Source organism: Aerococcaceae bacterium DSM 111021, from assembly GCA_020112395.1.
GTDB lineage: Bacteria > Bacillota > Bacilli > Lactobacillales > Aerococcaceae > Ruoffia.
In genome coordinates, this window is record JACCEK010000001.1 from 403,701 (window position 1) to 461,371 (window position 57,671).

Sequence of the window (57,671 nt, forward strand, 5' to 3'; positions counted from 1 at the left end):
TATATTCATATTTAATCAATATTTTTTATTATCTATAGCGTTTTATTGACCTGTTTATTAAAATATCTTTCTCATAATTTACATTACTTTTGTAATGTTATACACATCCTCTCTAAGAAAATTTTAAATAAAAAAACCGAGCAAAAATTTTCGCTCGGTTTAAAAATATCTATTAAATTCTTATCCTATACGTTGTCTAGAATCAGCAACACGTTGGAAAGCTTGTCCCATGTAGTTAATACTTAACATTAAAGCTAAGATAACACAGACTGCCGGTAACCATACCCAGACTTTATTTTGAATAACATCTGGATTATTAGCAGCAGCAATTAAAGTCCCTAAACTTGGCGTCTCAGATGGTAAGCCGAAACCTAAGAAAGTCAGACCTGTTTCAATACCAATATTACCTGAAAGGCTTAAAGTTAAGTTTGTGATAATTAATGAACTTAAGTTAGGCATTAATTCTAAGTACATGATTTTCCAGTCTGGTGTTCCCATCGTTTTGGATGCACTTATATAATCCTTAGATGCTTCACTCAAGGCAGATGTACGGAACAGTCGAACTCCTCCGGCCCATCCTAGTGCAGATAATATTGCTATTAGTGACCACATATCGAATCGTCGAACAATCGTTACAATGACGATAATTAGTACTAATGGCGGTAAAATAATGATGAAATCAACAATACGCATCATTATATCCTCTACAAATCCACCATAATAACCAGCTATAATACCTAAAGCTATACTAATAATAGATGTAATAATCGTTACCGTAAATCCAATGAACACACTGTTACGTGTTCCAATGATTAAAAGTGATAATACATCACGTCCACCTTCTTCAGCTCCAAGGAAAAAGCCTTTTTCACCTGGTTTAGCATAACGACTAAATAAATCTACACGAGTTGCTGCGTCATGATCTACAATCATTGCACCAATAAAAGCAACAAGAATGATTGCAATAAAGATAAATAATGCTACCATAGCCGCTTTATCTTTTGCAAACTCACGTCTAATTACCTCGAATCCCATAGGAGGTAATGCTTCACCTTCGGCTTGAGCTAACTCTCCCGATTGGTCTATGGCTTCTTCATTTATAAATTGATCATCTTTATTAAATTGTTTTTCTTCTTTATCCATGTAAACATTCCTCCCTTCTAATTAATTCGAATACGTGGGTCAACAAAAATCATAATAATATCAGATAGCAATGTCCCTAATAAGGTCATAGCTCCAAATAATAACACTAGTGTTGTCATAACTGTAAAGTCACGACCAGTAATTGATGAAATGAACAATTGTCCCATACCTTGGTATGTAAAGATTTGCTCTGTAATTACTGCACCTGATATTAAACCTGTTAACGTATAACCCATACTTTGCGCAATAGGTAACATTGAGTTTCTAAAAATATGACGCGTATAAATTTTGCTCATTGGTACACCTTTTGATCGAGCTGTACGAACATAATCTTGTGTTTTAGCATCTACAACTCCGGTTCTTAAGTACTGGATTATACCTGTCGTACTTAAGACACCCATCGTGAATGCCGGAAGAATCATATGATAAAGTCTTGATCCAATATATTCTAACGTACCCGGTTGAATTCCAGATCCTACAGTACCACGAGTTGGGAACCAACCCAATGTATAACCAAACAACCAAATAAATAATAGTCCTAAAACAAATGTTGGTACAGAATACGTAACAAAGTTATATACGTTTACTGAACGGTCAAAAAATGAATTTTGGAATCGCCCTGATAATAGACCTAATGGCAAAGCAATCCCATAAGTAATAATAACTGTCAATAATGATAACCATAAAGTTGGCCCAATACGTTGACTAATAATTTGAGTTACAGGCATTCGATGTGCCCAGCTTCGTCCGAAGTCACCTTGAAGTGCTCCGCCCATCCAATCAATATATCTTTCTGGCCATGATTTATTTAAACCTAATTGTACACGCATTGCTTCAATTTGATCTGCAGAGATTGTTGGATCAATTAATCCAGTCAGTGCATCCCCTGGCATCATCGCACCTAGAATAAATACAATAATACTTAAGATTAGCACTTGCGGTATCATTAGAACAACACGTCTTAATATTGTTTTCCACATAGTATTAAGCGCCTCCTTCTAAAGTCGAACTAACATTATTTAAAGCAACAGAATGAGTATCAGAGACTTGTTTTAAGTCATAAACACGACCTTTTTCACTAAAGTAACGTGATTGATTCTCTTGATATTCTTTTTCTACACGTAAGCGATTCTTCTTGTGCTCGTCACGATGGTTTGGATCGATTTGAGGAATAGCTGATAATAAACGACGTGTATAAATATGTTGTGGATTTTCATAAATATCTTCCTTGTTTCCATATTCAGTGAATCTACCACGATACATAATTGCTATCTCATCACACATATGTTTAACAACCCCAAGGTCATGTGAGATAAATAAATAACTAACGTTAAATTCGTCTTGAATTCGTTTCATAAAGTTTAATACTTGTGCTTGAACTGATAAGTCTAGTGCGGATACGGGCTCATCAGCAATGATTAACTTAGGATTAATCGCAACAGCTCTAGCCACTCCAATACGTTGACGTTGCCCACCAGAGAATTGGTGTGGATACTTAGTTAAAGCATCTTCAGTTAATCCAACAATATCTAATAGTTCAATCATACGACGACGTTCTTCATCTGGTGTCATATTCGTAAAATTACGAATTGGCTCAGCAAGAACATCAGCAATACGTTTCTTTGGGTTAAAACTTGACATCGCATCTTGGAATATCATCTGAACATTTTGACGATACTCTGAACGGCGTTTGCGTGCTTCTTGAGAAACCGCTTTTCCATCATAGTAGATTTCACCAGATGTAATCTTTTCCAAGCCAACAATTGCTTTACCAATTGTTGATTTACCAGAACCAGATTCACCAACTAATCCGTATGTTTTACCTTCTTCGAAAGATAAGTCTACACCATCCACAGCATATACATGATCTGTTACTCGATTAAGAAAACCACTACGGATTGGATAATGTACTTTTAAGTCTTTTATCTCTATTAATCCAGACATTATTCAACCTCCTCAGGAAAGTAGAAGTTTTCATGGCAAGTACAACGTACCCAATGATTTTCTGCTACTTCATGTAATTTAGGATCATGCTCATGTTCGTCCTCTTTAATCCAAGGAACACGGTGAGCGAATCGGCATCCTACTCTAGGTAGATTCGTAATCGAAGGAACGACACCTTGAATAACATGTAATTCTCCTGTTTCGTCATCTACTAAATCATTTGCTTGTGGAATTGATCGTAATAACGATCTTGTGTATGGATGTTTAGGGTTATTAAATAACTCTTCAACCGTAGCAATTTCCACAAATTCTCCCGCATACATAACTGCTACACGGTCTGCTGTTTCAGCTACTACCCCTAAATCATGTGTAATTAAAATAATTCCAGATTCAGTCTCTTCTTGAATTTCATTTAATAAATCCAATATTTGAGCTTGAATTGTTACATCTAACGCTGTAGTAGGCTCGTCAGCAATGATAATACCTGGTTTACAAGCTAATGCAATCGCAATAATAACACGCTGTCTCATCCCACCTGACAGTTCATGCGGGTATTGTTTCGCCATACGTTTTGGATTGGCAATTCCCACTTGATCTAACAATTCAATGATACGATTTTGGCGTTCCTGTTTATTTAACTTTGTATGATAGAATAATGGCTCTTCGATTTGCGCCTCAATCGTCATTAGTGGATTTAATGATGCTAACGGATCTTGGAAAATCATTCCAATCTCATCTCCACGAATCTTTAGATATTCACTTTCGGACATATTTAATATGTTTTTGCCTTTGTAATTGATTTCCCCAGTTTGTTTTGTATTCTTTGGATCATGAAGACCAACAATTGCAGTTGCAAGTGTACTTTTTCCAGAACCAGATTCTCCAACGATTGCTAATTTTTCATTCTTTGATAATGTAAATGACACACCATCAACTGCATTATAGTAATCATCTTTAACACGGAATCCGATTTCTACATCTTTCATTTCCAATATAGTCTTATTACTTTCCATAATTTCCCTCCGGTGTCGTTTACAAAAAATAAAAACACCACTCATTTAAAACAAGCAGCGTTGTTTTTCATAAATATATTGGTACAGATTAAACTATTTTAATTCATCGATGTATCTAACTGCGTCTCCAATGGTAGATAACTCTTCAATCTTTTCATCATCAAATTGAATATTAAAGTGATCTTCTAATTCCATAACAAGTTCAACCACATCTAATGAGTCAGCTCCTAGATCCTCAAATGTCATTTCTGCATTCACCTTATCTTCTTGTACACCAAATCTGTCTACGATCATTTCTCTTACAATATTTAAAGTAGCTTGATTTTCGCTCACTTGATACACCTCCGATCTTTATAACTATTTTACATTATATAACATGATACAAATAATCGTCTCATTTGTCTATCATTTTTTCTAAATAATTATAATTTTCTTTCACATTTAAATATGTACTAAAGTTCATTTACAATGCAATACATCTGACGTCTGGCTTTATTAATTTTTTCTAATTTTCAAAATATTGTACAACATCTTGTACAACATTTGCACTAACAACTGTTCGTGCTTGTCGAATAGCATTAAATATAGCTTCATCATTTGAAGAGCCATGTGCTTTAATGACTGGTGATTTCACACCAAGCAAAACAGCTCCACCCTGTTTAGTATCATCTAACTCACTAAAAGTAGTTTTCAACGAATCCTTTATTAGACCTGCACCAATTTTAGTTTTTAAGCCAGAGTTTTTTAACGTATCAAGTAATAAACCGACGATACCTTTTACTGTACCTTCTAATGTTTTTAATACTGCATTTCCAGTGAATCCATCAGTAATTACAATATCTACTTCTCCAGTTAAGATTGATTTTGCTTCAACATTGCCGATAAAGTTTATATTATCTAGCTGTTTAATTAAATCAAACGCTTCTTTAGTAATCGTATTTCCTTTGCCTTCTTCTGTACCATTATTTAACAATCCAATTCGAGGATTTGTCACATTAAGTACATTTTTTGAATAGAAATTCGCTAAAACGGTGAATTGTTCTAAATTTTCAGGCTTTACTTCTGCATTCGCACCGGCATCCATCAAAATAACTTGAGGTGATTCTTTCGAAACAGTTGGAATAATTGGCATTAAGCCTGGACGATCAATGTTTTTAATCCGACCTACTACTAACAAACCAGCAGTTAATAAAGCTCCTGTGTTTCCTGCCGATAGCAATGCATCAGCCTTACCTTCTTTAACGTCACGAGCCGCAACGACCATAGACGCATCTTTTTTTCGTCGAATTGCTTTAACAGGTTCGTCATCACCCGTTACAATTTCAGTAGTGTGAATCACATTAATTCGTTCATCCTCAATAAGGTATTTATTTATACTCTCTCTGTCACCGTATAAATTAATTTGAATATCGTTAAACGTTTTAATAGCTAAATTTGCTCCATCAACAATGGCTTTCGGAGCATTGTCGCCACCCATGGCATCAATTGCGATTGTTATCATTTTCTTCCTCCATTATCTTTTTTATGTTCTTACATACTAAATTTTAATTTGTTGATTTGTCAACCAATTAATAATTGTTTCAACTTCTTGGTTTTCTATCTTTAACGGGTTTTTCAAATACCAAACCACTTCTTCTTTTGCTACGTTATGAATATGTTGGTCTTCGATGAGGTTAGCATACTTAAATTGAGGTATACCACTTTGTGCTAGTCCTAAAATATCTCCCATACCGCGAATTTTCATATCTTCCTGACTTATAACAAAACCATCGGACTCTTGCTCCATAATTTCCAATCGTTTTTTCCCTTGTTCTGTGGTAGGTTTCCCAATCAAGTAACAATAGCTTGGTAAGTTACTTCGTCCTACCCGTCCCCTTAGTTGGTGTAACTGTGCTAATCCAAATCGTTCAGCAGAATGAATAACAATAATTGTTGCATTAGGAACATCTACGCCAACTTCAACCATCGTTGTCGCAACTAATATTTGAATTGAATTTTGTTCATATTCATTCATAACGTGTTGTTGTTCATCTTTACTAAGCTGTCCATGTAAAGCACCTACGTTCCACTCAGGAAATCGATTAGAAAGCTTCTCTTTTATAGCATTTACATTCTCAATTTGCTCAAGGTGTTCAGATTGATCAATAATTGGAAGAACATAATATATCTGATGTCCTTGTCCCAATTCCACAGCCATCTTATTATAAAGGATATCAATATTATCTTCATCGACAATTTTAGTTTCAATAGGAATTCTTCCTTTAGGTAATTGATCGATAGTTGAAACAGTCATATCTCCGTATAAAGTTTGCGCTAATGAACGAGGAATTGGCGTTGCAGTCATTTGTAATATATTCAGTGTTTCTTTCGCTTGGACTTTCTCCATCAAAGCATGCCTTTGATCTACTCCAAAACGATGCTGCTCATCGATGATAGCTATCCCAAGTTGTTTATATGTAACAGCTGGTTGTATCAAGGCGTGCGTACCGATTATAATTCGAATTCTCCCACTTGATATTCCATCTAACACTAACTTCTTTTCCTTGGCTTTCATAGCACTTACTAAAATTTCTGCATGATAACCCATCGGTTCAAATATGCGATTAAAATTTGCGACATGTTGTTTAGCAAGTATTTCAGTAGGAACCATTAAGACTGCTTGATATCCAGCCAAAATAGCCGCCATCATGCCCATGAATGCAACTAATGTCTTACCACTCCCAACATCACCTTGAAGCATCCTACGCATAGGATATGGAGCCAATAGGTCATAACAAATCTCATTAACAGCTTTTTTCTGTGCATCAGTTAATTGATAGGGTAGCTCTGTAATAATTTCTTTTAAATCATGATTATCATAGAGTACTCGAACGCCGTTATCTTTTTGCGATTGTTGCATTGTCGTTTGCAAACGCCATTGATACAAAAAGAACTCCTGAAAAATTATTTTCCGCTCTGCTTCTTTAAACTCTTGTGCATTTTTCGGAAAATGCATTTGATATAAGGCTTTATTTAAAGGCAATAATCGATATTTATGATTGATATCTTCTGGAATCACTTCGTCAATAGAGTCAAAGCTTGATTCAAATGCTGTTTTAATCGCTTTAATAATTTGTGGTTGTTTTAAGCCTTTTGTTGAGGAATAAACTGGATTAAAATCCCCATTTGAATCATTTAACTTAATAATTCTCATACCTAATAAGTTTTGGCGATCACTTTGCCATTTTCCAAATATTGCTTTTTCTTCACCAACCTCGATTGTTTTGGCTAAATAAGGTTGGTTAAAAAATGAAGCACTAATAATATTGTGCTCATCTAAACTAATACGAAAAGTTAATCGACTCTTTCGTCCTCCAAAGTAGTTAACAACTGGTGGGCTAACTACCGTGCCTTTTAAAGTTACGTTCTCACCATCTAATATCGAATCAAGTGGACGTGCCTGCAAGTCTTCATACCGAAAAGGAAAATGAAACATTAAATCTTTAATTGTGCTGACTCCTAATGAAGCAAACTTATCCGTTGCAACTGGACCAACGCCATTAAGTTTATTAATCGTATCATTCCAATTTAATTGATCCATAATTAACTCCTCTTAAATAATGACTTATATACAAAAAGGGAAAAGAGACAACATGCCCCTCTCCCCCTTTAAAAAATTATTCTACAGACATGATATATTCATAAACTGGCTGGTCACCTTGAATCACTTCAAAGTCGACATCAGCATATGTTTCTTCTAATTCATTAATGATTTGGTCAACTAATTCTTCTTTACCACCATCACCAATAAAGATTGTAACTATTTCGCTCTCATCATTAATCATATTATCTAATGTATTAAATAAAGCACGATCTACAGCTGGTTCAGATAAAATAATTTTCCCGTCTACAATACCCATGAATTCATCTTTAAGTATTTCAACACCATCAAGATTAGTATCACGAATAGCATACGTAATTTGACCAGTAGAAACCATTTTGATGTTTTCATTCATTGCTGATTGGTTATCCTCTATAGTAGCTTCAGCGTCAAATGCAAATATTGCACTGATTCCTTCAGGTACGGTTCTTGTCGGAACAACTACAGCTGGTTTTTCAATAACTTCTACCGCTTGTTGAGCAGCCATTATAATGTTTTTGTTATTAGGTAATAAAATATAACGTTCTGCAGGTGTAGCTTCCATCGCTTGAACAAAATCTTGCGTTGATGGATTCATTGTCTGACCACCCGATAGAACAACATCAATACCAATTGATTTCAGCATTTCAGTCATTCCTTCACCGGCAGCAACTGCAATAACTGCATAATCTTTATTCGTTACAGCTGCAGTTTGTTGGTGAGACAATGCTTCATTAGCATTTTCTAATTCACGGACCTGTTCACGCATATTATCAACCTTGATCTTAATTAACTCACCAAATTCTTGACCTAACTGCATAATTTCACCTGGATTTTCCGTGTGAATATGCACTTTAGCTATTTCTTCATCAGAAACAACTAATAATGAGTCACCTTTTTCATTTAAGATATTACGGAACTCATCATAGTCAAACTCTCTTTCAACAGTTGGACCGTGTCCAATGTGAACCATGATTTCAGTACAGTAACCGTAAGTAATATCATCCATCGACATTGGGTGTTCGTTTGTCTCTTCAAACACTGCGTGAGAGTGCGCATCTGACTTCTTAGAATGGTCTTCAGAAATGATTACTTCACCTGTTAAGCTTGAAAGGAAACCTTCATATATACAGAGTAAACCTTTCCCTCCACTATCAACTACACCAACCTGTTTAAGTACAGGTAACATCTCTGTTGTTTTATCAAGAGCAATACTTGCTCCTTTTACGATTGCACGCATAATTTCAATTATGTCAGTCGTATTTTTTGCTGCTCTTTCACCAGCTAAAGCTGATTCACGAGCAACTGTTAAAATAGTACCTTCAACAGGTTTCATTACTGCTTTATAAGCTGATTCTACTCCACCAGCAAATGCTTTTACAAAGTATTTTGAATCAACATTCTCTTGATCTTCAATCGCTTTAGAAAAGCCGCGGAATATCTGTGACAAGATAACCCCTGAGTTTCCTCGAGCACCCATCAATAATCCTTTGGCTAATGCTGTACTTGATTCTCCAACATGTTTAGAAGAATTCTCTTTTAATTTTTCGACACCCGAAATAAATGACATATTCATATTCGTTCCTGTATCTCCATCTGGTACAGGGAATACATTAAGTGAATTGATTAAGTCAACATTCTTTGTTAAACGATCTGCTCCAGCGATAATCATTGATTGAAATTCTGGTGCCGTTAACTTAGTAAGTTCCAACTTTCGTCCTCCTTATAGCTAGTCAACTGTATTATTAGTCAACTTTTACTCCTTGAACGTGAACATTCACAAAATCTAGTGTGAAGCCTAGTAAACGTTCGACATTATATTTTACTGTTTCTTGAATATTTTGGCAGATAACGGATATTTTTGTTCCATAAGATACAAGTATATATACATCAACTGCAACTTGATTACCATTTTGGGAAAGAACTACACCTTTGGCAAAATTCTCTCTACGTAAAATCTCTATTATATTATCACGAAAGAAACTTTTACTTACCATCCCTACGACACCGTAATTATCGGTAACTGCTGCACCTACAACTGTTGCGATAACTTCGTTGCTTAATGTGATTTGTCCATTTGGGGTTGGAATATTTATTGCCATATAATCTCCTCCTATTGTTTATATCTTAGTTATTTTATCATAAACATTGCTATTATTCACTTAAATTGATATTACCAATCTGATACTGTTTGACAAGAGATTTGAATTATATATTAAATATCGTTCCATTTAACTTCCGATTACAAATAAAAAAGCTAACTTGCTCATAGCAAATTAGCTTATTTAAATAATATAACGAGATTAAACACGTTCAACTTTACCTGATTTTAATGCACGTGCAGAAACCCAAACTTTCTTAGGCTCGCCGTCTACCATGATGCGTACTTTTTGTAAGTTAGCACCAAAACTACGTTTGCTTGCGTTCATTGCGTGCGAACGATTGTTACCAGATCTTGTTTTACGTCCTGTAAAGTAACATTCTTTAGCCATTAGTATTTCCTCCATTTCTTGCAGGAGCTGTGTCTCTGCTTTTTCATACCGTATTAATTTATCATATTATTCATTCTTATGCAAGAATTTTTCAATATTATTCATAGTTAAAGCGGTTTTGTTTCCAAGAAAATATATTAGTATATCCATAGTTATAAGTCAAGGTACTTTTATACCAATTACTTATATCTAATCGCTTTTTAATTAATAACCTTTTTTCTTATTATACTCATTTCTAACAAGTGTCCCGTTTTCTAAATAACTATCCAGATTCTCTTTAAAAATAGGATAAATCATATCTCTAAAATGTTCCACATTTCCTGATACATGAGGTGTAATGACTAAGTTTTTGGTTTGCCATAACTTGGATGATTCTGGAAGTGGTTCAGGAGAAGTTACATCTAGATATGCTCCTGCTATTTTATCATCTTCAAGTACTTCCATTAAATCATTATCATTTACCGACTCTCCACGACCAATGTTAATGAAATAAGCTGATTTTTTCATGACAGTGAAAATATTGTTATCAAAGTAAGATTTGCTCGCTTTTGTTAACGGTAATGCATTAATAACAAAATCAACTTCTTCGAGTACTTCGATACTACTTTCCATTGTATAAGTATTATCAAAATACTGAATGCTACGACCGTTTGAATTAACACCATAAGTCTTCATTCCGAAAAAATTAGAAGTTCGTGCGATTTCTTTGCCAATAGCCCCTGTTCCATAAACAAGTATTTTTTTATCTTTCAAGGAAAACATATTTGTCATAATATGTTTATCCCATTGGTTATTTGATTGACTTTTTATCCCAGGAATAATACCTCTAGCAACACCTAATAAATATCCGAAAATATTTTCAGTAATTGGAACAGCGTGAACACCACTCATATTCGAAATTAAAATATTCTCATTATTTCGTACATCTTCTGGTATCGCATCAAGGCCAGCTGTATCTTTTTGTACCCATTTTAATTGTGATAATTTCGATTCATTTTCATTAAGTTGTGAACTCCAACCGTATACAATTTCGATATTTTTAATGTCTTCTGAATGTATTTCTTCCTTCGTTTTAACTACATAGCCTTTCGCTGTATCTTTAATTTCTTCCAATTGCCATTCTTTTGTAATAGCATAGATTGCAATAATTGGTTTTGACATATTTATAGCTCCTTACTATCTCTCATTTACTCTTAAAACTAAGACAAGCCCTTCTTTAAATGAGATTATAACTGGATGATTTTCGTCAATAAACTCATTACTAATTAGTGCCCGCGGATATGGTATGTCTGTCGGCTCTAAATTATAAATAGCATTCTCAATACTCAATTCTTTGACCGCTGTTAAAGTTATAATTGATAAGTAGTCTGGCATCAACGTATCAGCACTAATTGTATGTAGTCCAGCAAAATAAAACTGAAAAACATGATCTTTCTCGATGAATTTTATTTGACTGACACTTTGTTTGAATCTTGGCTGATAAACCATCCAAATATTCGCTAGCATATGATCTAATCGCCCTTTGGTTTCTCCGATTCCTCCAAAGATGAAACAGTCTATACCAGGATACTTAGATTGAACGATTTCTAAAGCTAATTCCATATCAGTATCATCTTTTTGTGCTGGATGTTTAATAATTTGACTGGTATTTTCTTTAATTAGTTGAAACTCCTCTTCAGTTACGGAATCAAAGTCACCCACGGCATAATCTAATTGATAGCCTGCTTTAATTAATTGCAAACTACCAGCATCTACACCAATATAATACGTTTTATTCTGTTGAACATATTTTGGTATCTCTTTTAACGCTGGGTTAGCAGCGCCTCCACATACAACAACCTTTTGATTTTCTACATTCTGCATTTTAACACCTTAATTTCTTAACGAATCTATAGCTTCCTTACGATTATTATGATTGAAGATATAAGAACCTGCGACCAGTACATCAGCTCCTGCTTCTATGCATTTTTGACCTGTATCGTCATTAATGCCACCATCTACTTCAATCTCATAATGATAATTAAACTCACTACGTAATTCCTTTAATTGCTTAATCTTGTTTAAACTAGACGGTATAAACGTTTGCCCACCAAATCCTGGGTTTACCGTCATGACTAATACTAAGTCAACGTCAGATAAAACTGACTTTATCGCTTCTACAGGTGTTCCAGGATTAATAACAACTCCTGCTTTAGTACCAGTTTGTTTGATTTGTTGAATCACTCGATGAATATGATTGGTTGCTTCTACATGAACCGAAATAATATCAGCTCCAGATTCTGCAACAAAATCAATGTAACGTTCTGGCTCATCGATCATCAAATGACAATCAAATGTCTTATCTGTTAAATGGCGAATTGATTTCATAACCATAGGTCCAAACGAAATATTCGGCACGAAATTACCATCCATCATATCAATATGAATATAATCTGCGCCATGTTCCACAATATCCAACAAATCATCGCCTAATTTGCTAAAATCTGCACTTAAAATTGATGGTGCTACTCTCATATATAATCCCCCTATTATTTTTTCTTTTTATAAATGGGTTTTCTTTGCTCAATTCGCTCTACTATTTGTACATAATTATTATAACGACTTTCTGCAATCACACCATTTTCAACTTCATTCTTAACATTACAACCCGGTTCATTTAAATGCAAGCAAGAGCGAAATTTACAGGCCTCCCCTGCTTGTGTTATCTCTGGAAAATAGAATCTTAAATCTGATTTTTCAATATCCGGGAAATCAATTGCACTGAATCCTGGTGTATCGGCTAAAAATCCATTGTTGAATGGGTATAATGTAACTTCTCTTGTCGTATGTTTCCCTCGATTTAGTGCTTCACTTATAATGCCTGTCTCAATATTAGCTTCAGGTAATAATAAGTTTAGCAAAGTTGATTTCCCAACTCCGGATTGACCCATTATTACGTACAAGCCATTTTCTATAAGATTTTTGATTTTCTCTATGTCTGAATCATCGTTATTTAAAGTAACAACTGTATACCCAGCTGGTGAGTAAACTTTTTTTATATTGTTAACTTTTTCATCTGCTTTTTCTTGCCCCAAAGCTTCAACTAATAAATCATATTTCGATAATAGAATTATCGGCTCGATATGATTAGACTCAATCGATACAAGGAAATAATCTAATAAATTATACGAAAAATCTGGTTCCACTAAGGACGTTACAATCATAGAATAATCTACATTTGAAATGCTCGGTCTAACTAACTCATTTTCTCTTGGTAATATTTCAATGAGACGACTTTCAGATTGACTATCATTTACGTCAATTTCAATGATTACTTCGTCACCCACTAATGGTTTTTCATTTTTGTGTCTGAACAAGCCTTTTGGTTTTGTTGCAAAGCTTTTATTCTCTGACCAGACATAATAAAACCCACTAATTGATTGATATATAACACCTTTTTTCTTTTGCATAAAACCCTCCTTTTAAAAAAAGGTTAAATCCTCCAGTAAGAAAGATTTAACCTTGAAACAACTACTGTGGTATAACATTATTGCTTTCTTCATATACCTCACCATTCCTTAGTATACGATATTGACCCGTACCATTAGAGGAAATATATAAAGTTAATTCGATTAACTGTGACTTAGTAATCTCAAATTCTTCAGCCACATCAGTAATATTATTGTTCTCATCACCAATAAATACTTGGATAGTATTAGGTAAAGGTGTTTCCTGCTCTTCATCATTGTCTTCATAAGTTGGTAAGTATTCAATGTAAACTGGAGTCAAAGATGAATATATCTCTTCTTCCTCTTGCCCCATCGAAACAACAACTGAAATGACATCTCCAGGATACAATGACGTACCGCTTTCCGGAGATTGACTAATGACTTGCCCTTCGGGAATAAACTCACTGTATTCATATCCAATGTCTACAGTTAAACCATACCCATCGGCAAAAGACTGAACCATATCTAAAGATAAGTTATAGAAGTCTTGCATCGTACTTGATTCTGAATAACTTCCTACAGTCATAGTAATTGGCGTTTCTCCTGGAACAACTCGTGTACCTGGCTCAAGACTTTGTGCCATTATTGTACCGGTTTGTGACGCATCATTTGTAAACAAATCTTGCCGTTCAACAATAAACCCGGCTTCTATGAGCATTTGGCGTATCGGTTCATAGTTTTGACCAACATAATCACTAATTTGAACTTGTTCTACGCCACTACTAACTACTAAATTCACTGATGAATTTCTTTCAATTCTTTCACCAGTTTCAGGATCTGTTCCAATGACATTACCTTGTATCACAGTGTCATGCCAATTATTAATAACATTTTCAACCGCTATATTTTCTTCTTGAAGAAGCTCAATTGCTTCAGCTTGAGATAAATCCTCAACATCTGGAACTGTTACATAACGAATTGTTTGATTATATAGTGCATATGCACCAAATGCTAATAAAAGCACTATTAAGACAATAGATACTTGCGTAATCAGTTTTCGAAGACGCTTAGGTCTAGATATCGGTGGCAATTCATCGTATTGAAGAATTTCATCATCTTGAAAATCTTCCTTAACCTCAACACTCGATAACGTCTGACTCGCAGTGCTAATAGGCTTAATAGGAGTCATTATTAATGTATCTTCAATATCAGTTTCTGGATCGAATCGTTGTTCGTTCATTCGATTAACACTTAGACTTGTGCTCAAATCATTTAACATTTCTTGGACTGAACTATAACGGTGTTCTAATGATTTCGCTGTAGCTCTCATTACAACATTTTCTAAACTTTGTGGAACGTAATCCAAGTGTTCTTTAACACGCGGAAATTCTTCCTGAAAATGTTTTAATGCGACGGAAACTGCTGACTCACCGTCATATGGTACTTCTCCTGTTATTAGCTCGTACAAAACAACACCTAGGGCATAGATATCAGATTTAACTGTTGCACTACCGCCTCTTGCTTGTTCTGGTGACAGATAATGAACTGAGCCTAGCAATGTATTCGTTTGGGTTAATGATGTATCTGATAACACAACCGCTATACCAAAGTCAGTAATTTTCACTTCATTATTTTCAGTTATTAATATATTTTGTGGTTTGATATCACGGTGAATGATGTTATGTCTATGAGCTATATCAATCGCTGATAGAATTTGTGACATAATGTTTACTGCCAATTCCAATGATACAGGTGATTTCTCACGGATAAATGTTTTTAAATCATTTCCTTTAACATATTCCATAACAATGTATTGTTGCCCTTCTTCTTCGTCTACATCGTAAACTTCAACAACATTGTGATGTAATAATTGACTTGCTGCCATTGCTTCACGTTGAAATCGTCGAATTGCATCTTGATTATCTTGGAAGTCAAACCGTAAAACTTTTACAGCGACATCTCTATCCAATATTAAGTCTCTGGCTAAATAGACATTCGCCATTCCACCAGAACCAACGAGTTGATTGATGATATAGCGACCGGATAGTTTAGAGTTAATATCTATCATGCCATCTCACCATCCTCAATACTTAACGAAGCTACATCGCCGACAATAATAATCGTTATATTATCTCGACCACCTGCTTCATTTGCAGCATTGATTAATGATACAGCTAGTTGCTCAACATCTTCGGATTGTTGGAAAAAACCTACAATTTCTTGGTGACTAACCATATTAGTCAATCCATCTGAACAAAGCATAAGATTTTCCACTTCTTCAAGTGGTAATTCTAACAACTCATAACCTACATCTGGTGTCACTCCGATTGATTGAGTAACAACATTACGTTGAGGATGAAGATTCCCTTCTTCTTCCGTTATCTCACCAGATCGGATTAATTCATTCACTAAAGAGTGATCTTCTGTTTTTTGAATTAATTCCCCGTCATTGAAGACATAAGCACGACTATCCCCAACGTGCGCAATTAAGACAAATTCATTTGTAATTAATGAAACAACTAACGTTGTTCCCATACCTTCAAGCTGTCTATTTTTTAATGATTCTTCATATAGATAAGTATTAACATCTTCAATAGCCTGTCCAATCCATTGAGATGCATCTTCTTTTGTTAACTCTTTAGTGAGTAGTTTAAATTGCTCACCTAAATATTTTGTCGTAAGTTCACTAGCGACTTCACCTGCTTGATGACCGCCAACTCCATCACATAAGACAAATAAATATTGATTATAATCTGATTTATAATAGTCAGCATAATCTTGATTTGACTTACGTTGTTTACCTACGCTCGAATGGAGCGATATTTGCATCGTTTCACCTCTTTTTTTCTTGCACTAATCAACATCTTCTGTGTCTTTTTTAACTAAACGAGAGATAAAAAATCCATCAGTTTGAAATTGTTGTGGCCATACTCGAATATTACCTTCATCAGTTATCAAATCAGCATTTACATTATCATGTTCAGTTGTAATAGGGCTCTGCATGAAATTGTTATGTGTTTCTAAAAAAGAGTTTACAATTTCTTCATTTTCCTCATAAGACATTGTACAAGTACTGTAAATGATTTTTCCACCTGGTTTTAATAATGTAGATACATGATTAATTAAATCTGTTTGTATTTGTGATAAATCTTTTACGTCTTGGTAGGTCTTATCATATTTAATTTCTGGTTTACGTCTCATTAGACCTAACCCAGAGCACGGTGCATCTAAGTAAATCGTGTCATATAATTGACCATCAGATGCTTCATGTTTTTTTGCATCTTCTACTTTCAATGTGACTCTTTCAGATAGGCCTAAACGTTCCATATGTTCGTTGACTCGCTTTATTTTGGGTTCTGAAAGATCTAATGCAGTCAGATGACCCGTCTCTAATAACGTAGCAATATGCGTGGCTTTTCCTCCAGGTGCAGAACATGCATCTAGAATTTTTTCATCCCCACTTATATGCCCTAGTGGCGCTACTAACATAGATGATTCATCTTGTATTGTAAGCCAACCTTCTTTAAAAGCAGTGGAATGAATTAAATTACCATTAACAGATCTAATTCCAACTGTTGAAATTTCACTTTCTAGAGTGTCGAATCCTTCACTATAAAGTGATTCCATAACTTCTTTTCTAGACTTTTTGTTTGTATTTACTCTTGCAGACACAAATGGAACTTGTTGTAAACTCTCTAATAGTTCATTCACTTCTTGAGCTGTTTGATGCTTTAAGAAGTAATCTACAATCCATGGACTTATACTGTATTTTACACTTAATCGTTCTGTTTTATTCTCAATATCATCAATATCTAAACGTTCTGTTCTAGTAAATCGGCGTAATATCGCATTAACAAAGTTCCCAACTCCACCATGGCCGTTAGTTTTAGCAATTTGAACTGCCTCATTAACTACAGCATGACTCGGGATCCGGTCTAAGTATACCAATTGATATACAGATGCTCTTAATAGAGTCAATACCCAGTCATCAAGTTTTTTACCTGATACATAAGGAGCTAAATAATAATCAATCGTTAATTTATTTTGAATAACCCCGTATACAATTTGTACGACTAATCGATTGTCACGTTCATCCAAAGGAGTATTTTTTAAAAAATCGTCTATCGCTACATTTGAAAATTCATTTTGATTTTCAATTTTATCGAGTAGAACGAGTGAGTGCCAACGTAAATTTTTTATTAATTGTTTTTTACTTCGTTGTTTAATTTTCAAAGACTCGTTCCTCCTATCATTTTTTATTTTCGAATACGCTATCTATTATATCCTCTGGCTTATTTCCATTCAACCATTGTTCAATTGAAAGTCGTTTTTTTCCACTTTCTTGCCATTCATTTATTCCATAATATGTTTCATTGCCACATTGAACAATAATCATATTATTCTCGACTGCTACTACTTTACCAATCTCAACCGTATTACCTAGGTAGTTTACAGGCTTCCCACCCCAAATCTTAACGCGATTTCCGTCTAAGATTGTATAAGTTGAGGGGAATGGTCTAAACGCCCGGACGTGATTATCAACTTCTTGAGCAGTAAGACTCCAATCAATTTGTTCTTGTTCTTTACTAATTGTTGGTGAGAATACAACTTCTTCCTCGACCTGAGGTGTTGCTTGAATGGTACCGTCAAATAATGCTGGTAGTGTCTCTAATAGTAATTCTTTCCCTATAACTGCTAGGGACTCAAACAACCCACCTACATCATCTGTGGCTTTAATTTCAATTGCATGTTGAGATAGAATATCTCCAGCATCCATCTTCTTAGTCATATAAATAATTGAAATTCCTGTCTCTTTATCTCCATTCCAAATAGCGTAATGGATTGGTGCACCACCACGGTATTTGGGTAATAAAGACGCATGGACATTAATCGCACCATATTTAGGTGCTTCAATTAAATCAACAGGTACAAATTGACCATATGCCGCTGTAATAATCAAATCAGCATTTAATGCTTTCAACTCTTCAACTTCTACTGACCCTCTTATTTTTTCAGGTTGGAAGACTTTTATGTCATGTTCAAGCGCTAATTCTTTCACAGGCGTTGGCTTTAAAACTTTTTTACGCCCGACAGGCCTGTCTGGTTGCGTAACAACTGCAACAACCTCAAGGTCTGGATTTTTAACTAATCCGTCTAGTACTTCGACGGCAAAGTTGGGTGTTCCCATAAATATAATTTTATGCATTTAAATATCCTTTCTAACTAAAGTACTGTGGTTCGTGATCAATATTCACATATACACCTTGTGTCGCTTTGTGCTGTGTGTCATTTAATATATCGTCTAATTGCTTTTGAATCGTTGTTTTATCTTTATATTTTATAAGTAAATTAAAATAGTAATAATTATTAATTTTAGCGATATTATTGCGGTTTGGCCCAATAATATACAATTGTTCCTTCTTTTCAAGGACAGGGTTATATAATTTTGCTTTTAAATCATATGCCATCTGGCTTGCTTTCCCTTGATGCTTACTCGACACTGTCACCAAAGTAGTAAAATAATATGGTGGGTAATTTGTCAAATGTCGTCTTTTCATCTCAAAACGGAAAAAATTCTCATAATCATGGGTTTGAGCAAATTGAATGACATAATGTTCCGGATTGTATGTTTGTATCACAACTTCCCCAGCCAATCGCCCTCGTCCTGTCCGCCCGCTTACTTGAGTTAATAATTGGAATGTTCTTTCACTCGCTCTAAAATCAGGTAGATTCAGCGCTGTATCAGCATTAATAACTCCAACTAGGGTTACATTTTCAAAATCTAGCCCTTTTGCAATCATTTGAGTTCCAAGAAGAATATTCGATCGTCCTGAAGAAAACTCGGCTAACAACTTTTGATGCTGACCTTTTCTTCGTGTTGTGTCATTATCCATTCGAGTAACTCTTGCTTCGGGGAAAATCTCTTCCAAGGTTTCAGCAACTTTTTGAGTACCGATACCGTGTGTTCGAATATGAGCAGATTGACAACTTGGACAATTAGATGGTAAGGGTTCATAATAATCACAATAGTGGCATTTCATTTGATTATCGAATTTATGATACGTTAATGAAATGTCACATCGAGGACATTGCATAATAAATCCACATTCACGGCAAAGTAAGTATGATGCATAACCCCGTCGGTTTTGTAACAGAACAATTTGTTCATTTTTGTCCAAACGATCTTGTATTTTCTCAATAAGCTCGGGAGATAATTCATTTGCCGTTGCTCTCAATGTGACCTGAGTCATATCAATAATTTCCACTGGTGGCATTGGCTTCTGATTGACTCTTGTCTCTAAGTGTATCAAATGATAATTTCCAACTTGAGCTCGTGCTCGACTCTCTAACGAAGGTGTGGCACTACCAAGAATTAGTGGGGCGTTGTGATACTTGCTACGCCAAATAGCTACGTCTCTAGCATGGTAACGGGGATTATCGGATTGTTTATATGTTGTTTCATGTTCTTCATCTATGATGATGATTCCAATATTTTCTATGGGCGCAAAAATAGACGATCTAGCACCTACAACAATTTTTGCCTCACCTTTAATAATACGTTGCCATTCATCATATTTTTCGGTTATCGATAAACCAGAATGTAAAACTGCAACTCCTGTTTGAAACCGACTTACAACTCGCTCCACCATTTGTGGTGTTAATGAAATTTCTGGAACAAGCAATAAAGCAGACTTCCCATGTTTTAAAGCTCTATCCATTAACTGTAAGTATATCTCCGTTTTCCCACTTCCTGTAACACCTTCGATTAGATATGTATCAGGTTTTCTAGCATCCACACTTTTACTAATCACATCATAAGCATTTTGTTGCTCAGGTAATAGTATTTTTGACTTACTTGCTTGAAAGTCTAAATCTTTTAGTGGATCACGGTATACAACTTCTTCTTGTGTTGTTATCCATTCTTTTTCAATTGCTGATCTTATTGTTGCATTTGAAAGTTGTAATTCATTCATTAACACACTTTTTTCAATACTTTCTATAGCATCATGATTTATAAAGTATTCTAAAATAGCTTTTTGTTTAAAACTTCTTTTATTGATAGTTTCTAATGTTTTAATAAATTCATCTTTATTCAAATTTGGTTTAATCATTGTTTTTGTCTTTTGAGTTGTTTGATCTATCACTCTATAATCAATTGATATAATATTATCTTTTTTCAATTGACTGATAACATTCGGTGAAACTCTATCTTCTAAATCTTTTCGATCGATTGTGGCTTGATTCTGATACCAATCTCCCACTCTCTCTTTAAACTGGGCTGGATCGTGTATTATTGTAACTGCGTTATATTTCGCCTTTAGCAAACTCGGTAACATAGCTTGCAGCACTGATATTCTGAAACATTGAAGATAGTTGGCTAAGTAATCACTTAGTTCTATCAATTCATCATTTAAGAATACATCATAATCCATGATGGCGTGAATGGGTTTGAGTTTGCCGTTGAACTCTGTGTCTTGAACGATATCTACTACAAACCCAGTTCGCTTCATATTACCGAAAGGTACTTGAACTCGGCTACCTAGTTTGATTGCTGATTCCCAGTCTAACGGAACCGCATAATCAAATGAGCGATTCACCTGTTTAGCAGGTATATCAACAACTACTTTCACTATCATTCTTTCCCCTCCTTGAAATAATTTGTTTCTTATGACAAAAAACTACCATGAAAGTATTATAAATTCTTTCATAGTAGCTTCGATTTTATTGTTCTTTGATTTGTAAGTCGCCAGAAACAACTTCTTCTAACGCTCTTCCTACTGGTTTGATAGCTTCATATGAATCTAACATCTCATGTTTATGTAATTGCATTTCATGTGCTCGTTTACTAGCTAAGATGATTAAGCTATATTTTGATGGTACTTGTTCGACTAATTTATCAACTGACGGATATAACATCATAATTGATTACTCCCCTTTTTGAAAATAATTATGTATTTGTAATTTAATTTGATCTACTACTCTAGAAACTTTTAAATGCTCACTTTGTATTATACCATTTACTTTGTTGACTGCACAATCGACTTCGTCATTAACAACTACATAGTCGTAATGTTTCATCATATCAATCTCTTCACGAGCTTTTTGCATACGTTCATAAATAATTTCTTGATTATCAGTACCGCGACCTGTGATTCTAGATTCTAATTCATTCAGATTTGGTGGAGCTAGAAAAATAAATATACCATCGGGCATTCTTTCTCTAACTTTCATCGCTCCTTGAACTTCAATCTCTAAAAAAACATCGTAGCCTTTAGACAAGTTATCCTCGATAGCTCGGATAGGCGTTCCATAATAATTCCCAACATATTCTGCATGTTCAAGCAATGCATCTTCTTCTATTAATTCCTCAAACTCCTCACGTGAGGTAAAGTAATAATCGACACCATCTACTTCACCTGGTCTCATTTGGCGAGTCGTAGCTGATACTGAATATACATAATTATATATATTGTTCTTAAAAATTGCAGCCCTTACTGTTCCTTTTCCTACTCCGGACGGGCCAGATAATACAATTAATAAACCTCTTGTGTCACTCATATTTACCTCCAAAATAAAACTCTATATGTCTATAAGTACCATCATAACATATCTTGATAATTCTTGAAATAAAATCAAGATATTTCATCAGTTTCTTTTATTGTTCTAATTCTGCTTGTAATTGATCTTGTAACGTTGATAGAGTATCACTATCTAGAACTTCGTAATTTACACCATCAATTTCCTCAGCGTTACCTTTTAATTGAATCGCCTCAACATCTGTAATGATGTGACGATAATCCATAGCAATGGTTTGAATATCTTTAAACGAAAGATTCGTTAATACATTACCGTTTAAACTTCCTAGTAATTTAGGAATACTTGTTATTGAATTAATCTGACTTAATTGAGGCACAATTGAACTTACTACTTGTCTAGCTCTATCTTGTCTTTGAGTTGATTGAATCGCTTCATCTATATCGCCGATATAAGCTAATGCCATTTCTCCATCCATTGTATATGTTTGACCTTCAACGAAACTATAGCCATTTTGATCGAATGTGGCAGTTGAAGTAACCGTTACCTCACCCAATGCATTAATAATATCAGAGATACCATTTAAGTTAACCGTCAACGTGTAATCAATAGGTACTTGAAGTAACTCTTGAGTAGTATTAACCGCTGTAGATATTCCTCCTAGTTCATACGCTTTACTAATTTTGTTTTCCGAATCTTGTCCCGAAATCTCTGTTAATAAATTACCTGGAATATTCGTCATGACCATACTTTCTTTTTCTGGATTAACAGTAGCAACTATCATGATATCTGATTGCCCTTCTTCTATACTACCTTCTGTTTCTGGTTCGACACCAAGAATCAAAATCGAAAACGGTTCATTATTTTGAATTCTACTTACATCAGATTCTAGCTCATCACGTAAATTCACTTGTTCTTCTGGTCTACTTTGTTGAATAACATCTACGGTGCTCGTAACATTATTATAGAAATATGCTGCAATTCCACCTATAACTAGCAATAAGACAATTATTATGATAAAGAATATTAAACAACCTCTTTTTCTTTTCTTAGGTTTTCTTCTTTTTTGATGGATGTTCCGACGAGACTTGTTGTTTTTGCTCATAAATTAACCTCTCACTCTTCATTCTTGTTTATCTATTGTATTACTTTAGTCTTTTTATTTCAAACTCTATTAAAATTAAACTATTTTTTGCATCTTATAAAATAACATTGACAAAAAGAACATTTGTTCGTATACTATTAACACAAACACTTGTTCGTCAAAAGGAGTGACATTAATGGAATTACCTATTAAACCAAATTCTAACCTTTCATATACAGTTCAACGCTTCTTCAAACCTTTTACACACAATCAACTTAATAAAGATAAACGCATTATTATGCCTTTATATGAAGTAGAGAAGCTATTACATCAACATTATGTAACGTTAGAACCAATTGAAATTACGTTTGAATACTACACTAATAATCATAATATCGAACAAAAAACGATTTTAGCTATAGTTGTATCAACTGTACAGCATAACCGTCGCATTGCAATTAGCGAATTGAACTCAAAGCGATCTTACTTATTATCCTTAGAACAAATTCTAACAGCGTCTGCCAACGCTATTTAGAAACAATAGACCACCAAATGATTGCACAATCCCCGCAACCATTTGGTGGTCTTGTTCTTTTTAATTCATTGTAATAAAAATGTGCTGGTGATATAAAATCACCAACACAAAAAATATTAATTAATCATTCAATAAAGATGATGTTTCCTTACGTGACAAATACTTAGTTCGTTTAGGAATAATTAACTTTGGATTTGCTCGTGCCATAATAACAATAACCACAGCAATAACTAACCAAATTACCGCTAAACTTAACCAGAATTCCCATCCACTAATCTGTAGTAAGGGAATCTCGTTTAAAGCTAAAGGTGATAACCAAAATCTTATAACCATAAAGCCAACTGTCGATAACAATGAGCCCGTAAAGATATTTAAGTACATTGATGAATATCTTCGGTTGTTAAGTGTTTTTTGAGTGTATTTGGCGAATAACCCAGCAAAGGCAACTGAAAGTAGCGGCAACACTTCTTCAAGTATGATTGCTAACCAATTCGTCATTCCCTGCCTTGTAAAACCAATTATTAACCCAGCAAGTAAAGCAGATAAAATTGCTGTTGGTGAGCCAAAACGGTAAGCTAGCCAAACTAATGGCAACATGGCTATCCCTATATAATCGCCTGGTACGAATGAGCTAACATATTGTGATGCAACTGCTAAGATTAAGCTAAGAACAATTGCAAATAAACTATCCATAAGAATACTTCTTGTACGCTGATTCATTCTATACCTCCCTATTTTTCTTCTTTATTAGGTTGATAATTAGAAGCTTCCATAATTATCGGTAATACAACTGGACGACGTTGAGTTTCTTTGTACAAGTATTTACCAATTTTTTCTCGAAGATCACCCTTCAGTTCACTCCAATCAAAATTTTCACCTTTTAGATGATCATCTAAAATATCAAGTGTCATATCAGAACACGCTTCGATCAAATCGATACTAGTCTTCATATAAACAAACCCACGTGATGTTATTTGTGGACCAACTAGTACACGACCTAACCGTCGTGATATCGTAGCTACGACTACAAAAATACCATCTTCACTTAAAATACGACGATCTCGTAAGACTACATTACCGATATCTCCAACACCAATACCATCGACTAGAACATTTCCAGCAGGTACTTGTGCAGTCATTGTCATCTTGCCATTGTTATATTCAATAACATCCCCAATATAAGGAAGGAAAATTTGATTTTGCTCATAACCAACTTCATTAGCTAAACTCGCATGAGCCGCTAACATTCTTGATTCCCCATTAACTGGAATAATATATTTAGGTTTAATGAAGTTCATCATCATCTTTAAGTCTGTTTGACTCGCATGACCAGATGTTTTAAAGTTGTCCGTTACTGTTTTTACAGTTCCACCAGCTTTATAAATCATATCTTTTGTTTTAGCAATAACTGTCTCCATTGCTGTCGATGGAGTAGTCGCTAAGTAAACTAAATCATCTTCTTTAATATTAATTAATGAATGACGATTAGTTGCCATTAACTGAACGTTTTTAATCGGTTCTCCAACATCCCCTGTTTCTAATACAATGATTTCATTGTCAGGTGTATTACTTAAGTCTTTGACTTGACCAATAACATCTTTACTTGGAATTTCAATTTTGTTTAATTGAATCGCGATGTCTACAATCTTATACAATTGGTCGTCAGCTAAGAAAATAGTTCTTCCAGAATCTTTGGCTGCATAAAGCAGCTGTTGGATTCGAGCAATATTACTTCCAATTGAAGCAACAATCACTCGACCATTCTCATTGCGGAAAACTTCGGTCATATCTGCTGTAATCTTTTTATCACTCACTGATTGGATAGGGTTTTCTGCATCAGCAGAGTCGCTTAGTAAAGCTAAAACGCCTGCTTCTCCAATATCAGTTAGTCGTCCATAATTAGTACTATATTGCTCTGATGAACTTGGATCAAACTTGAAATCACCTGTATAAACAATTGATCCTTCATCTGTTGAAACTACAATACCAAGTGAACCAGGAATAGTATGTGTTGTTCTGAAAAAGCTTACTGTTGCATCTTCAAATTCTATCTCTACATCTTCATCAATTTTGAAAAAATTCTCAATGTGTTGATGTAATCCTTGAGCTTTGGCTGATATAGTAGCTAACTCAATTGTTAATTCCGTTCCGAATACTGGCGCATTTATCTTGTCTAATAAATATGGCAATGCACCCATTGCATCATCATGACCATGCGTTAGGAAAATCCCTACGATTTGATCTTTCTTTTCTATTAAATATGTAAAGTCTGGAATTACTGCGTCGATACCAAGTAATTCTTCTTCTGGAAAGACTAGTCCGCAATCCAGCACAAAGATTGACTCGTTTACTTCTACGACGTAAAGATTTTTACCTTCTTCACGCACCCCACCTAGCGGGATTATTTTTATTGTACTCATTTGACACCTCTTTATTAAATTAATTTCATTTTGTTAATATACTTAACATATTATATCACAGATACGAATAAAATAAAAAATTGCTTTCATTATATTGTAAAAAGAAATATGGTTGTGTATCTTTACACTTCCTTGCTCAATATTTAGATGGGATTAAATAAAAAAAGACAAGCTCACATTCTATGAGACTTGTCTTTATAAAATAAACTATTCTTTTTCAATTAAAGCTTTACGAGATAAGTTAATTCGTCCTTTGTCATCAATTTCTTGAACACGAACTTTTACTTTATCGTTAAGTGTTAATACGTCTTCTACTTGATTAACACGGCGGTGTTCTAATTCAGATATATGAACTAAACCATCTTTACCAGGTAAAATCTCTACAAACGCACCGAATTTTTCAATACGTTTAACAGTACCTTCATAGATTTCTCCTGCTTTAACTTCGTGTGTTAATTGTTCGATTATTTCTTTAGCACGGTTAATCATTGATTGATCCGTAGAAGCAATACTTACATTACCTTCGTCATCAATATCAATTTTAACGCCTGTTTCATCAATAATCTTATTGATTGTATCTCCACCACGACCAATAACTACTTTGATCTTGTCTGGTTTAATTTGAATCATTTCAATCTTAGGAGCATATGGGCTTAACTCCGTTCTTGGTTCAGAAATCGTTGAAGTAATTTCTTCAAGAATAGCAAGTCGAGCTTGACGAGCTTGAACTAATGCTTCATCCAATATTTGTTCCGTGATTCCTTCAATTTTAATATCCATTTGTAGCGCAGTAATACCTTTTTCAGTACCCGCTACTTTAAAGTCCATATCGCCTAAAGCGTCTTCAAGTCCTTGGATATCCGTTAAAATCGTATAATTATCGCCAGCCATAACTAATCCCATCGCAATACCAGCTACAGGCGCTTTAATTGGCACTCCAGCATCTAATAATGCTAATGTTCCAGCACAAATACTTGCTTGAGAAGATGAACCGTTCGATTCTAACACTTCAGACACAAGACGAATCGTGTATGGGAAAACATCTTCATCAGGAATAATTTGAGCTAATGCACGCTCACCCAAAGCTCCATGCCCCACTTCACGACGGCCAGCGCTACCCATACGTCCAGTTTCACCAACTGAATATGGAGGAAAATTGTAATGGTGAATAAAGCGTTTTGACTCTTCTACACCAAGTCCATCAATAATTTGATGCTCTCCTAATGGAGCTAATGTAGCTACTGTTAAAGCTTGAGTTTGCCCACGAGTGAATAGGCCTGATCCGTGAGTACGTGGTAAAATACCAACACGTGATGCTAACGGACGAATTTGATCCACTTTACGACCATCAGGACGAATACGATCAGCTGTAATTAAATGACGAACTACATCTTTTTCAAGTGCTTGTAAAGCAGAATTAACAGATGAAAGTACTTCATCTACATCTGGATTTTCTACGTGTAACTCTTCGTAGTATGCAACTGCACCTTGCATAACTTCAGCAATTGCTTCTTCTCGTGCTAATTTTTCTTCAGTTTTAATAGCATTGATCATTGCTTCACGATAACGAGTCGTAATTTCTTCCATAATTTCTTCATCATTCTGTACAATTGTTAATTCAAATTTATCTTTACCAATTTGTTCGATGATTTTATCTTGGAATTCGTTGATATCTTTAATTGCACGATGTCCGAATAATAATGCTTCTAGCATCTCATCTTCCGGAACTTCTTCTGCACTCGACTCAACCATATTAATCGCTTGGCTAGTACCCGCAACAGTTAAATGAATATCTGATTGCGTTGCTTGTTCTGTAGTTGGGTTAATAACAAGTTCACCTGCGACACGACCAACGTTAACGCCAGCAATTGGACCGTTGAACGGAATATCTGATACGCCTAAAGCAAGTGAAGAACCTAACATTGCTGACATTTCTGGTGAGCAATCTTGATCAACAGATAAAACTGTGTTAACAATTTGGATTTCAGTACGGACTCCATCTGGGAACATAGGACGAATTGGGCGGTCAATTAGACGTGCTGTTAAAGTGGCGTTCTCTGACGGACGACCTTCACGTTTAATAAATCCTCCTGGGATTTTTCCTACTGCGTATTTTTTCTCTTCATAGTTTACTGTTAATGGAAAGAAGTTTCCTGTAACAGATCTTTTAGAAGCTACAGCTGTTGATAATACAACTGTATCTCCGTATCTAACTAAAACTGCACCGTTGGCTTGGCGAGCAAATTCACCAATCTCAACTGAAAGTGGACGTCCACCGATAGTTGTTTCAAAAACATGTTTTTCGAACATGATATCTCTCCTTTGATTTTTAAATTGTATGTTTTGGCGAACTACTAAACAAATATCAACTTACCACAATGATTGTCGCAAACTCATACTTGTATAGTAGAACTACCCTAAAGTGATAGTTTCCAAAACACACATTATATAGTTTAGCACATTATCCTTATAATATCGCGTGTAATAAGAAATATGACATAAAAATCGACAAAAAAACTTCCATTTCATTACTGAAACGGAAGTTGAATTGCATATTAACGACGTAATCCTAAACGTTGGATTAATTCGCGGTAACGTGCTACGTCTTTATTACGTAAGTACGCTAATAAGTTACGACGGTGACCAATTTTTTTCATTAGTCCACGGTATGAATGGAAATCTTTTTTGTGCTCTCCGATATGCTCGTTTAACGAGTTAATATCCGCAGTTAACACAGCGATTTGTACTTCTGGAGAACCAGTGTCTCCTTCATGAGTAGCAAAATCTTTCATGATTTCATTTTTACGTTCTTTTGTTAAAGCCATCTCATTTCACCTCTTTCTCTAGTTTATCCCTGATGCCAAGAAAAGCGTTGGTGATTCGCCGAACTGAGCATAGGTGCTTTATAGCTTCTAGACACTTTTTCAAGTACTAGATAACTACTTGATATAATTTACCCGAAATGTAACTAAAATGCAAGTATTATTTACTCGATTTCTTCATTTTGCAACTCACCTAATTCAACATACATTGTTTGAGTGACAACAACAGCAAAATGTTCCATCCCCTCCGGAGTATGATGTACTTCATCTTCAGTATACCAGTCAGGATTACCTTGTTGGTAACTATACCAATCAACTTCATACGCATTTGGGTGTTTTTTTGCAGTATCTTTAATCGTATCGTTGACACTTTGTATATGCATAACACGTGAGTTAGTATTTACGAAGAATACATTTCTATCTTCACCCGCTATAGACATCAATTCATCCATACCTTCTTGGTCTAATCCAGCATTCGTTCCAAGTACAACCACTAAGTTCTCTTGAACTTCTCCATCTCGAACCATGTCTTGTAATATATCATTTGCATCCCATAATTGAAGACTACCTTGTCCGTAAATATTTCCATTCCAGAATATCTCATCTGTCTTAGGTGTAAAGTGCAAGGCAATTGAATCTCCAAAGAATGTTACAGGCACTTCAGTTGCAAACAACAATTCTTGTGGCGTTAATTCATCAAAAACGATTGGATTATATTCCTCAAATTCATCAAACACTTCTTGATTTTCTTCGATTAATTCTTGAAGCTCAGCTGATAGTACTTGTTGTTCAAAATAAATATTTTGTAATGTCTCAACCGGATCTTCAACTTCTAATTCACTTACAAATGTTGTTTCGAATGTGTCATCCACCATCTTCAAACCTTCCTCAGCTTGTATGATTGGCTGACTTAATGGATATGCAGTCTTTAATAAATTTGGTTTAGTTTGATATGATTGATACTCTAATTCAAACAAAGCGACTCGTTTATTATCAGCTGAATAAATGAGTCCGCGAACAAAGATGACCATCAACGCTACATACGTAATAAAAATAAATAGTTTAGGTTGTAAAAACTTTCTTTGATCAATCATGTGTCCAATATCTTCAACATCATCTTTTAATTTAAATGATGAACCAAACCATATTCTCACTCCACCACTTTCAATAACTCGGTAAAATACTTCTCCCACTATTGCCAGAGTAATAATAGACAGTATATTTACGATTACTATATTCTCTCCAAGCTCACGGTAGAAGGTTAAATAAAGTACTATAATCGGGTAATACCATAGATAGTATGAATAAGACCGTTTTCCGATTGTATAAAAAGGTTTAAGACTTAACCAACTCGTTACTGTAGGTGCTCCTACAGTGATTGAAAAAACTAGCAACATACTTAATACATTAAATACGGACATCCACAGCAGATAAGTAGCTTCACTCCGATCTGATTGTGTAAACACAATCCAAATCATTCCTGCTGCTGACAATATTGCCACCAGATTATAGACAAACAGTTTTATCCGCGATTTGTAAAACAAATTCAATATTGTAGGCGTAATGTAGGCCGCCGATACACCTATCGCGAATGATGCAAATCGTGTTTCTATCCCATAGTATACACGTGTAGGATCATCGCCTGGGGTATACAAGAATAATATTGCTACATGACTTAGTAATACAATAAACAACCAAATAATCCCTTTAGAGGGTATCGTCAGTTTTAAGCGTTGTAGTAGCAAAATAATTCCTGTTGCTATTAGAACTGATTGTAAATGAATTGCATTATACCAAAGATGTGTAAAAGGCGATGAGTCTGACATCTGAACAAAGTATGATCTGTCCGCAATAATTTGATAAATATTGTTAACAAAAAATAAACCAGAGAAAATATCACTCCGTATATGTCTCAATTCAATTGGATAGATTAGATACATTCCTACCACGATAAAAATGAGTAGCCATAAAAGAGGTATAAATAACCTCTCTATCGTATGTAACAAATGTTTTCCAATTGCTTTCCATTGAATTGATGCTGTAACTGGTTGAACTTTTTCGATGTTTCTTGCAAAAAAGAACCCTCCAATTACAAGAAATGTATTAACCATAAAGAATCCACCAGGTATTACGGAAGGGAATAAATGGTAAGCAACGACAGCCATAATTGCTAATCCTTTTAAGCCATCAAAACTTTGAATTCTCTTCTTTTGTTGCATCTTATTACCTCCTAATTAAGTGTATCCACAATAAATAATTATATATTAAGCATTATTATTATAAAAGGACTTATCTCATTTTATCTAAATTAATATTTTATTCTCATAAGTAGTATATCATCGATTTTACCAAACGACTAAGCTATTTAGATAATCAGATATGATCACAAGAAAAAAGAACAAAACCCCAAGACCTCTATTAGGTTCAATGATTTTGTTCTTTTACTTAAATATTATCGCTTAAAGAAAGTCGCTTTAAGTTCCATCACAATATCTCTAAGATCTGCTGCAGCTTCAAAGTTAAGATCCTTCGCGTATTGACGCATCTCCATCTCAAGTCGATCAAGCTCTTCCTCACGCTGAAGTCGTGATAGCTGTTTAAATTGAGCCAAGATATTCTCTTCTTGCTCTTCACTATCAACATCATGAGTAATTCTAATAAGATCACGAACCTCTTTTATGATTGTCTTAGGTGTAATTCCATGCTCTTTATTGTAAGCAATCTGGATTTCGCGACGTCGACTTGTCTCATCAATCGCCTTATTCATTGAGTCTGTCATCTTATCTGCATACATAATGACTTGCCCATTTTCATTACGAGCCGCTCGTCCAATTGTTTGAATTAATGCTCGTTCACCCCGTAAGAATCCTTCTTTATCCGCATCTAAAATCGCAACAAGTGATACTTCCGGAACATCGATTCCTTCTCTCAATAAGTTGATTCCAATCAGAACATCAAATATACCCAATCTTAAATCACGAATGATTTCTGTTCGCTCTAGTGTTTTTATATCACTGTGTAAGTATTTCACTTTTATATCTAATTCTTTAAGATAATCAGTTAGATCTTCAGACATTTTCTTCGTCAATGTCGTTATAAATACACGCTCGTTACGTTCAGTCCGTTTATTAATTTCTTGAATTAAATCATCAATCTGCCCTTTGATGGGACGTACCTCAACAATTGGATCTAGTAAACCTGTCGGACGAATAATTTGTTCAACATATTCGTCATCAGTATGCTCTAATTCATAAGGTCCTGGCGTCGCAGAGACATAAATAATCTGATTGATGTGTTTCTCGAATTCCTCTAATCTTAACGGTCTATTATCCAAAGCACTTGGTAATCTAAACCCATAATCGATTAATTGTTGTTTTCTCGCTCGGTCACCATTATACATACCTCGAATTTGTGGCATTGTCATATGTGACTCATCGACAACAATTAAAAAATCGTCTGGAAAGAAATCAATTAATGTATAAGGTTGTTCCCCAGGAGCACGTCCATCCATATGTCTTGAATAGTTCTCAATACCATTACAGTACCCCATCTCAAGAAGCATTTCTAAATCATAGGTTGTGCGTTGTTCTAGCCTCTGTGCCTCTAATAATTTGTTCTCAGACCGTAATTCTTCCAATCGTTCTTCTAATTCTGCTTTAATTGTTGTTACTGCTTGTAAGGTTTGATCTTGGTCTGCCACGAAGTGAGTAGCAGGATAGATTGGATAATGATCGACATCATTTTTTATCTCTCCAGTCATAACATCTACTTCACGTATTCTATCAATTTCGTCACCAAAGAATTCCACACGAATAACTTCACTATCTCGTGACGCTAAAAATATTTCGACGACATCTCCACGAACTCTAAATGTTCCACGTTGAAAATCAATATCATTTCTTACAAACTGCATATCTATTAATTGACGTAAAACTTCTTGACGTGAGATTTCTTGACCTTTTCTGATAGAAAGCACTTGATTTCTATACATCTCTGGATCGACTAAACCATAAATACAAGATACTGATGCGACGACAATAACGTCTCGTCGTTCTAGCAAAGCCGATGAAGCTGAATGTCGTAATTTGTCAATCTCGTCATTAACCATCGCTTCTTTTTCTATATAAGAATCTGAAGATGGTACATAAGCCTCTGGTTGATAGTAGTCATAGTACGATACAAAGTATTCTATCGAATTTTCAGGGAAAAACTCCAATAACTCACTATACAGTTGACCCGCCAACGTTTTATTATGCGCTAATACCAGTGTAGGTTTATTCACTTCTTGAATGACATTAGCAATAGTAAATGTCTTCCCAGTACCCGTTGCACCAAGTAAAACCTGTTCCTTTTCATCTTTATTTAATCCTTCAACTAACTCTTTAATTGCTTGAGGTTGATCACCATTTGGCTCATACTTAGATACTAAATTAAATTTATCCATTTCTGCCTCCTCATTAACCGAACATTTATTCGCTTAAGCTATAATACTCCATTAGACTTGAAAATTCTACTTCTTTGCTTCAATATTTTAAATAATACTGTGTGCTATGCACTCTTTTTACTATCTAAGTTTAATATACTCAAAAAAACATTGCATCTATCTTCTAATTTATTGTATAATAATTTTTGTTGACTAAGTTAGCAAATGCTTATATACTAGACAAATGAAATCAGTAAGAAAGAGGTGACACCAATGGCAAACTCTAAATCAGCTATTAAACGTGCTCGTCAAACAAGCGTAAAAGAACAACGTAATACTGCACAAGTTTCGAAAATGCGTTCATTAGTTAAAGAATTACGTAATGCAGTAGAAACTGGTGAAGGTGATGTGAATGAATTATTCGCTAAAGCTTCTAAACAAATTGACCGCACTGCAGGTAAAGGTTTAATCCACGCAAACAAAGCAGCGCGCAACAAATCTGCATTAGCAAAATTAATCAAATAATAATTTAGATTTTATATCGAAATTATAAAAATACGAAAATGAACTATCAATGATAGGTTCACTTTCGTATTTTTTTGTTTTTATAATGATGATAATTTAGTGAGTAGAATATAAAAGTATGTCTCTTTATCTCCTACACCAGTCTTCATACCATAATCGACTTCTGCCATCTCAACATAAAAACTGAGTAATTCAGTTAGTTGCAAAGACCTGCCTGATTGTATGGCTAATTTAACTCGATATGGATGAATACCTAGTTGCTTTGCAATATCTGCTTGATTCATCCCTTGTCTCCCTAATATAAGGGTTTGTACCATGACTCTAAACTGGGAAACCATTAAAGCATGTAATGCAATGGGTTCGTGTTTCATTAATAGTAAATCTTGATAAATTTGAATTGCTTGGGTAATATTTTTATTTGCTACAGCATTCGTTAACTGGAATACATCTGATTCTAGTGTACGAGGAACTAATGATCGAACAGAATCAATGGTGATTCTACCTTCAGTTTGTCCTAATATTTCTAATTTTTTAACTTCCGTCATTGCATTAGTTAGTTGATAGTTTACTCTAATTAGTAATTCATCAACTGCTTCTCGGGTAAAAGACATCTCTAAGTTATTAATATACGATTGAATATAGCGAGTAACTTGTCCTTCATCCAACTCTGATATATCCACCATTGTCGTTAGTTTATTAAAACTTTTGGTTAGTTTTTTTCTTTTATCCAATGATGAATTTTCGATATTAAAAATTAGAATCGTCGCTGTATTAGGATTTTCTATGTAGCTAATTAATCGCTTCTGTTCCGCATCACTTAGCTTTTGTTTGCTTTGTGCATTCAAAAACGTGGCATTCGATACAATTAAAACTCGATAATCGGAAAAAAAAGAAAATACTTCTGCTTCATCTAATACATCATTAACAGTTACTTCATGTAAATCTATCCGTGAGATATCTAAGACATCAATACCCCCTAATTGTCGGTATAATTCGTCCATAAATTGAGTTTTCAGGTAGTTCTCGTTGCCTAAAACTGTATAAACTGGATCTATTTGTTTTCTATTTATCTGTTGTATTACTTGTTGAAATTCCATCTTGCCCCTCCTCCATATAAAATAAAAACGAATATTACCAAAGATATAATCTTCAGGGTAACATTCGTTTAAGTTGACTCATAACCTACTTTTGAAGTTTTACAATCCAATTGTTAAAAGCATCGGGTGAATTTAAAAGTGATGGCGTCTCTTCCGCAAGCTCATTACGTTCAATTACCTTACCTTGAATAGGCGAAGGAACTTCAATCGCAGCTTTAGAGGCTTCAACATTAATAAGTGTATCATCAATCTCAATACTTCCCAAAGAAGCAATGTTAGCATAAGTAATGTCTCCAGCTTCATCTTGTAACTGTGGAGTTAAACCAATTGTTACAACACCATTTTCTTCTTTTATCCATAAATTTTCATTTAATACTTCCATAGATAATCACCTTTCATAATTTAATAATTAAAATCGTCTTCTGCCCCGAACATATAACTACGGTGATGATACTTCATAGATAGTACTAAGCCTATCCCAATCATATTACCTAATAAAGCGGATCCCCCTTGAGATACAAAAGGTAATGGAACCCCAGTAATTGGTAGTAAACCAATAGCCATTCCAATATTCTCTAATATATGGAATAAAATCATTGAGATAACCCCTGCAGCTATATATGAATAGAATTCATTACGTGTTTTAAAACAAGTTTGAACCATTTGATATATCAAAATAAAATAAACAAATAATAAAACTGAACTTCCTAGGAACCCAAAGTTTTCAGCGATAGTTGTAAAGATAAAGTCAGATTCTCGAACAGGCACAGTAACTTGGGATACCCCAAATCCTTTACCACTCAACTGACCAGATCCTACTGCTTTAATACTTTGTGCTAATTGATACCCACTACCCTGTGTATTTTCAAACGGACGTAACCAGTCTAGAATACGGTTAATTTGATATTCTTGAACAAGATTATTATCAATTAAAAAGTCTGGATAGTTTGCTACTACAATAATTATACCACCTGCTACAACAATGACTATTGTTGCGATGGGCGCCAAAATTTTCCAACTAATTCCAGATAGCAAAATCAAACCTGCTGTAATTGATATGATAACTAGGTTAGTTCCTAAGTCGTTTTGCAACTGAATTAGAATAATCGGTGGTGCAGCAAACATGAGGATTTTACCTAATTGAATAAAATCTGTTTTTAATGTTCTATTCGGATATTTATTATTATGTTCAGTTACTACGCGTGCTAAGAAAACAATATAGGCTGGTTTGAAAAGCTCAGATGGTTGAACTGATAAAGATCCTATTCTTAACCAACTTCGCGCTCCCGTCACAGCTAATTCTCTATCGTAAAAGAACAATACTAATACTAATAGAAATAACCCAAATCCATATAAGTAAGTGGATAATTTCCAGTATTGCTCACTGTCTAATTGCATTGTAGCAATGACAGCTATTGTACCTACTGCATACCATAAAGCATGTAGTAATGTTGGTACAATACTACCGCCTTCAATAAGCGTTGTTGTTGAATATACACTTAACAATCCAATGATTGCTAAGACCATAACGTTTAAGATAATTCCGTAATCGATACGGTTCTCATTATCTCGACGTATTTGTCTAATGGATGTCATTTATTTCACCTTTCTTTGTTGCTTGGTTTGTAAAATCTTTATATATCTTATTTGTTAATCCGCTCTTAGGTGAGTCGGACTTTTTAAAATTATCACTATAAGAGACAAAGGTTTGATATGACGTTGTTTCTTCTACTAATTGCCAATAACTTTTTTCTTTAAAGTCATGGTAGAATACGTTAATATACGCTCCAATTGCAATCACCATCGCATTCAGATAAAGCCATATTATCGCGACCATAAATACTCCAATCGTTCCCCCGCCAACATTTCCACCAGCAAATCTCATATAAACATTAAATAACTGAGATACTAATATAAAGCCTAATAAAGCAAAAACAGTTCCTGGTATGGCATATTTAATTGGCCATTGAACATTGGGCATAAATTGATATATTCCTATTAATAAGATAAATATCCCTAGAATCCCTAATATCCAACCTTGATTTACAAGGAAATCTAATAGAAAGAATTGAATTCCAAATACTTCTTGAATATAGTCAATAATTGTTTCCCCGAATACGAGGCCAAAGGTAAATATGACTAAAGCAATGACAATAACAAGGGTAAATACATACGCAAATAATCTTGCGATAAAAAAGTTTTTTCTTGGTTCGGTTTTATAAATTGTATTTAAAACACGCTGAAATGTATTAAATACGTTAGATGCTGGCCATAACGAAATAATTAAACCCAATGAGAATATGCCCGAACTTGTACCTGTTAAATACGATTCTAAAAGAGGTATAATCGCTACTTCAACTTCATCTGGCAATGCCATTTGAATTGCGTTAATAATTTCAGCTTCTGAAAACGGCAGTATCGCAATAATGTTTGACAACGCAAGCATCAAAGGTACCAACGCCCAAATAACGTAAAAAGACAATTCAGCAGCATAACTACCAAAGGCTAACTGTTCATCATTAGCTCGGAATGTCTTTATAAGTCGCTTAAATACTGAAGGTTGATCCATATATATCAGACCTCTCAATTCATTTTTTGTAACTACATAAGATTATCACATATTATATCACTTTGCACTTTAAGAATCTTTAATAATCTCTATTTTAACGTTTTTATATGATTTCTTAGACACAACTGATTTCTATTAGTATAATGGATTCAGAATAACTAGGAGGTAAGGCATGAGTAAAGGAGTAACATTTTATTTTGTACGCCACGGTGAGACGTTTTTTAACTTTTATGGCCGTATGCAAGGCTGGTCAAATGCATTATTAACAGAAGAAGGTATAAAAAACGTTCATCGTAGTGGTCGTGGTTTAGCAGACATTGAATTTGATGCCGTTTATACGAGTGATTTAAAACGAACCATTGACACAGCTTCAATTATTTTAGAAGAAAATAAATATAATGAGAATTTAGAAATTGTACAAATGCCAGAATTTCGAGAGGTTCACTTTGGTTCATTTGAAGGTCTTTCATCTGCAGAAGTTTGGCCAGAAGTTGAGCAAAGAGTAAATATTAAACACGGTTTACCTGAAGGTAGTGATATTCAGATTCAAGATCTGATGAATATGTTTAAAGAAGTCGATCCGTATCATTTTGCAGAAAACTACACCGAATTTTGGAATCGTGTAGAATCCGGCTTACTTAAGTTATTAAATCGTCACGCTGGTACCGATCAAAACATCTTAGTCGTTTGTCATGGTATGACTATACGTAATCTTTTGGATGGTTTGATTGCTGATTTTGATAAAACAGATGCTTTACAAAATGCATCGGTATCAATTGTTAAATATCAACATGGTCGTTTTGAGATGTTAGCATATAATCAAGTGGAGCACTTTAAAGATGTCGCGGATGACGCGGCAAATGATTAATCACTTAACGATATTCTGATAAACTAAAAGCGCAAGAATTGTAAGTACGATTACAATTCTTGCGCTTTTTTATGAAATCTTAGCTTGCATTTGATACATTTGTGTATAAAGTCCGCCAAAATTTACTAACTCAGTATGAGTACCTTGTTCTTGAATTTGTCCATTGTTCATTACAATAATTTGATTTGCATCTTTAATTGTAGATAACCTATGAGCGACAATGAATGTAGTGCGCCCTTCTTTTACAACTTGCATTGCATGCTGAATGATTTCTTCAGTTTCGGTATCTATATGTGACGTCGCTTCATCTAATATTAATATTTTCGGATTATTTGCTAACGTTCTGGCAAATGATATTAATTGTCTTTCCCCTGATGAGAAAGCTTGGCCTTTCTCCACTACTTCAGCATGAATTCCCTTTTCCATTTTATCAATCATTGGTTTTGCTCCAACTTTGATTAATGCATCCATTACCATCTCATCTGTAATATCTGGATTATTCATACTAATATTAGTCGCAATCGTCCCTGAGAATAAGTAAGGTTCCTGTAATACGATTCCCATTCTTTCTCGGATACTTTCACGATTATAATTTTCAATAACTTGGTCATCAATAATGATTTGTCCTTGTTGAGGATCATAAAATCTAAATAGCAAGTTAATAATAGAGCTTTTACCTGATCCAGTATGGCCTACTAAACCGATTGTTTCACCTTCACTCACTTTGAAATTTAAATTATGTAATACATCATTACCCTCTTTGTAAGCAAAAGTAATATTTTTAAATTCTACATCGCCATGAGTTATTACTAACTTCTTCGGTGAATCTTTTTCTATGGGTGTATCCATTAACTCAAACACACGGATACCAGCTGATAAAGCCTGCTGTAGAACAGTTAGAAGACGAATGATCATTGTTATTGGATCAAATAAGCGATCAACATAGTTAATTACAATATACAAAGTTCCAATTGATATAGATAACATACCACTTGTAAACTGAGTTCCAATAAATAACATGACAGAAAAAGTCACAATTCGTTTAAGTAAGCCGGATAAATTCCATGTAAAGAATCCTTCATACTTTAAAGAGTCTTTTCTAGAGCCCATCCAAGTTAGATTGATTTTTTCGAATTCATCATCCATATGTTCTTGTTGATTGAACAGCTGAACTATAGAAACACCTTGAACAATTTCAGCAATTTTACTATTAATATCACTCACTGATTCTCTCCATAATTTATTAATAGGTTGAATCTTTTTTGAATAAGCCACTTGCCATACTATTATTATCGGAAGAAGTAACAATAGCCACGATGCTATAACTGGACTAATTGAGAACATAGCAATATAAACACCTAGTATCGTTAAAGTATTAATGAGTATTTGTGTTGTAAAGTTAGCAAAGAAATTTTCTCTTAATACTTCTGTATCATTAACAATACGTGCAGCAATTTTCCCAGCCGGTATATCATCAAAGTAACTCACGGGTAATTTTTGCATATGTTCATGAGCTTCGTCTCTGATTACTTTGCTGATTTTGTTCGAGCCGTAGGCTAACATTATATAACCGATATAACCGAGAATTGCTGAGATAAACGTAATGATTAAAAACAACCCAAACTGTTCCATAATTAATATCATATTAATTGAAGCATTATAAGACACTTGTTCTGAGACATAATCAATAATGTGACTCGCAATAACCGGTGTATAAATTGATAATCCTGTTGAAATAATAAGTAATAGGTACCCTGATATAATTAATCCCCATTCATAGCGCAGATAACTCAATAATCTAGTAAATGTTTTCATTGTCAGAGCTCCCTTCTGATTGTTGATTTTTGAATTGTTGGAAATACCAACCAGAACTGGACAGTAATTCTTTTGGTGTACCTTGTTCGATGATATGCCCATCTTCGACTACTATGATTATATCTGCTTGATTAACCGCAGATAATCGATGCGTCACAATGATATTCGTCTTATTAGCACGCAAACTTTGGATGTTGTCAATAATTGCTCTTTCAGTTTTGGCATCAACTGCAGACAATGAATCATCTAATATTAATAATTCCGGCTCTTTAATTAATGCACGCGCAATAGAAACTCTTTGTTTTTGTCCACCAGAAATTGCGACACCTTTTTCACCAATTAGCGTATAAAGTCCTTCTGGCATCCGTTTCAAGTCTTTTGTAAACGAAGCCTGCTCAATGGCTTGTTCTAAATCGTTTGACTCGCTCGCTTCTCGATTACCAAATAAAATATTGTATTTTATACTTTGAGAAAAAAGTATGTGCTCTTGAGGAACATAACCAATCATTGCTTCTAAACTTTCTCGCTTAAAATCACTTATAACATGCCCGTTGATACTAATTTTTCCTGTATCACTTAACGGATACTGTCTTAATAATTGTCGTATAATTGTTGATTTTCCACTTCCAGTCTTACCGACTATGCCTAAAGTTTGCCCTTTATGTAAAGTGAAGTTTATTTTGCTTAATGTCTCACTATTATCACCATTGTAACTAAATGAATAGTCTTTAAACTCAATAGAATCAATGCCTTCTAAACTTAAGTGACCGTCTGCTTCCATTTGATCACTCGCTTCAATTAAATCATTGATTTTACTAAATGATACTTTACCTTGTTGATAAATAACTACAATCTCAGACATGCCCCAAATTGTTCCGTTCAACATTGACAGATATAATTGGAATGAGACTAATTCCCCTACAGACAATTGCCCAAGATTAACTAAATAACTACAATACATAAGCCCAATCGCAATACTTAAGCCACCGAATACTTTCGCTATTTGGCCAAACAATCCGTTTACTACCACAAGATGGTTTGCTTTATCCACAACTTTTTTAGTTTTTTCTTGAAACCTTTTCTGTTCTAAATCTTTTCGCCCATAGGCACGCATCACTCTGACGCCATCGACCACTTCTAAGACTTCGTTACTTAATTCTGCAACAGAATCTCTTATCGCATCATATCGTTTGTCGACTTCTTTACTAATAAAATAAATAATTACCCCAAAAATAATTAATGGTATTAAACTAACAAACGTTACTTGCCAAGATATTGTAAAAATCATCACAGCAAGAAAACTCAGTAGCATTGCACCATCAGCTAGAATAATCATTAAACCATAACCTAACAACATACCCATTGTATCTATATCAGAAGTCATTCGAGTCATTAAATCACCTGAACGAAATGCTTCATAGAACAAAGAACGGAATCCTAAGAGCCTTCTAAACCCTGTTTGTCTTAATTCTTTTTGATATTGATAAGATTGTCCAAATAAGATTAGAACCCACGTCACGTCCGTAGCATATATAACGACCATTAGACTTAAAAAATAAGCTAGATATTGCCACAGACCACTCTGTGTCAATTGACTCGTTACGATATCATCTATAAATAACTGGATAATATAATTAGGAAAGATATATAATAAACTTGATACAACGGCTGTTGTACCACCAACAATGTATTGAACAGGATGTTTCTTAATATATGACCACATTGATTGAAGCATGTTTCTCCTACTCTCATTAATTTTCATTGATATAACCTTCAAATAGCACAAAAAACCCCGGTATTTTATCACCACAAGAAAGGGCTCACAAAATACCGGGGTTTTTTATAATTACAAAAATAAACAACATAAATTTTGCTTGTCTAAATGTAATTCCCAACATTATGAACTATTAAAGGTGATGTCATTATAAATATCTTTGATGGTATTTGCACTACTTGTTTCATCTGACATTCTCCTCTCATAGTTTTTACAAATTTAAGATTACACGATGTCTTTCTAAAAGTAAAGAAGATTTTAATCATTATTTAATTTAATTAATAAAAAAATAGACTTCGCTTAAAAGCGAAGCCTACTTACATAAATTAAAATATATCATTCATTGAATAGATACCAGGTATTGATTGAGTCTTTAAAAATCTTGCTCCTGCAATTGCTCCTCTGGCAAACAATTCTTTGGATCCTGCTCGATGAGTTAATTCAATCGTCTCTTGATTATTTGCGAAGAGCACTGTGTGTTCTCCCACAATATCGCCGCCACGAATAGCATGTATTCCAATCTCTTGATGATTTCTAGCTTCACCAACACCTTCACGTCCATAAATATGTGTTGCGCCTTCTGCCATACCTTCTGCAACTGATTGTAGTAACATTTTTGCTGTTCCACTCGGTGCGTCTTTCTTATATCGGTGATGTTTTTCAATTATTTCAATATCATAACCTAATGGATATAATATTTCGCTAAGCTGTTGTGATACACGTTGCATTACATTAACACCGATACTTGTATTATGAGTGTCAAGTATAGCAATCTGGTCTCCAGCTTTCGTTATTAACGCTTCTTGCTCTTGTGTCTGACCTGTTGTAGCAAGCATAATTGGTAGATTATGTTCTAGTGCAAAAGTCAGTAAGTTATCTGTTAGCTTTGGAGTAGAAAAATCAATGATAACATCTGGTTTAATATCTAATTGATTCATTAACTCTGTAAGTTCATTGAAATCTGTCGCAACCGGCAAGGATGTCACAGTTTGTTTGTTAGCTTGTAAGCCTGCAACAACAGTGTAGTCTAATTCTGATGCTAAGTTAATGACTACTTTCCCCATAGCACCATCAGAGCCAATAAGAATAATTTTCATAATTAACGCACCTATCTCTCTACAGTATATGGCTGAATTAACTCAGAGTATGTATCCAATATCTCTATTACTTCTTTTGACGGAGGCACCATCGGTAAGCGGTACGCTAATGCGCAACGATTCATTAAATGAACTAAATATTTAACTGGAATTGGATTTACTTCAGCAAAAAGATCACGATTGATATCTTCTAATTTATAATTCAATTGCTGCGCCTCTTCTGTATGCTTATCTAAAGTGAGACGACATAGATCATGTACTTCTTTTGGTAAAATATTTGCAGTTACTGAAATAGCGCCTTTACCACCCATAGCAATAATATCGTAATTTAAATCATCATTACCTGAATAAACAGCAAAGTCTTCAGGCACAATATCAAGCACTGCTCGTGTATAGTCTAAGTTTCCCACAGCATCTTTCAAGGCAACTATATTAGGATGTTCCGATAATATACCAACTTGTTCTGGTGTCAGAGATGTACCTGTTCTAGAAGGAACATCATATAGAATAATTGGAACTGTAACCGCATCTGCAATGGCGTGAAAGTGAGCTAACATACCGTCATACGACGCTTTATTGTAATATGGGGTGACGATTAGCAGTGCATCTGCCCCCACACTTTCAGCTTGTTGGCTTAACTTTATCGCATGGCGTGTATCATTAATCCCTGTACCTGCAATAAGTGGCAACTTACCATCAACATGTTTTACTGCAAACTTAATAAGTTCAATCTGCTCTTCATCTGATAACGTTGAACTTTCACCTGTAGTTCCAGTTATAACTAAAGCATCTGTATTATTTTCAAGATGAAAATCTAATAAACTTTCAAAAGCTCGCCAATCGATATCGGTCGTATTCTCTACAAATGGTGTAACCAATGCAACAGCTGATCCTTCGTAAATACTCATTATGAATATCCTCCTATAAAATATTATTCGCTATAATGTCTTCAAATGATTGACGTTTGACTGTTAAGTAACTTTTTTGTCCATCAATATGTATCATTGCTGGGATAGGCATATGATTATAATTGCTCGCCATAGAATAATTGTAAGCTCCAGTACCGTTAACTAATAATAAATCTCCTGTTTTGGCACGAGGTAACTTAATATCATTAATGACGACGTCTCCACTCTCACACGCTTTACCCGCAACTGTGTAATTTTCTTCCAGTGCTTTGTTTACTTTATTTGGTAATACAGCTTCATATTCAGCCTGGTATAAAGCAGGTCTGATATTATCAGTCATACCACCATCAATAAAGACATATTGTTTCCCACCCACAGTTTGTTTGATGTCTCCTATAGTATATAATGTGCTTCCAGAATTATTTACTAAAGATCTACCAGGTTCAATCGTTACCTTTTCTAACTTAATATTTAATTCCTTAGTTTTAGCGTAGACATGTTGAATAAATTTGGGTAGAAAACCTGCAATATCAAATGGTGTATCTTCCTCAGTATAATAAACCCCAAATCCTCCACCAAAGTTAATCTCTCTAATAGGTATATCTAAATTTTTCTGAATACGATGAGCAAATAAAATCATCTCATCAGCTGCTTTTAAGAAAGAATCCGAATCAAAAATCTGACTCCCTATGTGGCAATGCAATCCAGCTAATTCAATATTTTCCATATCATAAATTTTCTTAATGATATCTTCAATGTGTTCGTCAAAGACACTTTCACCAAATTTTGAATCTAAACTAGCTGTCTTAATATATTCGTGTGTATGTGCTTCAACTCCTGGATTAAGTCGGAGTAATGCTCGTTGTTTCTTACCTTTTTGCTTCAATATAGCATGTAAGCGTTCCGCTTCCATTTGATTATCAATAACGATAGTACCTACTTGTTGATCAACTGCGTATGCAAGCTCATCATCCAGTTTATTATTACCATGAAAGTACATCTTAGATGGATCAACTCCACCTTTTTTTCCTGTGAAAATCTCCCCTGCACTTACAACATCTTGTCCAATTCCATATTCACCTATTAACTTTGCGATGGCTAGTGTTAATACTGACTTCGATGCGAATAACAACTCAGTCTCAAAGTACGGATTCTCTAATGCTGCCTTAAAATTAAACACTCGATCTCTAAAACTTTCCTCATCAAAAATATAAAGTGGCGTTCCATACTGTTGAGCTAAATCTGAATACTTATGATTCGAATGAACAAGCTCATTATTCTCAATATATTGATACGATTCTAATTGCATTAAAACACTCCCTAAATAAAAGTAAACAAAAAGCGACTACGAACAAAAGGTTCGTGGTCGCTTTCACTAATCAATCAACATTGATTTGAGATGACGTATCCTTTTGCCCGGTAATTGATTGCACCTTATTATCACTTTGGCTATTTGATAATAACAGTGACCAACCTCTTAAAGTCAGTCCCCAACGAATGTCGTTTCGGCGATTTCCCCTTTCCACATACGTGTACTCTTGTCAACCGCGCCTCGCACAATACCTCTATAACTTAAATATACTATAACAATGGTATATAACAATGTCAACAGTATTAAGATATGATTAAAATAACTTTGTGAATTATTAGCTTTTTCTACTTTTAACTTGACTTTTAAAGCAAGAATGCTTAAGTTTAATGAGTATATTCTGAAATTAAAGAGTGCTTCACTATTTAATCATTCAGTTATCGTTCATAAACACAAATAATGAAAGGAGCCAATTATGAATAAAAAATATCATGTTGCCGTTGTTGGCGCATCAGGCGTAGTTGGTCGTAAAATCGTACAAGTATTAGAGGAACGTCAATTCCCAGTCAGTCAACTAAGCTTATTTGCTTCGAGTCGCTCTGCTGGTAAAGCAATTCAATTCAATGGTGAAGACGTTACTATACAAGAGTTAACAGAGGACGCTTTGAAAGCTCCAATTCAAATCGCGATTTTCTCTGCTGGTGGTGAGACCTCTAAACATTATGCCCCTATTGCTTCGAAAAATGGAGTCATTGTTATAGATAATAGTTCTGCATGGCGAATGGATAAAGACATTCCGCTTGTAGTGCCTGAAGTTAATGCAGATGTTCTAACAAAAGATAATAAGCTCATTGCGAATCCAAACTGTTCTACAATCCAATCCGTTGTTCCTTTGAAACCATTACAAGATAATTATGGTATCAAACGCGTGGTTTATAGTACTTACCAAGCAGTTTCAGGGGCTGGGCGTGATGGAATCAGTGATTTAGAGAACGGAACAAGGAATACGTTCCCTTATGAAATTAACAAAACTGTTATCCCACAAATTGATGTCTTTCTTGAAAACGGAAATACAAAAGAAGAACAAAAAATGATTGACGAAACACGTAAAATATTAGGTAAAGCTTCATTACCTGTAACTGCAACTGCAGTACGTGTTCCTATCAAAACATCCCATGGTGTCTCAATAAATATTGAATTAGAAAAAGAATTTGATATTAAACAAATTCGTACTGAGATCGGAAACATTGACGGTGTAATTCTTGCAGACAACCCCGAAAAATTAGATTACCCTCTACAATCTGTTGCAGAAGAAACAGACAATGTATATGTTGGACGAATTCGCCGTGATGAATCAGTAAAAAATGGATTAAATCTGTTTGTTGTTGCTGATAATTTACGTAAAGGAGCGGCAACAAACTCTGTTCAAATTGCTGAGTCTCTTATCAAACGCGAAATAATATAATAAAATTAAAAACGACACATTCACCTCTTAAAAAAGGCAATTGTGTCGTTTTTTTTGTTGCTTACTTGAATATATCTGTTAACTTATTTTTATAAGTGATGTAAAGATTTTTCATAGCTCTAGAACTAGCAGTATATAAAATTCGTTTATCACGTTGTGTCATATAATTATCGTCTGATGCATTATGAATTAAAACATTATCAAACTCTAATCCTTTCGACAAACTAATAGGTATAACATTCATATTTAACTTTTCGAGTTGTTTTTTGTCGATTAAAGCCTCGAGATATTCAGCCTCTTCCATTGTTTTTGTAATAATGGTTAATTTCATTTCGTCTAATTCATGATTGATATCTTTAAGTAGATTTAAATAATCTTCAGATGTATTAATTTCAAACATCTTTGGTTCACTTCCAGCTGGGCGGATTGGTACTATTTCCCATGATTCATTATTCGTTGCTAGGCGGTTGAATAGTCTAGTTATTGATCCACTTGAACGGTAGCTGTTAACTAATTGGTATAGTTTAACTTGTTCTGATCGACTTGAGAAGTTAGCTATAATATCATTAAACTGAATGTTAGCATTAAAAATCGCTTGGTTCTCATCCCCAACCATAGTAAACGCACTTCTCGGGAATAGACTAGCTAATAATCTAATTTGTGCTGCTGTGTAATCTTGAACTTCATCAACTAAAACAAATTTCATTTTTGGTATAGCTATCTTTTCGATATATCGATTATAGATGTATAGCATGACTACTCCCTCATCCATATTCACTGTTCCATCTTGATTGAATTGATACTCTTCATTCGTATATTGAGTATATAAATTTGAAAATATAGCTCGTAAATTAATCCATGATAAATCATTCAGTTCTCGCGTTACTTTACTGTATTGAATACGCACGTACCTATTCGCATATTTATTAATTGTATGTTCTGAATCATCAGTGATTAATTCATTAAAGAACTTTTGCTGTAAAGATTCTGGTAAGGACATAACTCTATCAATAATCGTTGTTTTCTTAGCTTGTTTTGTCATTCTTCTTTGCCAATTACTTGCTAACAACTGTCTAGTTGCTTGCATACGGACAATTAGCGGTGAGCTGTCCGGCGTTTCTTTAAAAGTACTTAATATCCTATTAGGTGAGACAATTACTTTGTCTTTACGTAATATTGGCTCAAAAAAATCCATCTGATTCAAAATTAACTCCTCAGCATTATCAATAAAATCAACAAAAGATTCATTGCGAATAATTTCAGTTTGTTGAGGTACATCATGTTGACTAATACGATGGAAATATGCTTGTTCACTTTCAAGCTTCAACGTTAAGTTTTTATCAACGAATTGAAGGAGTGTCATATTTAAAGGTGTTCTCTCTCCCAAGGAAGGTAAAACATTCGAAATATACGATACAAAATGCTCATTTGGTGAAAGGATTAAGATATTATCCGATGTTATTTCTTTACGATACGAATAAAGTAAATAAGCTATACGTTGCATAATTGTAGATGTTTTTCCACTTCCTGCAACACCATTGACTAAAATAATGGGATGCTGGGTGTCACGAATAATAACATTTTGTTCACTTTGAATCGTTGATGTAATATCTTGCATCAAGTTAGAACTATCCTGTTCTAATGCTTCTAATAGCACATCATCTTGTATAGCAACTGATGTATCAAAAAACTTCAATAAAGTATCTTTTTCAATAACGAATTGTCTACGTTTATCGATTTCAACGTCTATTGTATGGTCATTTACCACATACGAGGATTCGCCCGTTGTATTATTATAAAATAATTCCGCTATAGGTGAACGCCAATCATATACAAACTTTTCATTATTATCATCGCCAAAACTATTAATTCCAATATAGAATGATTCTGCCGCTTCTCCATCTAAAAAATCAACGTTTATTTTTCCAAAATATGGGGCTTCAAGCGATCTATGTACATTCTCTAATATCCTTTCAGAAGATATAATTCTAGAATTCATTTGGTCTATTTCTCTGTTCTTCATCTCAATTGTCGAGAAAGTATCCATATTGTCAGCAAAACTACTGAAATCAATTCTAACATCTTCGGACATCTTTTGAACAAAAGCAAGACCATCTTCACGTGCTTCTTTTATAAATGCTGTTAACTCTTCTCGGCTTTGTAACATTTTGTTGTATACAAAGTCTAAATAATCAGCTTCAAAAGCAAATTCTTTCTCGTAATCATGCGTACTGTTCTGAGTCATATACTACATTCCCCTTTTCTTTACTGTATCTTGTTGCGAAATTGCCGGATAGCTATCTTATACTGATTAGCGATATAAAGCAACAACAAAATAGCTACCGTTAGCTAAAAAGCAGTTAACGATAGCTATAACGTTAATTAAATTCTGGTAAATATTAGTTTAAATCCACGCCATCTTTGCGATAGATGTATTTTGGTTCATTTAATTCATCATTAAAAGATACAACTAAATCATGCTCTCGGAAAAACCATTCATCATCTTTCTCAACAAAGAATAATAAACCATTCTCTGAAGTAAACTCTACAAGTGTAGAACGTGGTTCAGATGGTTCAATTTGTAGAGCAAATGATTCATGTACGGGACTACTTCCATAAATCATTGCTTTAAATCGAATCCCTGCACCCTCAGCACGACCCACTTCTTCTTCGAACCACTTGATTGCTTTATCTTCAATAATTAATTCCATATGTATGTGCGCGACTAAAAAAGTCACTTCCTCCTTTATAAATATCTTTAGTTAAAGTATAAATGACTTTTATGACAATAACCACTTTTTTGATTATTAAACAAGTTCATGCTGATAAGCATATATTGTTGCTTGTGTTCGATCATTCACTTCAAGCTTTGATAATATATTTGAAACATGCGTTTTTACTGTTTTTAATGTAATAAATAGCTCATCGGCAATTTCTTGATTCGTATATCCCTTAGATACTAAAAGTAATACTTCTAATTCTCGATTTGTTAAATCATCATGTGCTTGTTTTTGTCGTGACTTATCTTCATATTCTAATAACTTGCTCGTCACTTCGGGTCCCATCACTGTATCTCCACCGTAAGTTGCACGAATTGCATCGGCAATTTCACTTGCCGATGACGTTTTTAATAAATAACTTTTCGCTCCCGCTTTAATTGCAGGATACACTTTTTCATCATCGATAAAAGATGTGACAATAATTATCTTTGCTTCGGGCCACTCTTCCATTATCTTCTGTGTTGATTCAACGCCATCCATCACGTCCATAACGAGATCCATCAAGATGATATCTGGTTTTAAATCAAGTGCATGGTGATAACCCATTAATCCGTTCTCAGCTTCACCTATAACCTGGATATCTGGTTGTACGTTTAGATAAGATGATACACCTAAACGCACCATCTCGTGATCATCCACTAGTAATACTTTAATCATAAATTAACCTCTCTTTTCGAAATTGGTATTTGTATATCTATAGATGTCCCTTTGCCATTCGAACTAATTAGATTCAACGTTCCTCCTAGACTTTTAACACGTTCTTCCATATTACGAAGTCCATAGTTTCCTTTTTGTTTAGCTGTTTTCACATCAAAACCTTGACCATTATCAATGATTTTCAATTGAATGGAATGGATATCTTGAGTTAAATAGATTTCGAATTTTGTCGCTTTTGAATGTCTCATTGTGTTAGACATCGCTTCTTGGACAATACGGAATAGATGATCTTCGATTCCACTATCAACTTTAACTGGTGCTAGACTCCAGTGGATTTCCATAGGTATCTTAGTATCCAATTCTTGTAATAGGTGTTTAATACCTTGATCCAATCTTTGATCCAACAAATCTACAGGTCTCAGATGTAATAATAGAGCTCGCATTTCAGTCTGAGCATTACCTATAATTTCTTCGACTCGAATAACTGAATCATATATAGGCAATTCTTCTCTCTTAGTAACATCACTAATAGCTGATATCATCATTGTTGCAGCAAAAAGTTGCTGGCTAACCGAGTCATGTAGCTCTCGAGCAATTCTGTTTCGTTCATTTTCTATAATTTCTTCTTTTGTATCTTCACCAACAAAAACAGGAGCAGCAGTGTACTCTTGTAAGTCCGAGGATAATTCAACAATCTTATCTCGTAAACGATTTATATCTTTCGAAGTTTGTCGTGAAGCGTCAAACCAATTGCCTCCTTGCAATTCTTTGCGAAAAATTTCATTTTGATACTTACCTAATAACAACCAGTTTATTCGAGCTCTAATTTGTTCAAATGGCGAACTTAAAGCCACAGTTAGTATAATAGCAAGCACAATACTCAATGTTAAGATAGATGCGAGTATAATTAGATAAACTGGTATTTGGAAGAATTCAACGGTGAATACTTCAGATAGTGTTATTAATTTTAACTCATAAATTAATAAACTAAAGATAATAACGATAACTGTCGTAAAGCTAAGAAATTGAAATAAGAATAAATGTGTCCATAAACGGAAATTCATAATATAATCACCTCAACATCTCCGAACGTAACCGATATTATCACATTAACTTTTCGATTTGAATTACTATAATCTGGACTCATCCAACGGAAATTGTCAGCAGTTAAAGAGTATCTCTGCGATTCAAAAACAACCCCTCCAGAAATCGTACTGATATTTAACTTCACTCCAATTTCATTTGGGATTATCAACCGTGTTCGACCGAACATCTTTCTGATCACGATGGTTGTTTCACCTTGAGGTAAAATAGTATTTCCAAAATCTAAAATATGACTGCCTCCGAACATAACGATATTTACATCATCCCATTCGTAATTCAACATCTTCTCTTTGTAAGATTCGAATATTGATTCTTGTTTTAATATCGTTCTTTGCTCACTCTGAGGTTCAATAAGTTGAATACCATAATAATTACTTTCAGTTTTCTTAGGCAGGATTAAAGCATCTCTAAAGTGTATTAATTCATTGCCGTCCTTACTTTTAAATAATATTAAGAATAACACTATTGCTAGTAACAATACCCAGATTGATCGAATCAAAAGCAAACTAAGTATTAATAAAAATAATCCAGCAACAAATATAAGTAGTCTAATAATCCGATTTCCAATAAATAATCCGAAAATAAAAAAAATAAAGGAAAGTCCAACGAGTCCAAAAGTTTTCCAATCTAACAATATATCAAATAAAATAATGACAAGACTAATTGAAAATACAATAAAAATGTTTTGTTTCAAAAATTTTTGCATAAAAACACCTCTGTTCTCTAGAAATATTATAACAGATTCCTGAGTAAAAAAAGAATCTTCCTTAATTTTAATATAGCCCAAAATACATCAGTATGTAAAAATAAAATAAATCGTTATATTTCTGCGGCAAGAACAGTTTAATAATGATGCGTTATAGTCACCTGCTTTCACTTAAAGTGAGGTACGGTAGAGTTGAGGTCGACTTTGCGTATATAAGTTCTAAGGAGCGAACAGCGATGTACAGATTCTGTAACACAGTGAGACGTAAGCACAATAAGTAGGCGGTAACCTAGGCGATTAACTGTAGTCGTCGTTCTCACTACGGTAACCGATTCATTCTCAGTGCAGTGAGCGAGTTGTTTTGTTTTCATATAAAAAACAGGTCTGCCCTTTAAAAAGGACAAACCTGCTTTTATTCATTCAATACAGACTACTAATCAGCAGCTTCAATTTTGATGATTTTCACATCAAATGATCCACCTGGAGTTTGAATTGAAACAACATCATTCAATTTACGTCCTAAAATAGCTTGTGCAATAGGCGAATCATTTGAAATCTTATAATCTAGTGGGTCTGCTTCAGCGCTACCTACAATTGTATACGTTTCTTCGTCCCCATCTGGCACTTCAACGAAAGTTACTTTACGACCTAAAGATACTTCATCTTTCGCAACATCTTTATCGTCAATAATTTCTGCAAAACGAATCATATTCTCGATACTCGAGATACGACCTTCTACAAATGCTTGCTCATCTTTAGCAGATTCGTATTCAGAGTTCTCTGATAAATCCCCAAAACTTCTTGCAATTTTGATACGCTCGATAATTTCTTTACGTTTATTAACTTTTAAATCTTCTAATTCTAGTTCTAATTTCTCTTTACCTTCTAAAGTCATTGGATAGACCTTTTGATCCATGTGATTCTCTCCTTCTTGAAACGATAGGAATAAGATAGCACGTTACATTCCATATTTCAATATATATTTAGTTTTTTTATAAAAAAGAATTATAAATGACCGTAATATTACTTATAGGCTTCAATCATTTATCTCATTATTTTTGATTCAAGATTGTTCCAATCTTCGTTGTTAATAAGTCAATTGCAACTTGATTGTAACCACCTTCTGGCACAATAATATCAGCATAACGTTTAGTAGGTTCAATGAATTGATGAAACATCGGTTTTACTACTTCAACATATTGCGTAATGACTGATTCAACCGTTCTACCTCGTTCATTAATATCACGAAGTATTCTTCTCGCTAGACGGATATCATCGTCTGTATCGACATATACCTTAATGTCCATTAGATCACGGATGCGTTTATCATCCAAAATTAATATACCTTCAACAATGATTACATCTCGTGAAACTTCTTTGACAGTTTTAGAACTGCGCGTGTGATTAGTAAAATCATACACAGGTTTCTCGATAGCTCCCCCATCAATCAAAGTTACTAAATGTTCATAAAACAAATCGTTATCAAACGCTAAAGGGTGATCGTAATTTGTTTTTAGTCGTTCTTCAAACGGTAATTCACTTTGGTTTTTATAATAATGATCTTGCTGTAACAACATTACTGATAGTCCTTCGAAAGTCTCAAGTATACGACTACTTACACTCGACTTCCCACTCCCAGAACCACCGGAAACGCCAATTACTACTGGTTTCGTCCCCATAAACAATCTCGCTTTCTATATTTAATTATTACTTTAGATGAGTTTTGTATTTTTTACTCAGCTTGGTCCTCTGTAATTTCTTCGACCTCAACATCTTCTTCGTTATTTACACTCTCATCATCAGCTACTTCAGCTTCGATAGATGCTTGTCGGCTATTAACATACTCTTCGACTAAGGCATCATGCTCTTCGATCGTACTTGAATAATAAATTTCTTGCGTATCAATATCAGCAACAAAATAGTAATAATCATTCCAAGTAGGATAAATAGCTGCAACAATTGCTTGATAACTCGGTGTTCCAATTGGACCCGGTGTGATTCCATCATACATATATAAGTTATATGGAGAATCAACTTCTAAATCTGTATATGTAACAAACTCTCTATGTTCACCTAGAGCGTACAATACTGTGACGTCAGATTGTAATGGCATTCCCACTTCTAAGCGGTTATAGAACACGCCTGAGACAATGCCACGATCCTCTTCTGTAATTGCTTCCCGCTCAATAATCGATGCAAGAGATAATACCTCGTGATAAGAAAGATAAGTATTATCTAAATCATCCACTAATCGTTGATAATTTAAGTTAGATGCTCCAACCATTTCAGTTATTAATTCTTTTGCCGTCATTCCTACAAAATAATCATAAGTAGCGGGGAATAAATAGCCCTCTAATGTATAGATTAGGTTCTCTAACTGGGTAACTTCTTCAAGCAATGATGGGAATTGACTTTGGAGTGAAGCAATGAACTCTTCATCTTGCACAGTTTCCATAAATTCTTCTTCAGTAATAGCTGTATTTTCATTAACTACTGAAGCAATTTCCTCAATGGTTGCTCCCTCAATGACTGTAACTGTTGTATCTGCATCTACAAAGATAGGTTCTCCACCTGCTTGGATAGTTTCTAGAACTTGCTCTGCATCCATTGACGGTGAAAACTCATAATGTCCAGCTTGTAGTGCTTCTTCGTTATTCGCCTTCATATAAATCCCGAAAATATCGGCTTGGCGTATAATACCATTCTCTTTTAAAATATCAGCTACATCATCGGATGTACTATCAAATGGAATTGTTACTTCTGTTATTTGATTATTATCCGAATTAACAGGACTTAAAGCTTTTGTTATATAAAAATATCCAAAAACAACTGTACTTATTGTAATAACTATAATAAGTAAAATTATGATTCGGACGATCCGATTCGTCCATAATCTTTCTTTGACTCTTTCGGTCTCAGTCTCCTTGGCTCGTTGTTTTATATCTTCCCAAGATTCTTTTGACATAGTCTCTCCTTTATTGTGAACATTTTATACTGAAAGATTATAACAAATATGCATTAGTATTACCATAAAACTTCTATTACAAAAACATCACACTTTTACCGACTGGTAAATGTGTGACGTATTATAAATCATTCTATTGTTTTTAATTACTCGTCTTCATCCAATAAGAACGTATTCAGAACTTCTTCAACCATATCCCATTCTTCTTCATTTTGGATAGGTTGTAGAGCACCAGTCGTTCCATCAGCAGCTTCCGTGTATGAAAATGCTTGTAATTCAACATCTTCTTCATCAATTGTACCTGCTGGATATACTAAGACATAACTCTTTTTGAAGTCTTCCGAATCAAAAGTGAATAAAATCTCATAAAGAGACTCATTCCCTTCTTCATCAAAGATAGTAATATATTCATGTTCATTATGATGTTCGTGGTTGTGTTCGTTGTCCATATTTAAGTAATCTCCTTATATTATAGTTGTGGTTGTGAATCTAAATAATTTTGTAAAATAATAACAGCTGCTACTTTATCAATGACTTGTTTACGTTTCTTCCGAGAAACATTCCCCTCATTAATCAACATTTTTTCAGCTTGAGAAGTTGTTAATCGCTCATCTTGATAAACAATTTTAATATCTGGATGATGTTCTTTAACAAGTTCTCCAAATCGCATTGATGCTTCTGCTCTTGGCCCAATCGAGTTATTCATATTTTTTGGCAAGCCTATGACAACTGTACTGACATTTTCTGATTTAATAATTTCATTAAGACGGTCAATCCCAAATTCATTCGCATCTTCATCAATTCGTATCGTTTCCAAGCCTTGAGCTGTCCAACCGAGTAAGTCGCTTAAAGCAACGCCAACAGTCTTAGAACCAACATCTAGTCCCATAGATCTTTGATATTTGCTCATTAACGTTCTTCTTGTGTTAGATAAAATTCAACTAACTTCTCCATAATCTCATCACGTTCATGGCGACGTATTAAGTTACGTGCATCACGGTGACGAGGTATATATGCAGGGTCTCCAGAAAGTAAATAACCAACTATTTGATTAATTGGGTCATACCCTTTTTCTTCAAGTGCGCTATAGACTATCTCCAATGTTTCTCTAACTGTGTGTTTATTTATATCGTCCAGTTTGAATAATATTGTTTCATCTAATGATTGCATCGCTTTCACCAAACCTTTCATATCTGTAAAGCCATCGATTTTTGACCATTGCGATGTACTTCAAGTTAACAACATTCTAACATACTTTGAGTATAAATACTCACCAAATACAATTGTAAAATAGATTTTGTAAAGAGAATGTCATAATTCCCTTATAATAAACTAATAGATTCAAAATCGTTGTGTGAAGCGCAATGAGAAAAAACTATTTTCTTTAATTAGAACGGCTCATTTGCAATCTATCTAAAGATAGCATAGAAATTCATAGTGAACCCTTCCCTAGTTAATATCGTTGCTTTCACACATTAATGAGTTTTTATATTAGATAAAACTATGCTTCAGATAGAGTAGATATGATTGCTTCTGGTATTGCAGCAATCATATCAGGAATACCTGCAGGGTTTTTCCCTCCAGCTTGAGCCATCTGTGGACGGCCGCCACCACCACCGCCAATTAGATTCGCTAATGGTTTAATGATGTCTCCTGCTTTCGTTCCTTTTGCTATGGTCTCATCATCGACGAATACTAATAACGTCGCTTTATCTTCTTGGTTCGAAACTGCAACTAAAACATTAGAAACTTGTTTTTCACGCCATACGTCACCTAATTGACGTAAACCGTCTACGGATTGATTGTCTTGACTAACACTTACAAATGTTACGCCTTCAACTTCTTGTACGTCATTGAATAAGTTTCCAGATTCTTCTTGCAATAATTTTGCAGAAAGTGATTCAACCTTAGAATGAGCTTCTTTTAGCTCATCTTGTAATTGATTGATTCGAGGTAATAGTTGTTGAGCTTGCTTAACTTTTAATTCAGCTTGAACCGCTTGAAGCATTGATTCTTTTTCTTGGTAATATACAATTGCAGCTTGTCCTGTTAAAGCTTCAATACGTCGGATACCAGCGCCAATTCCTGATTCACTTACTAATTTGAATGTAGCAATATCATTTGTATTCGATACATGCGTTCCACCACATAGCTCAATTGATTCATTACCAATATTTACAACTCGAACGACATCACCGTATTTTTCACCAAATAGTGCCATTGCTCCTAAAGCTTTTGCTTCGTCGATAGACATTTCTGTAATATCCACATTTACTGCATTTTGAATAAAGTCATTTACATACATTTCGATTTGTTTTAATTCTTCATCAGTCACTTTACCAAAGTGCGAGAAGTCAAAACGTAAACGATCTGGACCAACATACGAACCAGCTTGGTTAGCATGTTCTCCTAAAATAGTCTTAAGAGCTTGGTGTAATAGGTGAGTAGCCGTATGGTTTTGATTTGTTTTTAGACGTGTTTTGCTATTCACTACTAAGGTATATGATTGTCCTTGATTCAGACGCATACTAATAGGTTTTACTTTATGCATATACTGACCATTAGGTGCTTTTT

The 57,671-nt window shown here is 34.4% G+C and carries 54 protein-coding genes (1 of these 54 only partly in view); 4 read left to right on the forward strand and 50 right to left on the reverse strand.

Features of this window, described 5'->3' with window-relative positions:
- Positions 1-180: 180 nt before the first annotated feature.
- From HYQ40_01920 to HYQ40_02025, 22 genes are all read right to left on the reverse strand, one after another.
- A complete protein-coding gene (locus tag HYQ40_01920) occupies positions 181-1,143 on the reverse strand; it encodes an ABC transporter permease (GenBank protein MBZ6526517.1) in 963 nt (320 codons plus the stop codon).
- A 17-nt stretch (positions 1,144-1,160) separates the two neighbouring features.
- The gene (locus HYQ40_01925) at positions 1,161-2,123 is read right to left on the reverse strand and encodes an ABC transporter permease (GenBank protein MBZ6526518.1); all 963 of its coding nucleotides are present in this window, start codon (positions 2,121-2,123) and stop codon (positions 1,161-1,163) included.
- Between the two features lie 4 nt (positions 2,124-2,127).
- On the reverse strand, positions 2,128-3,087 hold the full coding sequence (locus HYQ40_01930; GenBank protein MBZ6526519.1) for an ABC transporter ATP-binding protein: 960 nt from the start codon (positions 3,085-3,087) through the stop codon (positions 2,128-2,130).
- The gene (locus tag HYQ40_01935; protein ID MBZ6526520.1) at positions 3,087-4,100 is read right to left on the reverse strand and encodes an ABC transporter ATP-binding protein; all 1,014 of its coding nucleotides are present in this window, start codon (positions 4,098-4,100) and stop codon (positions 3,087-3,089) included. Before HYQ40_01935 ends, HYQ40_01930 begins: the two co-directional genes overlap by 1 nt.
- Positions 4,101-4,193: 93 nt before the next feature.
- Entirely contained in the window at positions 4,194-4,433 is a 240-nt protein-coding gene (gene acpP, locus HYQ40_01940) for an acyl carrier protein (GenBank protein MBZ6526521.1), read from the reverse strand.
- Between the two features lie 172 nt (positions 4,434-4,605).
- Positions 4,606-5,601, reverse strand: a complete 996-nt coding sequence (plsX, locus tag HYQ40_01945; protein MBZ6526522.1) for a phosphate acyltransferase PlsX — start codon at positions 5,599-5,601, stop codon at positions 4,606-4,608.
- A 36-nt stretch (positions 5,602-5,637) separates the two neighbouring features.
- Positions 5,638-7,680, reverse strand: a complete 2,043-nt coding sequence (recG, locus tag HYQ40_01950; GenBank protein ID MBZ6526523.1) for an ATP-dependent DNA helicase RecG — start codon at positions 7,678-7,680, stop codon at positions 5,638-5,640.
- Between the two features lie 76 nt (positions 7,681-7,756).
- Complete coding sequence (locus HYQ40_01955) at positions 7,757-9,430, reverse strand: DAK2 domain-containing protein (GenBank protein ID MBZ6526524.1); 1,674 nt, start codon at positions 9,428-9,430, stop codon at positions 7,757-7,759.
- Between the two features lie 34 nt (positions 9,431-9,464).
- Positions 9,465-9,821 carry an Asp23/Gls24 family envelope stress response protein gene (locus tag HYQ40_01960; protein ID MBZ6526525.1) on the reverse strand — a complete coding sequence of 119 codons (357 nt, stop codon included), beginning with the start codon at positions 9,819-9,821 and terminating at the stop codon, positions 9,465-9,467.
- 201 nt (positions 9,822-10,022) lie between these two features.
- Positions 10,023-10,211, reverse strand: coding sequence for a 50S ribosomal protein L28 (locus HYQ40_01965; GenBank protein ID MBZ6526526.1), 189 nt, complete (start codon positions 10,209-10,211; stop codon positions 10,023-10,025).
- A gap of 204 nt (positions 10,212-10,415) precedes the next feature.
- The gene (locus HYQ40_01970) at positions 10,416-11,372 is read right to left on the reverse strand and encodes a hypothetical protein (protein MBZ6526527.1); all 957 of its coding nucleotides are present in this window, start codon (positions 11,370-11,372) and stop codon (positions 10,416-10,418) included.
- A 15-nt stretch (positions 11,373-11,387) separates the two neighbouring features.
- Positions 11,388-12,074 carry a thiamine diphosphokinase gene (locus HYQ40_01975; protein ID MBZ6526528.1) on the reverse strand — a complete coding sequence of 229 codons (687 nt, stop codon included), beginning with the start codon at positions 12,072-12,074 and terminating at the stop codon, positions 11,388-11,390.
- A 9-nt stretch (positions 12,075-12,083) separates the two neighbouring features.
- Entirely contained in the window at positions 12,084-12,725 is a 642-nt protein-coding gene (locus HYQ40_01980; protein ID MBZ6526529.1) for a ribulose-phosphate 3-epimerase, read from the reverse strand.
- A 14-nt stretch (positions 12,726-12,739) separates the two neighbouring features.
- Positions 12,740-13,660 carry a ribosome small subunit-dependent GTPase A gene (gene rsgA, locus HYQ40_01985; protein MBZ6526530.1) on the reverse strand — a complete coding sequence of 307 codons (921 nt, stop codon included), beginning with the start codon at positions 13,658-13,660 and terminating at the stop codon, positions 12,740-12,742.
- Positions 13,661-13,721: 61 nt separating this feature from the next.
- Complete coding sequence (gene pknB / locus HYQ40_01990) at positions 13,722-15,707, reverse strand: Stk1 family PASTA domain-containing Ser/Thr kinase (GenBank protein MBZ6526531.1); 1,986 nt, start codon at positions 15,705-15,707, stop codon at positions 13,722-13,724.
- On the reverse strand, positions 15,704-16,468 hold the full coding sequence (locus HYQ40_01995; GenBank protein MBZ6526532.1) for a Stp1/IreP family PP2C-type Ser/Thr phosphatase: 765 nt from the start codon (positions 16,466-16,468) through the stop codon (positions 15,704-15,706). The genes pknB and HYQ40_01995 overlap by 4 nt, the downstream gene beginning before the upstream one ends.
- A 24-nt stretch (positions 16,469-16,492) precedes the next feature.
- The gene (rsmB, locus tag HYQ40_02000; protein ID MBZ6526533.1) at positions 16,493-17,872 is read right to left on the reverse strand and encodes a 16S rRNA (cytosine(967)-C(5))-methyltransferase RsmB; all 1,380 of its coding nucleotides are present in this window, start codon (positions 17,870-17,872) and stop codon (positions 16,493-16,495) included.
- Positions 17,873-17,888: 16 nt separating this feature from the next.
- Positions 17,889-18,845 carry a methionyl-tRNA formyltransferase gene (locus HYQ40_02005; GenBank protein MBZ6526534.1) on the reverse strand — a complete coding sequence of 319 codons (957 nt, stop codon included), beginning with the start codon at positions 18,843-18,845 and terminating at the stop codon, positions 17,889-17,891.
- Positions 18,846-18,858: 13 nt separating this feature from the next.
- The gene (gene priA / locus HYQ40_02010; GenBank protein MBZ6526535.1) at positions 18,859-21,276 is read right to left on the reverse strand and encodes a primosomal protein N'; all 2,418 of its coding nucleotides are present in this window, start codon (positions 21,274-21,276) and stop codon (positions 18,859-18,861) included.
- 85 nt (positions 21,277-21,361) lie between these two features.
- Entirely contained in the window at positions 21,362-21,559 is a 198-nt protein-coding gene (locus HYQ40_02015; protein MBZ6526536.1) for a DNA-directed RNA polymerase subunit omega, read from the reverse strand.
- A 6-nt stretch (positions 21,560-21,565) separates the two neighbouring features.
- Entirely contained in the window at positions 21,566-22,198 is a 633-nt protein-coding gene (gmk, locus tag HYQ40_02020; protein MBZ6526537.1) for a guanylate kinase, read from the reverse strand.
- Between the two features lie 97 nt (positions 22,199-22,295).
- Positions 22,296-23,279 (reverse strand): LCP family protein, encoded by a 984-nt coding sequence (locus tag HYQ40_02025; GenBank protein ID MBZ6526538.1) that lies wholly within the window; start codon positions 23,277-23,279, stop codon positions 22,296-22,298.
- 175 nt (positions 23,280-23,454) lie between these two features.
- Here HYQ40_02025 and HYQ40_02030 point away from each other — a divergent pair, with 175 nt between their 5' ends.
- Entirely contained in the window at positions 23,455-23,793 is a 339-nt protein-coding gene (locus tag HYQ40_02030) for a hypothetical protein (protein ID MBZ6526539.1), read from the forward strand.
- A 120-nt stretch (positions 23,794-23,913) separates the two neighbouring features.
- On the opposite strand, the gene HYQ40_02035 is transcribed toward HYQ40_02030, so the two are convergent.
- The 6 genes from HYQ40_02035 to uvrB all read right to left on the reverse strand — a co-directional run bounded on the left by HYQ40_02035 (position 23,914) and on the right by uvrB (position 33,479).
- On the reverse strand, positions 23,914-24,513 hold the full coding sequence (locus HYQ40_02035; protein ID MBZ6526540.1) for an energy-coupled thiamine transporter ThiT: 600 nt from the start codon (positions 24,511-24,513) through the stop codon (positions 23,914-23,916).
- Positions 24,514-24,524: 11 nt separating this feature from the next.
- Positions 24,525-26,213 carry a ribonuclease J gene (locus tag HYQ40_02040; protein ID MBZ6526541.1) on the reverse strand — a complete coding sequence of 563 codons (1,689 nt, stop codon included), beginning with the start codon at positions 26,211-26,213 and terminating at the stop codon, positions 24,525-24,527.
- Positions 26,214-26,420: 207 nt separating this feature from the next.
- Complete coding sequence (gene pnp / locus HYQ40_02045; GenBank protein ID MBZ6526542.1) at positions 26,421-28,523, reverse strand: polyribonucleotide nucleotidyltransferase; 2,103 nt, start codon at positions 28,521-28,523, stop codon at positions 26,421-26,423.
- A 245-nt stretch (positions 28,524-28,768) separates the two neighbouring features.
- Positions 28,769-29,038, reverse strand: coding sequence for a 30S ribosomal protein S15 (rpsO, locus tag HYQ40_02050; protein ID MBZ6526543.1), 270 nt, complete (start codon positions 29,036-29,038; stop codon positions 28,769-28,771).
- Positions 29,039-29,199: 161 nt separating this feature from the next.
- Entirely contained in the window at positions 29,200-31,254 is a 2,055-nt protein-coding gene (locus HYQ40_02055) for an acyltransferase (protein ID MBZ6526544.1), read from the reverse strand.
- A 233-nt stretch (positions 31,255-31,487) separates the two neighbouring features.
- A complete protein-coding gene (gene uvrB / locus HYQ40_02060; protein ID MBZ6526545.1) occupies positions 31,488-33,479 on the reverse strand; it encodes an excinuclease ABC subunit UvrB in 1,992 nt (663 codons plus the stop codon).
- 252 nt (positions 33,480-33,731) lie between these two features.
- On the opposite strand from uvrB, the gene rpsT reads away from it, so the two are divergent.
- Positions 33,732-33,983: a 30S ribosomal protein S20 gene (gene rpsT, locus HYQ40_02065; protein MBZ6526546.1), complete on the forward strand. Its 252-nt coding sequence runs from the start codon at positions 33,732-33,734 to the stop codon at positions 33,981-33,983.
- Between the two features lie 80 nt (positions 33,984-34,063).
- Here the strand turns inward: rpsT and holA are convergent, their stop codons facing one another.
- The 4 genes from holA to HYQ40_02085 form a co-directional block, all read right to left on the reverse strand.
- Positions 34,064-35,080 carry a DNA polymerase III subunit delta gene (gene holA, locus HYQ40_02070; GenBank protein ID MBZ6526547.1) on the reverse strand — a complete coding sequence of 339 codons (1,017 nt, stop codon included), beginning with the start codon at positions 35,078-35,080 and terminating at the stop codon, positions 34,064-34,066.
- Positions 35,081-35,165: 85 nt separating this feature from the next.
- Positions 35,166-35,462 carry a glycine cleavage system protein H gene (locus tag HYQ40_02075; protein MBZ6526548.1) on the reverse strand — a complete coding sequence of 99 codons (297 nt, stop codon included), beginning with the start codon at positions 35,460-35,462 and terminating at the stop codon, positions 35,166-35,168.
- A gap of 20 nt (positions 35,463-35,482) precedes the next feature.
- Positions 35,483-36,676 (reverse strand): rod shape-determining protein RodA, encoded by a 1,194-nt coding sequence (locus HYQ40_02080; GenBank protein MBZ6526549.1) that lies wholly within the window; start codon positions 36,674-36,676, stop codon positions 35,483-35,485.
- Entirely contained in the window at positions 36,663-37,649 is a 987-nt protein-coding gene (locus HYQ40_02085) for a YihY/virulence factor BrkB family protein (protein MBZ6526550.1), read from the reverse strand. The genes HYQ40_02080 and HYQ40_02085 overlap by 14 nt, the downstream gene beginning before the upstream one ends.
- Before the next feature lie 172 nt (positions 37,650-37,821).
- Between HYQ40_02085 and HYQ40_02090 the strand changes: the two genes are divergently transcribed.
- Positions 37,822-38,517, forward strand: a complete 696-nt coding sequence (locus HYQ40_02090; GenBank protein MBZ6526551.1) for a histidine phosphatase family protein — start codon at positions 37,822-37,824, stop codon at positions 38,515-38,517.
- Positions 38,518-38,586: 69 nt separating this feature from the next.
- Here the strand turns inward: HYQ40_02090 and HYQ40_02095 are convergent, their stop codons facing one another.
- The 6 genes from HYQ40_02095 to HYQ40_02120 form a co-directional block, all read right to left on the reverse strand.
- Positions 38,587-40,332, reverse strand: coding sequence for an ABC transporter ATP-binding protein (locus tag HYQ40_02095; protein MBZ6526552.1), 1,746 nt, complete (start codon positions 40,330-40,332; stop codon positions 38,587-38,589).
- Positions 40,316-42,067: an ABC transporter ATP-binding protein gene (locus HYQ40_02100; protein MBZ6526553.1), complete on the reverse strand. Its 1,752-nt coding sequence runs from the start codon at positions 42,065-42,067 to the stop codon at positions 40,316-40,318. Before HYQ40_02100 ends, HYQ40_02095 begins: the two co-directional genes overlap by 17 nt.
- 365 nt (positions 42,068-42,432) lie before the next feature.
- Positions 42,433-43,203, reverse strand: coding sequence for a 4-hydroxy-tetrahydrodipicolinate reductase (locus tag HYQ40_02105; protein MBZ6526554.1), 771 nt, complete (start codon positions 43,201-43,203; stop codon positions 42,433-42,435).
- Positions 43,204-43,214: 11 nt separating this feature from the next.
- Complete coding sequence (locus HYQ40_02110; protein MBZ6526555.1) at positions 43,215-44,111, reverse strand: 4-hydroxy-tetrahydrodipicolinate synthase; 897 nt, start codon at positions 44,109-44,111, stop codon at positions 43,215-43,217.
- 13 nt (positions 44,112-44,124) lie between these two features.
- Positions 44,125-45,420 carry a diaminopimelate decarboxylase gene (gene lysA, locus HYQ40_02115; protein ID MBZ6526556.1) on the reverse strand — a complete coding sequence of 432 codons (1,296 nt, stop codon included), beginning with the start codon at positions 45,418-45,420 and terminating at the stop codon, positions 44,125-44,127.
- 70 nt (positions 45,421-45,490) lie between these two features.
- Positions 45,491-45,637: a hypothetical protein gene (locus HYQ40_02120; protein ID MBZ6526557.1), complete on the reverse strand. Its 147-nt coding sequence runs from the start codon at positions 45,635-45,637 to the stop codon at positions 45,491-45,493.
- A gap of 258 nt (positions 45,638-45,895) precedes the next feature.
- Between HYQ40_02120 and HYQ40_02125 the strand changes: the two genes are divergently transcribed.
- Entirely contained in the window at positions 45,896-46,885 is a 990-nt protein-coding gene (locus HYQ40_02125; GenBank protein ID MBZ6526558.1) for an aspartate-semialdehyde dehydrogenase, read from the forward strand.
- Positions 46,886-46,946: 61 nt separating this feature from the next.
- On the opposite strand, the gene HYQ40_02130 is transcribed toward HYQ40_02125, so the two are convergent.
- The 12 genes from HYQ40_02130 to alaS all read right to left on the reverse strand — a co-directional run.
- Positions 46,947-49,130, reverse strand: a complete 2,184-nt coding sequence (locus HYQ40_02130) for a UvrD-helicase domain-containing protein (GenBank protein MBZ6526559.1) — start codon at positions 49,128-49,130, stop codon at positions 46,947-46,949.
- Positions 49,131-49,284: 154 nt separating this feature from the next.
- The gene (locus tag HYQ40_02135) at positions 49,285-49,596 is read right to left on the reverse strand and encodes a Fe-S cluster assembly protein HesB (protein MBZ6526560.1); all 312 of its coding nucleotides are present in this window, start codon (positions 49,594-49,596) and stop codon (positions 49,285-49,287) included.
- Between the two features lie 96 nt (positions 49,597-49,692).
- Positions 49,693-50,322 (reverse strand): response regulator transcription factor, encoded by a 630-nt coding sequence (locus HYQ40_02140; protein MBZ6526561.1) that lies wholly within the window; start codon positions 50,320-50,322, stop codon positions 49,693-49,695.
- Entirely contained in the window at positions 50,319-51,386 is a 1,068-nt protein-coding gene (locus HYQ40_02145; protein MBZ6526562.1) for a sensor histidine kinase, read from the reverse strand. The genes HYQ40_02140 and HYQ40_02145 overlap by 4 nt, the downstream gene beginning before the upstream one ends.
- A complete protein-coding gene (locus HYQ40_02150) occupies positions 51,383-52,132 on the reverse strand; it encodes a cell wall-active antibiotics response protein (protein ID MBZ6526563.1) in 750 nt (249 codons plus the stop codon). Before HYQ40_02150 ends, HYQ40_02145 begins: the two co-directional genes overlap by 4 nt.
- Before the next feature lie 433 nt (positions 52,133-52,565).
- A complete protein-coding gene (gene greA / locus HYQ40_02155) occupies positions 52,566-53,048 on the reverse strand; it encodes a transcription elongation factor GreA (protein ID MBZ6526564.1) in 483 nt (160 codons plus the stop codon).
- Between the two features lie 136 nt (positions 53,049-53,184).
- Positions 53,185-53,811 carry a uridine kinase gene (gene udk / locus HYQ40_02160; GenBank protein ID MBZ6526565.1) on the reverse strand — a complete coding sequence of 209 codons (627 nt, stop codon included), beginning with the start codon at positions 53,809-53,811 and terminating at the stop codon, positions 53,185-53,187.
- 53 nt (positions 53,812-53,864) lie between these two features.
- The gene (mltG, locus tag HYQ40_02165; GenBank protein MBZ6526566.1) at positions 53,865-55,097 is read right to left on the reverse strand and encodes an endolytic transglycosylase MltG; all 1,233 of its coding nucleotides are present in this window, start codon (positions 55,095-55,097) and stop codon (positions 53,865-53,867) included.
- A gap of 146 nt (positions 55,098-55,243) precedes the next feature.
- Positions 55,244-55,546, reverse strand: a complete 303-nt coding sequence (locus HYQ40_02170; protein ID MBZ6526567.1) for a DUF1292 domain-containing protein — start codon at positions 55,544-55,546, stop codon at positions 55,244-55,246.
- A 20-nt stretch (positions 55,547-55,566) separates the two neighbouring features.
- Complete coding sequence (ruvX, locus tag HYQ40_02175; protein ID MBZ6526568.1) at positions 55,567-56,007, reverse strand: Holliday junction resolvase RuvX; 441 nt, start codon at positions 56,005-56,007, stop codon at positions 55,567-55,569.
- Positions 56,007-56,267 carry an IreB family regulatory phosphoprotein gene (locus HYQ40_02180; GenBank protein MBZ6526569.1) on the reverse strand — a complete coding sequence of 87 codons (261 nt, stop codon included), beginning with the start codon at positions 56,265-56,267 and terminating at the stop codon, positions 56,007-56,009. The genes ruvX and HYQ40_02180 overlap by 1 nt, the downstream gene beginning before the upstream one ends.
- Positions 56,268-56,598: 331 nt before the next feature.
- Positions 56,599-57,671 carry the 3' portion of an alanine--tRNA ligase gene (alaS, locus tag HYQ40_02185; protein ID MBZ6526570.1) on the reverse strand. The gene runs 1,585 nt beyond the window's last position, so the window shows 1,073 of its 2,658 coding nt (coding positions 1,586-2,658); its start codon lies beyond the right edge, outside the window; it ends in the stop codon at positions 56,599-56,601.

Coding starts and splice junctions, on each gene's coding strand:
- HYQ40_01970 (MBZ6526527.1), bottom strand. CDS start 11,372: ATGTCAAAACCAATTATTGCAATCTATGCTATTACAAAAGAATGGCAA.
- HYQ40_02125 (MBZ6526558.1), top strand. CDS start 45,896: ATGAATAAAAAATATCATGTTGCCGTTGTTGGCGCATCAGGCGTAGTT.
- HYQ40_02030 (MBZ6526539.1), top strand. CDS start 23,455: ATGGAATTACCTATTAAACCAAATTCTAACCTTTCATATACAGTTCAA.
- HYQ40_01960 (MBZ6526525.1), bottom strand. CDS start 9,821: ATGGCAATAAATATTCCAACCCCAAATGGACAAATCACATTAAGCAAC.
- lysA (MBZ6526556.1), bottom strand. CDS start 45,420: ATGCAATTAGAATCGTATCAATATATTGAGAATAATGAGCTTGTTCAT.
- HYQ40_01980 (MBZ6526529.1), bottom strand. CDS start 12,725: ATGAGAGTAGCACCATCAATTTTAAGTGCAGATTTTAGCAAATTAGGC.
- HYQ40_02090 (MBZ6526551.1), top strand. CDS start 37,822: ATGAGTAAAGGAGTAACATTTTATTTTGTACGCCACGGTGAGACGTTT.
- HYQ40_02040 (MBZ6526541.1), bottom strand. CDS start 26,213: ATGAGTACAATAAAAATAATCCCGCTAGGTGGGGTGCGTGAAGAAGGT.
- HYQ40_02035 (MBZ6526540.1), bottom strand. CDS start 24,513: ATGAATCAGCGTACAAGAAGTATTCTTATGGATAGTTTATTTGCAATT.
- HYQ40_02110 (MBZ6526555.1), bottom strand. CDS start 44,111: ATGAGTATTTACGAAGGATCAGCTGTTGCATTGGTTACACCATTTGTA.
- mltG (MBZ6526566.1), bottom strand. CDS start 55,097: ATGTCAAAAGAATCTTGGGAAGATATAAAACAACGAGCCAAGGAGACT.
- HYQ40_02180 (MBZ6526569.1), bottom strand. CDS start 56,267: ATGCAATCATTAGATGAAACAATATTATTCAAACTGGACGATATAAAT.
- udk (MBZ6526565.1), bottom strand. CDS start 53,811: ATGGGGACGAAACCAGTAGTAATTGGCGTTTCCGGTGGTTCTGGGAGT.
- recG (MBZ6526523.1), bottom strand. CDS start 7,680: ATGGATCAATTAAATTGGAATGATACGATTAATAAACTTAATGGCGTT.
- HYQ40_01995 (MBZ6526532.1), bottom strand. CDS start 16,468: ATGCAAATATCGCTCCATTCGAGCGTAGGTAAACAACGTAAGTCAAAT.
- HYQ40_02105 (MBZ6526554.1), bottom strand. CDS start 43,203: ATGAAAATTATTCTTATTGGCTCTGATGGTGCTATGGGGAAAGTAGTC.
- HYQ40_02095 (MBZ6526552.1), bottom strand. CDS start 40,332: ATGAAAACATTTACTAGATTATTGAGTTATCTGCGCTATGAATGGGGA.
- HYQ40_01920 (MBZ6526517.1), bottom strand. CDS start 1,143: ATGGATAAAGAAGAAAAACAATTTAATAAAGATGATCAATTTATAAAT.
- HYQ40_02015 (MBZ6526536.1), bottom strand. CDS start 21,559: ATGATGTTATATCCGTCAGTTGATAAATTAGTCGAACAAGTACCATCA.
- HYQ40_02100 (MBZ6526553.1), bottom strand. CDS start 42,067: ATGCTTCAATCAATGTGGTCATATATTAAGAAACATCCTGTTCAATAC.
- HYQ40_01965 (MBZ6526526.1), bottom strand. CDS start 10,211: ATGGCTAAAGAATGTTACTTTACAGGACGTAAAACAAGATCTGGTAAC.
- uvrB (MBZ6526545.1), bottom strand. CDS start 33,479: ATGGATAAATTTAATTTAGTATCTAAGTATGAGCCAAATGGTGATCAA.
- HYQ40_02085 (MBZ6526550.1), bottom strand. CDS start 37,649: ATGGATCAACCTTCAGTATTTAAGCGACTTATAAAGACATTCCGAGCT.
- HYQ40_01975 (MBZ6526528.1), bottom strand. CDS start 12,074: ATGCAGAATGTAGAAAATCAAAAGGTTGTTGTATGTGGAGGCGCTGCT.
- HYQ40_02130 (MBZ6526559.1), bottom strand. CDS start 49,130: ATGACTCAGAACAGTACGCATGATTACGAGAAAGAATTTGCTTTTGAA.
- HYQ40_02135 (MBZ6526560.1), bottom strand. CDS start 49,596: ATGGAATTAATTATTGAAGATAAAGCAATCAAGTGGTTCGAAGAAGAA.
- gmk (MBZ6526537.1), bottom strand. CDS start 22,198: ATGAGTGACACAAGAGGTTTATTAATTGTATTATCTGGCCCGTCCGGA.
- ruvX (MBZ6526568.1), bottom strand. CDS start 56,007: ATGAGCAAATATCAAAGATCTATGGGACTAGATGTTGGTTCTAAGACT.
- pnp (MBZ6526542.1), bottom strand. CDS start 28,523: ATGTTCGAAAAACATGTTTTTGAAACAACTATCGGTGGACGTCCACTT.
- HYQ40_02055 (MBZ6526544.1), bottom strand. CDS start 31,254: ATGCAACAAAAGAAGAGAATTCAAAGTTTTGATGGCTTAAAAGGATTA.
- rpsT (MBZ6526546.1), top strand. CDS start 33,732: ATGGCAAACTCTAAATCAGCTATTAAACGTGCTCGTCAAACAAGCGTA.
- rsgA (MBZ6526530.1), bottom strand. CDS start 13,660: ATGCAAAAGAAAAAAGGTGTTATATATCAATCAATTAGTGGGTTTTAT.
- pknB (MBZ6526531.1), bottom strand. CDS start 15,707: ATGATAGATATTAACTCTAAACTATCCGGTCGCTATATCATCAATCAA.
- HYQ40_01925 (MBZ6526518.1), bottom strand. CDS start 2,123: ATGTGGAAAACAATATTAAGACGTGTTGTTCTAATGATACCGCAAGTG.
- HYQ40_02005 (MBZ6526534.1), bottom strand. CDS start 18,845: ATGCATAAAATTATATTTATGGGAACACCCAACTTTGCCGTCGAAGTA.
- HYQ40_02170 (MBZ6526567.1), bottom strand. CDS start 55,546: ATGGACAACGAACACAACCACGAACATCATAATGAACATGAATATATT.
- HYQ40_01935 (MBZ6526520.1), bottom strand. CDS start 4,100: ATGGAAAGTAATAAGACTATATTGGAAATGAAAGATGTAGAAATCGGA.
- priA (MBZ6526535.1), bottom strand. CDS start 21,276: ATGATAGTGAAAGTAGTTGTTGATATACCTGCTAAACAGGTGAATCGC.
- HYQ40_02145 (MBZ6526562.1), bottom strand. CDS start 51,386: ATGAATTTCCGTTTATGGACACATTTATTCTTATTTCAATTTCTTAGC.
- HYQ40_01930 (MBZ6526519.1), bottom strand. CDS start 3,087: ATGTCTGGATTAATAGAGATAAAAGACTTAAAAGTACATTATCCAATC.
- HYQ40_02025 (MBZ6526538.1), bottom strand. CDS start 23,279: ATGAGCAAAAACAACAAGTCTCGTCGGAACATCCATCAAAAAAGAAGA.
- HYQ40_02150 (MBZ6526563.1), bottom strand. CDS start 52,132: ATGCAAAAATTTTTGAAACAAAACATTTTTATTGTATTTTCAATTAGT.
- plsX (MBZ6526522.1), bottom strand. CDS start 5,601: ATGATAACAATCGCAATTGATGCCATGGGTGGCGACAATGCTCCGAAA.
- rpsO (MBZ6526543.1), bottom strand. CDS start 29,038: ATGGCTTTAACAAAAGAACGTAAAAATGAAATCATGAAAGATTTTGCT.
- holA (MBZ6526547.1), bottom strand. CDS start 35,080: ATGGAATTTCAACAAGTAATACAACAGATAAATAGAAAACAAATAGAT.
- HYQ40_02140 (MBZ6526561.1), bottom strand. CDS start 50,322: ATGATTAAAGTATTACTAGTGGATGATCACGAGATGGTGCGTTTAGGT.
- HYQ40_02075 (MBZ6526548.1), bottom strand. CDS start 35,462: ATGGAAGTATTAAATGAAAATTTATGGATAAAAGAAGAAAATGGTGTT.
- HYQ40_02080 (MBZ6526549.1), bottom strand. CDS start 36,676: ATGACATCCATTAGACAAATACGTCGAGATAATGAGAACCGTATCGAT.
- greA (MBZ6526564.1), bottom strand. CDS start 53,048: ATGGATCAAAAGGTCTATCCAATGACTTTAGAAGGTAAAGAGAAATTA.